This is a genomic window from Neisseria zoodegmatis, from assembly GCF_900187305.1.
GTDB classification, from domain to species: domain Bacteria; phylum Pseudomonadota; class Gammaproteobacteria; order Burkholderiales; family Neisseriaceae; genus Neisseria; species Neisseria zoodegmatis.
In genome coordinates this window covers 1,783,321-1,838,317 of the sequence record NZ_LT906434.1, presented here as the reverse complement: position 1 = coordinate 1,838,317, position 54,997 = coordinate 1,783,321, and the positions used below count along the sequence as shown (strand labels likewise).

The window sequence follows — 54,997 nt, the reverse complement described above, 5'->3', positions numbered from 1 at the left end:
GACGATTTATATCGGCATCAATCCGACCGAAACTTCTACTTTTTCCCGACTGACCAACCTGTTTTTCAGCCAGCTTATACAGGTCAATGTTGCCCAAGGGCTGCCTGAAAACAATATTGACCCGGATACGGGCAAGACCAAACTGCCGTTCCAGTGTCTGCTGCTGATGGACGAATTTCCGGCATTGGGAAACGTACCTGCAATTATGGAAGGGGTTTCCTATGTGGCAGGCTACGGTTTACGGATGATGATTATCGCCCAGTCCCCTGCACAAATTGAAGCCGTGTATGGCCGAGAAAATGCCCGTACTTTCTTTACCAACTTCGCCGCCCGCGCCCTGTTCACACCGCGCGATCAGACGGAAGCGGAAGAGTACAGCAAAATTTTAGGCAACGAAACGGTTAAATCCAAATCGGTTTCACGCAGCCGAGGCAAAGGTACGAGCCGCAGTCAAAGTGTGAGCGATCAAAAACGTGCTTTAATGTACGACAGCGAAATCAAGCAGATGCCGATGGATAAGTGTATTTTGGACATGGCGGCATCACGGCCGATTTATGCTGATAAAATCCGCTATTACGATGACCCTGCACTCAAAGGACGTGCAGGCAGGCCGATACCGCACGTTCCCGAACTGCACTTTGTTTCAGGCGGCCTGAAAAAGCACGATGACACGCCGCAGACCATTCCGCAGGAGCAGGTAGCGGATACCCATCCGTCCGAATACGGAAACAAACAGGAACTGGCACAGGTATTTACCGACCTGATAGCCGACCCCGAAACCGCAGTCATGCTTGGACAGATATTGTATTCCGATTGGAAGCTGGAAATGATGCCGACGGTACGCAATATTTTGGCTGAAGACGTATCAGGCGGAATGCCGTTTGCCGATGAAGCAGATGAAGAGAGCGCCGACAGCGCAGCCGAAAATGGCGGCGGTTTGTTTGACAATATAGACGATTGATACGGCTAAAAGCCTGCCTGAGAATACGGAATGTTTTCAGGCAGGTTTTCTTTTGGAGAAGTGCTATGGCAGCATCAAAACATGATTACCCCGAACCCACCTACGAAGAAGTCCGTGCGGCATTGAGTTATATTGCTACGCCGTCCGGCCATGATGACTGGTATCCGATGGCCTTTGCCATCAAAGACGCATTAGGCGAAAACGGTTTCGAGTTGTGGGACGAATGGTCTCGGCAGGGGGAAGGTTACAACCGCAGTATCGCAAAATCCACTTGGAAGTCCGCCACTCCGAAAGCAGGCGGCATTACTGCCGCTACTCTGTTTAAACTTGCTCGAGATAACGGTTATCGCCCTGACAGGCCGTACATTCCGCCTACGGAAGAACAGCTTGCCGCCCGTGAAGCCGAACAGCACGCCCGTGTACAAGCGGCGGCCGAAGAGCAGGCGGAAAGACACGCACAAGCGGCCAAGCGTGCCTACGGTATTTGGAAAAACGCCGATATGACCGTAGATTTATCACACGGATACTTGCAAAAGAAAGGTATCGCCGACGCGGATTTAGTCCGCAATATCCGACAAAACGAATACCAAGGGCAGAAACAGTTGGTTATTCCGCTTTGGCAGAACGGCAGACTGGTTTCCGTACAGACCATAAATGAAAACGGCGGCAAACACTTTTTGAAAGGCGGTCAGAAAAGTGGAAGTTATGCCGTACTCGGAAACTTGGATAAAGAAGCACACAAAGGCATTGTCGTTGCAGAAGGTTTTGCCACGGCCGCCAGCATCCGCAAAGCAACGGGATTACCTGTGGTTATCGCTTTCGACGGCGGTAATATGGTACGCATCGCCGAAAACATGGCGCAAAGGCTGTCTGAAAACCAAACTGTGATACTGGCGGCCGACAATGACCCGTCGGGCGGCGGTTTGGCTGCTGCTACAAATGCGGCAGTCGTATTGGGCAGCCGCGCCCGTATCGTGATGCCCGAATTCAGCCCTGAGATGGTTCAGCGTTATCAGGCAGAATTCGGCGTATGGAACGACAGTAAAAACCGTGAAAACCTGCCCAGCGATTTCAACGACCTGCACTATTTGGCTGGATTGGAACGTGTCCGTGCTGATTTTGTCCGAACAACGGAGAGACTGCTTGAAAAAGTTCCAACAATCGAACCCTTAGATGCAAGACTTCAGGGAATTGCTGGTAGAAATGAACCGCTTCAACCCCTAGCCGCAGGGCAGCAAACACGCCCCAAAGCCTTAAAACCCGAAATATCCTCAGCCGCCGCTACCGAACAGGAAGCGGCGGTTTCGCATTCACAGGAGCAAAATATGACACAGCAACCGACCGATATATCCTATTCATCCGATAACCCTTATGCCCGTTATGCCGAGCATGATGATGAAGCTCGTCAAAACGCGGACGATTGGGAAGCCCGCGTACCACTGACCGAAGCCAAACTTGCCGAGTTCAATAGCAAAGCCGAACAGCGTGGTTTTGTCAGTTATATTGAAAGTCGTCATGCAAGTTTCGGACGTTTTCAAGCAGAAAAGTCAATAGAAAAAGATGCATATAGGGTAGAAATTGATGGTGCGTTTAAAAACTACGGTGGTGCATCTGTTTACAAAGAAGCTCACGATTTCATGGTTTCGTTTCACGAGTGGGATCAAGTTGTGGATTATGCCTATGGCAATGACTTTGATGCCTTACTGAAACAGGCAGATGAGTGGTTGCAAGTTCGGCAACAGCAAGGACAGATGGTTTTAGAGGGAATATCCAACAAACAGCACGGGATGCCGAAACCTACAACCGACCCGATAGCCGCAGACCAAGAGGCCGTTTTCTTGCCCGAGCAAGAGCATCATATGGAAAACCAAACTGAAACCAAACAGGAAAGCATCATGGAAAATCAGTTATCTAAAACATCATATCCTCCTATTGCAGATGATCGTCGTGTTTTAACGCAAGAGTTAATGACACAATTTGAACAACAAGCAAATGATGCAGGCTTTCATATTACATTTAAGGATGTTGAACGTGGTGAATTTTTCGCATTTAAAAAGGGACAAAAAAAGTTCGCAGACTATTCCGCAGAAATTATTGGGCAATTTAAAAATTTTCCCGATGGTAATACTCAAAAATTGGATTACGACTTTAGCCTTATTCCCAAAGTAGGACAATCCAATCATCCCTATCAACACCTGAATAATTTTGCTGCTGCCTTACAAATGGGTAATAACTTTATTAGCACAGGTCATCATTATGGCGGTATGAACGAAGCCTATCAGCACGATTTACATCAACGCCCAGAACCTGAACGTAATGGATTAATAAATGAAACCAGGCCAGCAGCTACATCGGCAAACGATTTGGCTGTTTCTAATACTATTGAATACAGTCGCCAAATGCAGAATACACCCGAGAGGGAAATCATTACATTTGATGAAGCTCAGGCCAACTTGCAACGCGCACGGGCAGGAGAACAAATACAGCAGGAGAAAACAGCCCAAACCGTAAATACGGAAGTGCAACAAAACGACAGACCGTCTAAAGGCGAAAACCGAACGGTTGACAGTACCATGACCGTCGGACAGGAAACGGAACAGGGGTATGCCTTGTTTTCTAAATCCAAGCCCGTACTTGGTTTGGATTATGCCACCGCCGCAGGATTGTCCGGACGTTATGTCAGGGTACGGGGTAAATATCTCGATATTAACAATGCCGAAACCGTAATATTTGAAGATAAAGGTGCAAAAATTAAAACTGCCAAAAATGACCCGCAAACCATCAGTGATATGCTGGACACCGCACAGGTAAAAAATTGGGACAGTATCAATATTGCAGGTAGCTATGATTTCAGACGCCAAATGTGGCTGGAGGCGGAATTGCGAGGTATTGCAAGTACTGGCTACAAACCGAACTGGGATGATTTGACCTTGCGTGACCAGTTGCGAGAAAGTCGAGAACGCAACAGTATAGAAACCCGAATCCAACCAGAGAAGGATAAAGCAGATGCTCGTACGGAAGTTTCAAATCTGGACGCGGCAAAGCGCGAAATCTCAGCCAAACAACCTGAAACTGCTGCTCTCGCACAATCTCCCGTTTTGTCTGATAAAACGGCACGTTTCCGTTCCAAAGCCGAAACCTTGAAAATGCGGGCTGATACACCTGCGGAAACGGTAGAAGCCAATCAGGCAGAAACCTTTGCCGCACAGACGGCAAACAGGCAGCATGGAATGCCGAAACCCGAAACCGACCCGGCCAAACACAAAACACGGCCTGTGGCGGTCAATCACGAACTGGAAGCGGCAAAAGCGGCTTATCTGTCTAAAGCAGATAAATTGTCCAAAACCGCCAAGAATCGCTTGGCTGACCATGAGCGTGATTTTACGGATGCCATATCGGGAATGCCGCAGAAAAACCGCGACACTGCCATACTTCATTTCTATACATCGATGCAGAAACGAATGAACGGTACCAAGCTGGATATGCCCGCCCCTACGGTTGCAGAACAGCAACGGGACAATACCCGCACTATGACACCAACCCGCAGTAATGATGATATGGATATAGAACGCTGATGCTAAAGGCTGCCTGAAATCTACCAACGGTTTCAGGCAGTCTTATTTTGGGAGAATTTCATGGACAGAAATAATGTACCTATCCGCGTATTCGGTTTGAGCCATGCGGAAACAGCAGCCCTACGCCAACTCGCCCAGCAAAAATACGGCAAAGCCAGTGTTTCCCTGCTGGCTAAAAATACCCTGAAATCCTTGCTTAGCGAAGAGTGGTCATCCGACTTGGATCAGGGCGGTAAGGATATGTCGTCCGAACCATTGCCGCAAGGCAAAATGCGGCTGGAACTGAAACTGCCCCCACCTTTGGCTGCCTATCTGACCACGGCCGCAGAGCAGGGAAAAATGTCGGCCAACCGCCGTGCCTTGTATATTTTGGCCGAATACATGGAAAGCCACCCCATTCTTACCGACAGTGAGATAACCGCCCTTTACCAGTCCAATGTACAACTCGGTGCCATCGGCCGTAATCTCAACCAAATTGCCCGTCATCTGAATGCAGGGGAAGGTGCATCGTTGACTGCCCGATATATCAGTAACTTGGAAGCCGTAATTAACGGCCACATCAAACAGGTTGGTAACATCATCCGCCAACACCGACAACGACAGGAAGATCGATTTATGCCGTAATCACTACAAACAAAAGGCTGCCTGAAACTGAAAAAGTTTCAGGCAGCCTTTTTCTTATCCACAAAGGAAAATCCATGCCGACAAATCACAATTTAGACAAATGGTTTCTGCAATATGATACTCGTGCCGTACAAGGCAGAAAAAATTCCCTGTTCGGCGGTTCAGCCAAAAAACCGCTCAAACAGGGAACTGCACTGGCCAATCTATGTGCGGCCGCCCGCAAACATCCCGAAGTAATGGTTAAAATCCCCAAACGGCACAGCCAAAACTCCAAAGGCATGAAAGGCATACGAAACCATCTCGATTATGTATCGCGTAATGGCAAAGTGAAATTGGAAAACCAAAACGGTGACAAACTAAACGGAAAAAAAGAAGTGAAAAAGCAGCTTGATTTTTGGCGGAACGCATTCGGTATCGATGAAGAAACCAAACATCGCGAAGCCTTAAATATCGTACTGTCCATGCCAGCAGGTACACCACCACAGGCTGTATTGAATGCCGCCCGCGAATTTGCCGCAGAACAGTTCAAGGGACACCAGTATGCGTTCGGTCTGCATCACGAATCAGACAATCCCAACGAACCGCCTCATCCGCACGTCCATTTATGCGTATTGATGCGCGATGATTTGGGACAACGTATCAATCCGCGCAAGAACGATTTGTTTGAATGGCGCGTCAGATTCGCCGAAAAACTGCGCGACGAAGGCATACAATGTGCGGCTACCCGCCGCCAACACAGGGGTAAAACTCCGAAAGCACATAACGGTACCGTATTGGCCATTGACAGACGGCTGAACGAACAACATAAAAAACAGCCTGAACAATACCGTCCGCATTCTCATATTACTGCTGCCAAACTGCACACACTGGGTAATGCTGTCAAAGCCGGACAACGTCCTGTCAATCTCTATAAGGACAAAAGCCAAGTTACCCGTACCGCTCTGCTTAAACGCTATAAAACGCTTGCCCGACAGCTCTATGCAGCAGGAATGAAAACGGAAGCAAAGGACATTTCCAAGCTCGCACAACAGCTTGCCGATGCAGGTTACGATACCCGTATGCAGCAGCAGTACGACAAACTGCATACTATACTGATGCAAAATCAGCATCAACAGCAACAATCGCCCAAAAACCTTTCCATACTACAGCAAAACGATGAAATAGGACGCTGATTACCGACCGTGAAAAGCCTGCGGCCGCATTCCTGAATTGGGATGCGGCCGCAGGCTTTTTTTGTTTTCAGACGGTGTCCGTATTACATACAGCCTTTACGAATAATGGTAGCGGCATTGAGCAATAAACAACATTTCATCGCGTATCTGATAAACCAACCGATGTTCTAGATCAATACGCCGAGACCAAAAACCCTGCCAGTTATGTTTTAACGGCTCAGGATTGCCCACGCCTGTAAACGGATTACGCTGAATATCTTTGATTAACAAATTGATGCGCTTCAAATTCTTTTTATCTACCGCTTGCCAATAGAGATAATCTTCCCAAGCAGTATCTGCCCAAGCCAAGATCATGATTCAATCAATTCATGGCGGATTGCTTGGTTTTGACGGATTTGTTCAACAGCACGGTTTAACCGTTCGGCATTTTTAGGACTTGCTGTCAAATAAGCCGTTTCTTCATACGCATGAAAATCTTCCAAGCTCATGACTACGGCGGGCTTGCCGTTTTGTCGGGTAATCAAAACGGGTTTGTGGTTTTCTACAACCTTGTCTAAGGTTCCCGCAAGCTCGGCACGAAAAGCGGTATAGCTCATTACATCCATGATGAATTCTCCATTTTCAAATTATGTACGGATTATTGTACATAAGTTTAGAAGTTACTGCAAATGGACAGCTTTCTCCCTTTTGAAATTTCCATAATAGCCGCTTGCGGCGTTTCTGCTGACAGGCAGAACACCAAAAAACGGTTTAGGGCGTTTTTTGTCGGCGAAAGCCTATCCTGCGTTCTTAGTTATTATCTCTCCTATGTTTCCAAATCGTAGTTTTCCAAAGAAAGTCCGCATCGTGTGTGGTTTATATCCTGTGGTAGATTATTGTATCGTACTGTATTAAGGTTGTATGATGGCTATTTACTATTGTAAATATATTGTATCTAGTTGTAGATTTGATAGTCAATTGGTTTCAAATGATTGTAAAAGACAGTTTATTTATTAGTTTATAATTATTTATAAACGGTTATAAACGTTTCACAATATTGTTATTTATGGTTGTAACTAGTTTATAATTAGTTGATATGTATTGTATGTTGTTGTATCATGGCGTTAATGGTTGTTACTTGGAACGATAATGAACGATATTGAAATTTTCTTGGCCAAGCATCAGTTGGCAGACAAGCAGAAAAAAACATCTGTGCTAGAGCCGTATCAGGCAGAAATTCTAGAACTGAAAGAGCAAGGTTATTCGGACAAAATCATTGTCCGGTTCTTGGAAGAAATGAAAGGGGTTAAGGTCAGCCAGCAATGGTTAAACCGCTATATTCGTTCATGCAAGAAGCAAGCGGAAAATTCCAAGCCACGGCCGGTTCCTGCTTCTGTTCAACCGCATTCGGCAGATGACGGGCAGGCCGGTATTCCGGTTACTCAAATTAAAATCGATGAACAGGAAGCAGAACGTATTGGGCGGCTGCATAATGTTCGTGTAGGCAAAAGAAAATTTCAACAGCCAGATGATATTGACGTTAAAGATTTGACTTAATCGGCCAATCTCTCCCTTATCCCCTTTTTTTGTGGATAAAGCGGTTGTTTTTCTCCATAAGCGGATATTTTCCTTTTGGAAAACAGTCTGCTTATTTTTTACTCAAGTCAGCCACCGTATTACCTTCGGGAAAAAGAAACGCAGACGGCCAGTCGGGGCTGGATTGCCCCATGAACTGTATGACGTATTCTTTGAAGTATTTTTTGTATAGTGTCTGCCCCTTTTGAGCAAAGAACTTTGCCCGTTTTGTACAGTGTACTTTGTCCGAAATGTACAAAGATATGTTTTTAAAGGATTATTTTTTATGCCTGATAAAGAGCAAAACAACCTGTTTTTCTGAAAATCAACGTTATCGGCGGCGGGGTCGGCTTGAAAAATGCGGCCGATTTCAGATTTACCCTGCGATAATAGCCATTACAAATGGCCTGTCGGTTTTTTAAAGTTTTTTTAAATTTAAAGGCAAAAAAAAAGCACGATGGTCTCTCACATCGTGTCTGTGTCGTGCAATCCGGTTATTTTTGCTTTTTGAGCTGATTTTTCAGTTTGTCCAACATACTTTGGCCATATGCCTTGTCAGGAGGGTCAGTCGAAGAGCGTTTCGCCTCTTCTTCCTGTTCCTTGGCTTTCAGATAGGCTTGAAATTCTTTTCGCGTTTTCTCTGCCTGTTCTTGTTGCGTTTTCTTTGCGTTGATTTCCTGCCAGTGTTCGGTTGGAATGGTAAAGAAGCCTGATTTATTGTTGATAGATGCCTGTATAACGATACTTAAGTCTGCTCCTTTTTTCCGTAAAACTTTCAGTTGCTGAAACAGCTTGGCCTTGTATTTGGCAGATGCGGGTTTGCCTTCTGCTTCTCTCATGATTAAAAACGTATTCCACAAATCCGCCGGAATGTATTCTTCAAGCCACCAGCCGTCTTTATCGCGTTGACGTTGGGGTAGGTTTTGAGGAACAGGTTGTTTTTTGACTTTTTCATAAACCTGTTTCAGTAGCTCAGGCAGTTCTATACGCCAGTGCATTACGCCGTGAACACCACCCCTGCGGTACTGCATAACGCCTAATTCACCTACCAACAGCTTGCGCGCTTTCTCGTAACCGCGTCGTGTTAATCCTAATTCACGCCGTAAATCGGCAGCGGATTTGTAAATCCAACCGCATTTTTCAGGCGTAGATTCGGCCACGCCTGTCCAATATAGCAGTTTGGACAGCAGCGAGGCGGCGGGCAGATTGCCACGACACAATTCCGCAAATTCTTGGTAAACGGCAGCGAATTCACGGTTTAGAGTGGCGGTTAGGGTGTGGACGTGCATTGCTTTTAAGTATACAAGTCAGGACGTAAGTCTTGTCTTCTGATAGCACCATCAGTTAACTTTTCTATTCTGACAGCAACATCTGGAGGTATTTTGTTTCTACCCTTTACCCAACTATTAACTGTTGATCGTTGTACCCCCAACTTTCGCGCTAGCGCAGCTTGGCTACCAATGAAATGTACTGCACATAGAATTGCATTTTGCATTTTAATTCTCTACATTTAAAAGTTATAGTGTATTTTAAATGTACAAATTAGTCAATAAAACAGGTACGACAATGCTAAAACTCATGTATAGAATTGAATAATTTAGGATTTTTCTTCTATGCATTACGATTTGGCTAAATGGACAACAAACGCTAGACGACAAGCAAATCTGACACAGGAAGAGTTGGCCGAAGCAGTTGGTTTTTCAGGTAAGGGAAGTATTTCTGCAATTGAAAAAGGGAGAAATAAACCTACTTTTGACGTTATGCTGAAAATTTCAGAAGTGTGTAATTATCCATTGCCTTATCAAAACCAAATTATAAATAATAACGCAACTCATATACAGGTAGGCGGAAATAACTTTGGGGACGTTTCGCTTAACCATGTTGCTGAGAGTAGCAGACAAGTTATTAACTTAGAGGATGTTTCTCAGAAAAACTTTCTAAAACCATTTTTAGTTCGTGTCTCTAATGATGATTTGCGTGATGAGGGCATATTTAAAAATGACCTACTAACCATTGATCCAAATATCAATGAAAAACATGGATATTTCATTCTTGTACTTTCCGCCGCTGGTCGTGGAGTGGTGGCACGTTTATTTGTTGACCTGAAAAATCAATATTGGCTAAAGTACAATTCCAGCGAACCCGAATCCATGCCCGATGATATGATTATTATTGGTGCAGTAATCCAACTTCAACGTAGCTTTACTTAATATAGTTTAAAATAAGCGGAAAACCTGACAACAGATATATCTGTTGTCAGGTTTTTTGTTGATAATTTCTTTATTATTCAAAGGAGTAAGTTGTTTTGATAGTGTTTTGTAGATTATTTGTAGACATATTTGTGTATTTGAAATATACTACATCTATCAAAGCTCTTTAACAATCCGACCAGCGCAGCAGCCGTCCAAAGCCTTCATCTGTTTTGGCGAAGTCGTATCAATGGTTGCGGGCAGCATTCAACCTGCCAAATTAAAAAATGCCGTGCATACGGGTAGCGCAGTAGCGTCCGTGAACAGGCGGCAGTTGAACGTAATTTCAATCGGGGCGTATCCCCGATGAAGGGGTTAATCTAAGGACAAGCCCCAACGCAGTTTCCCTGCCGCTTTCGGTATAGCCTGCGGATAGATTTAAGGAAGCCTGCACAAGGGCGGGCTTCCAAAATAGTTTCTGTTATAAGCAGTTTACTTGGGTTGAAATAATGACAGCCTAAATACTGTTCATACATTCAAGCCTGTTCGGTTGAGCAGGCTTCTGTGTAGGAGCTTTTTTAAAAGGAGTTGATGATGTGGCAACGGAAATGGGACGAATACAAGTTGTTGCGTGTTCTGTCATACAGGAAATTTGTTTCTGCCAATCGTGAAGACCCGAAAGACCGTCAGAAACGCCGCTGCTTGATAGCAGCAAGTCGTAAAGGGCTGGTGGAACTGGAATTTACGCCGATTGATATTGTGGCTCGACTATCGCCTGCCAAACGATACTTATATCGGAAACGTTCGTTTTAGGAGTAAACATGGAAACCAAGTATTTTGTGTCTTACGACGGGAACCGTTATGGTTTATTCGATACGCTTGAGTTGGCCGAATATTATATTTTAAAAAAAATGGGCTGGACGGATAGCAAAATTGCCGATGATTGGGCTTTTGTCAAAAAAGAAGCGCGAAAATACGGAGGTGATCCGTTTTCTTCTAATGGCCGTCATTCGTTGTGGGTTATTGGTGAATTAAAACTTTCAGACGGCCTGATTTTAGAAGTAGACGGAATGCCGTTTGATGACTTCATCGAATTCATCGGCGAGGAGCGTGGAACGGAAGAGTTTGCGGAAATGAAGCGGCGGATGGTTAGGTATTTTTTGGAAGGGCGAAATGGGCAATAGCTTTTATAATTACGCCTATTATAGTTCATGGTTGGCAGCCGGTATAGGGTTTGCTTGGTTACTTTTCCTTATCCGTTGGAGGCTTTCCGGCGAACAGCATTTGACTGCCTGCGTGCTGTATTGGGCGGTTACTCTTGCTCTGCTCTCTTTTGTGGAGGATTGGAGGGAGCAGAAAGAGTGGGAGAGCTTTGTAACACGGCATCGTTGCAAGATTGTTGAACAATGGGGTGGTACGCCGATTAACGGTGAATATGGGAAAACAGCCTACCATTGCGCAGATAATTTCATTTATTGGCGTGAACTCAAATGACAGTCAAGCCCTCGCTGCCAATAGGTATCACACTGCTTGATTTATACGGGAATAATGCGTTTTTGAAGCACAATCTGAGGCTTCGGCCTTTGTCGTTTTTGGAAACAGTAAACCAGAAACGACATGCTCCTGACCTGTCAGATTCGGGATTTATCCAGTAATTCAATTCCAGCATTCGGCTATGAATCAGGTGTAATGGTATATGTGGTGTATAGTTTCCCTCACCGTAATCATAAATCAGACATGTCTCGGGGCTGATGGTTTCTGCCCTGTAAAAATGATAGCCGTGTTTAAGCCTTTTCAGCTCAATAACAACCGTATCGGCATCATTTCCACTGATTACGGCAATTATTTTAATGCTTGGTTTGACTTGGTGGCGGTAGCCTACATAGGTAAACATCACTGCAAAAATTGACAATATCAGGCTTATCCATTCGGGTTTCATGGGCATTTCCTATTTGTGAAGAGAAAAGATGTGGAAATCAAATCTTAACACGGGCAGTGAAATGTCCGCCTATGGCAAAGGCCGTCTGAAAGTATGTTTCAGACAGCCTTTTTTTCTCTACCGTCATCAGACGGGACAGCAACTCAGCGGCTGAAGTACAAAAGACTGAGCGGTTACGATACCGTAGCGTGTGTGATGTCCTGTACAAGCACTTTGGCCGTGAATCAATTAGCAGTAGCGGCAGCCTTGAACAATCGCGGTTTCGGGTCTTATCAGCCCGTTGTCGTTATTTTCGTGTTGCCCTGATAAGGCTGACTACCGGCAACAGTGTCGGGGAGCAGATGGGAGCTCTGCAACAGAAGCCGTCTGAAAACCTATTCAGACGGCTTTCCCCTATCCAAAACTAAAAGGGACTTTTATGTTGGAAGATTTTGAAAAACGCCTGTTGGCCGATTTTCTCGGCGAGAACTGGCAGATGTTTGTAGATTGGTGTGAGGATAGCGGCCAAGCGGGTTATGCGGAGGCCGTTTTCGACAAATTGGAAAATCCCTCTTGAACGGAAAGGAGACAACCATGTTTTTTTATAAACAGCCTTTACAGCCTGTGTCCCAATCGATTATTGGCACTTATCCGACGGTACAAGCAGCCGAACGGCAGGTTGAATTGTTTTTGCTCAACAGAGATGCCGATATTTGTCTGAATATCGTGCAGTCGGAAAAGGGCTATACGGTTCAGTCGGTAAAGTGGCAGTAGAAAACCGCTTTGTTTCCAAAGCGGTTTTCTAGGGAGAAAATCAAGACGGATAATCTCGCAGGGGTGCTTGGATTATCCGTCTTTTTGCTTTGAAAAGCAATCTTTACCAACCAAATCTGATGATTAGGAGCAATACCATGAAAAGAATACTAACGGCGGTTTTAACTGCAACTGTATTTTTTCCGTTGGCCGCAGTCGCTCAAAACAGTTTGAAAGAAGAGCTGCTGCAAGGCGATGAAAAACTGGCTTGCGAAGCAATTTTATGTTTATCAAGCGGTACACGTCCGAATGAGTGCCATCCTTCGTTACACCGCTATTTTTCTATTCGACATAAAAAAATGCACCGTACTATTGAAGCACGCCGCGATTTTCTGAATATGTGTCCGTCTTCCAGCGAAAAGGATATGTCGGGGCTAACTGATGCCCTAGCTAACGGAGCGGGACGTTGTGATGCTGCGGAGCTTAACCGAGTAATGCGGCGCATTGTAACTGTGCGCGAATGCGGCAATCTGAAAAACAATACTTTCTCAAGCCGCCGAAGCGGAGAATCTTTTTGTCAAAATGTCAAAAAAGCCATAGTGTTGAATGCCAAGCCGGCTTACTGTACGGCTTATCATCAACACGGATGGACGACGGCAGGCGAAAACGTCCGCTATATTGGCGACCCGAAAGACGGCGGGCGTTGGGTAAACCAATAGATAGCCTTTATTTTCTGTTCCCGTGCGGAATTCTCGTACGGTTTGCCGCAGGTGGTCAGGCATACCGCGTGCGGCTTTTTTCAAGTTGTTTGCAACTGAAAAACCGTTTGAGTAAGCGGTTTTTTCTTGTGAATAACCATTTTTCTTGCAAAGAAAGGTTTAAAAATGAAAGAAGTACACCTTGTAATTCAGGCAAAGGGGGGTGTCGGTAAATCGTTTGTGGCAATGCTCTTGGCGCAATACTTGCACGACCGTTCGAAAGATACGGTGCATTGTTTTGATACCGATCCAAACAACCACACGCTGGCCAACTACGCTGCACTCAATGCAAAAATCATTGAGCTTTTGGACGAAACCTCACAAACCATCGATACATCCAATTTTGACGGTTTGATGGACAGCCTGATTGACGGAGGAGGCATCGGTGTTGTGGACAACGGTACGGCAACATTCGGACCGCTCATGTCCTATATTGCCGAAAACGATGTTGGCAGCGAACTGGCTGCCGAAGGTGTACGTTTGGTGCTGCACGTTCCACTCAACGGCGGACAGGCAAGAGATGACTGTCTGAAAGGATTGGTACAGGTGTTGAACGCCGTAGACGGCGAAGCGGTGGTATGGCTGAACGAACACAAAGGCAAGATACACGATAACGGCAAGCCGTTTGATGAGTTCAAAGTGTACGCACAATATAAAAAACGTATCGCAGGCATTATACGAATTCCAACGCTTAATGCCGATACCTACGGCAAAAACATTTCAGACATGACCGAACGCAACCTGACCTTTAACGAAATTACTGTTGCCGAATTCGGTCGCTGGGCGCGTAATCGGATGTTCAAATTACGCGATACCATTTGGGAACAGTTGGATGCCGTACCTTTCTTGGCTACTGCTTCTGTTCCGGAAAAAGCGGAAAAAGCAGACAAGGGCACCAAACATGAAACTGCTTGATGCTGATGAATTGGTAGCACGAGTATTTGCGAAGACGGGGTTGAAAATAGATGCGGACGACCCTGCTATCCACGATATGCTGATACAGCAGGCAGTGATGGCGGCAGTATTGGAAAACTTCCAACAACAGCAAGCGGAGCAAAACCGACAGACAACTGAAAATTTTCAGGTTGCTTTTGCCGAAACCGCTGCCCCTGTGATTGCCGCTACCGAACAGTTGGAACGGCAGAAAAAATATTTGCTGGCGGAAATTATGCAGGCAAATGCGGCCGATTTGAATCAAATTGAAAATAAACTGCTCGGTATAGTCGGCCAAAAGATGCAGAAAAAGGTAGGACAGGAGCAACAGGCATTTTTAGACAGTCTGAAAATGTTGCTGCTTAATTTCGCTGTCGCTTGGCTGATAGTATGGGTGCTTGTCCAAATAGCTTTGGTATGGTGGTTTGGCCATTAAGGGATTTTGACGAAAGGAAACAAATGTTGACCGATCATACTGTTACTGTCCGTACCGTCAAACTGCCTGCCGACATCATGCCTGATTCGGGATGGTATCCGCATTACCGTCTTGTACCTTTGACAGGTACAGATAACCGTTACTGCCTGTTCTTTCATATCAGCACCGAACATTACCTGATATTGGAAGCATCCGCACCACGCCGCCGTATGCAGGAACTCTTAGGCAGAATGCTAGAACATGCTCCCTATGAAATTTTTGAAACGATAGGATAAAGAAATGGCTATTATGTTTAACCGTCAGGAAGCCGCTTTGCTTGCTGATTTTTTGGCGCAGAACCAAGATGTTTTTTATGCCTACAATCAGGAAAACGATGATACGTCCCTACATGCTACTCTTCTGAACAAGTTGGACTGTCTGCGTCAACAGCAATCTGATGCGAAGGAATCCGAAATCCAAGCATCACTGGCTGAAGCGCAAATACTCGGTTTTGTTCACGGTAGAGCAGGACATTCTCTTGCATCTTTGATTAAAGGTATGGGATTGCAAGGTCAGGAATGGGAATGGATAACTTCCCGCTATCCAGTCTTCTGTTATTTAAGCGATGATGATTTGATGGAAATCGAGCAAACCGTAAAGACTGCCTGAAACCGCATCTGCGGCAATTTTCAGACAGTCTTTTTCTTGTAAGGAACAATGATGGATAAACCGACGTTTGATGTACAAGAAGCGGCAGAATTTCTCAAATGTCATCCTGAAACTGTGCGTGAACTGATACGTGCCCGCAAACTGATCGCTGCCAAAGTTGGGCGGCGTTTCGTTATACGTCGCCAAGTGCTTGACGCATATTTGGAAGACAAAGAAAATGATGCCGTGCAGGCATCGGCTCAAAACAGGAGCAGAAAAATATGCCTAAACGACAAAACCGCCCTCAATCGGGCATCTACGAACGCAACGGTACTTGGTATATTGACATCAGGACAGAAAGCGGCGAAAGAATTAGACGCTCTACTGGCACACAAGACCGTCAAAAAGCCCAAGCAGTGTGCGAACAACTAAAACACGAACTTTGGCAGCAGCAAAAGCTCGGTATTCGTCCCAAATACCTTTGGGATGAAGCTGCTGCTAAGTGGATTAGTGAGAAAGGCAATAAAAAAAGTATCAGGGACGATATTAGCCGTTTGCGCCAGCTTACTGCATTGCGTGGCAAAGAATTAGATAGTTTAGACCGCCGCTTTATTATGAAAGCAGTGGAAAAGTTACCGTGCGGCAACAGCACCAAGAACCGTTATATTGCCCTGATACGCGCTATACTGAATAAAGCGGCAAAAGAATGGGACTGGATTGATACCGTTCCCACTCTCATGTCTTATCGTGAGCCGAAAAAACGGGTACGCTGGCTTAAACCAGCAGAAGCGCAACGACTGTTGGATGTACTGTCTGCCTACCCGCTGCTGCATGATTTGGCCGCATTTTCACTGGCAACAGGCCTGCGTCAGCGTAATGTCTTGGACTTGAAATGGGAACAGGTAGATTTGAACCGCCGTACTGCATGGGTTAATGCCGACCAAGCCAAAAGCGGACAAGCTATAACCGTCCCGCTCAATCAAACCGCGTTACAGGTATTGTTTAATCAAACACACCGTTCTGCCTACGTTTTTACCAAGCCGAACGGCCAAAAGTTGAACGGTATCAGCAGCAAGATTTGGAAAAGCTGTTTGAAAACGGCAGGTATCGCAGATTTTCGGTGGCATGACCTGCGCCATACATGGGCAAGCTGGCTGATACAGCGTGGTGTACCTGTTGCCGTTTTAAAGGAAATGGGTGGTTGGGAAAATGCCAAGATGGTTGAACGGTATGCCCATCTGTCGTCTGAACACCTGCTGCACCATGCGGATGTTTTAGACACAATTTGGACACAACCTGAAAATACATCTATAAAAAGAAAAAGCCTAAACAATTGTTTAGGCTTGGGAAATGTGGCTCCCCGACCTGGGCTCGAACCAGGGACCTGCGGATTAACAGTCCGTCGCTCTACCGACTGAGCTATCGGGGAAGAAGTGGGCATTATAGCTTGGATTTTATCGGCGTCAATAATTTTGTTAGATCGATTGCATGGAAAAAGATTAATGGTATGAATTGTAATGGAATTTATTTTAGAGCAGGTTTGAGGCCGTCTGAAAAAAACAAACCCTGCCGGAAAAGCAGGGTTTGTTTTTCAAGGTAAGGTTTAACAGCAGCGCCCGCCGTTGCTTCCGCTGCGGCGTTTGCTGCAGTAATCCTGAAACTGCAATTTCGTCATCACGGGCGCGTTGGGGTTATGTTTGCGTTGGCGGGCAACGTAATTTTCATAATCGGGCATGCCGGCCATCAGGTTGGCGGTTAGGCGTGCGGTTTTCCAAATGCGCTTGATGCGTTGCAGGATGTTATGACTCATTGTGTTGAACCTCGTTGCGGTATACGGCGGGTACTTCTTTGGCTGTCGGCCAAGCTACTTTACGGGCTTTCAGGGCGACGCGCAAGCCGTATACGGCCACAATCACGACTACGGAGAGGAAGATAACCGTTAAGCCCGAATTGACGTAGTCGTTGAAGGCGATGCGGCTCATTTCTTCCATATTTTTGGCCGGGGCTAAAATTTCACCGCGTGCGGCAGCGTCTTTAAATTTGGCTGCATGTGCCAAGAAGCCGATTTTGGCGTCGCTGTGGAACAGTTTTTGCAGGCTGGCATAACAGGTAACGAAAAGCACGCCGAGAGCGGGAACGAGGGGAACCCATACATAGCGTTCTTTTTTCATTTTCACCAAAACGACGCTCACCATAATCAGTGCGACACCGGCAAGCATTTGGTTGCCGATACCGAACAGCGGCCATAAGGAGTTGATGCCGCCCAGCGGGTCGGTTACGCCTGTGTAGAGGAAGTAGCCCCACAGTGCAACGGCCATGAGGGTGGCGGTCAGGTTGGCGGGCAGGGAGTCGGTATTGCCGAAAGGTTTGATGAAGATGCCGCCTAAATCTTGAATCATGAAACGTGCCACACGTGTGCCTGCATCGACGGCGGTCAGGATGAACAGGGCTTCAAACAAGAGGGCGAAGTGGTACCAGAAGGCCATCATGCCGGGACCGGAAATCAGTTGGCTCATGATGTTGGCCATGCCGACTGCCAGAGTAGGCGCACCGCCTGCGCGGGAGAGGATGGTGTGCTCGCCGACGTCTTTGGCCATATTCAGCAGGGTGACTTCTTCAACGGGGAAGCCCAGCTGGTTGGTAATCACTTGGGCTGCGTGGCCTGCGTCGGTGCCGATCAAAGCGGTAGGGCTGTTCATGGCGAAATACACGCCCGGGTCAAGCGAGGCAGCAGCTGCCAAAGCCATGATGGCTACGAAGCTTTCCATCAACATGCCGCCGTAGCCGATCATGCGCACATGGGTTTCGTTTTCCACCATTTTGGGCGTAGTACCTGAAGAAATCAGGGCGTGGAAGCCTGAAACCGCGCCACAAGCGATTGTGATGAACAGGAAGGGGAAGAGGTTGCCTGAGAATACGGGGCCGGTGCCGTCGATGAATTTGGTAACGGCAGGCATTTGCAGGGCAGGGCCTACGATGACGATACCAATGGCCAAGGCAATGATGGTACCGATTTTCAGGAAGGTAGAGAGGTAGTCACGCGGGGTGAGCAGCAGCCAAACGGGCAACACGGCGGCGATAAAGCCGTAAATCATGATGGCCCAAGTCAGCTGAACGCCGTCTAAGTCGAAGAAGTGCGCGAAAGAGCTGTGTGCGACATCTTCGCCGTAAACAATCGCCAACATCAGCAAAATGAAGCCGACAATGGAAATTTCGCCGATTTTGCCGGGGCGGATGTAGCGGGTATAGATGCCCATAAACAGAGCGATCGGAATGGTGGCGGCGATGGTAAACGTACCCCACGGGCTGTGTACCAGTGCTTTCACCACAATCAGCGCCAATACGGCCATGATGATCACCATAATCATCAGAATACCGATAGACGCAATCACGCCGGCGGTGGTGCCAAGCTCTTGTTTGACGATGTCACCCAAGGATTTACCGTCGCGGCGCATGGAGACGAACAGCACCATCATGTCTTGAACGGCACCTGCGAACACCACGCCGAAAATAATCCACAAGGTGCCGGGCAGATAACCCATTTGGGCTGCCAATACGGGGCCGACGAGCGGGCCGGCGCCGGCAATCGCGGCGAAGTGGTGGCCGAACAATACGCCTTTGTGGGTCGGCACATAGTCCAAGCCGTCGTTATGGCGCTCGGCCGGCGTTAACCGGTTGGGGTCGAGTTCCATCACGTTTTTGGCGATGTATAGGCTGTAAAAACGGTAGGCGATGCAGTAAACGGACACGGCGGCGGTAACCATCCATACCGCGCTTACCTGCTCGCCTCTGTGGATGGCAAGCGTGGTGAAGGAGGCCAGGCCGACCAAAACCACGATGCCCCAGATCAGAAACGTTTTGAGATGTTTCATAAAGACCTCGCAAGTTTGTTGAGATAAAAACAATTGTCAGGTTACGTTTATATGGGCAACAGTTGAGCGAGTAAGGCCAAGACAGCGTGCTTGTAAAGCCGGTGAGAGAGAAGGCGTGAAGTAGCACGGTTCATTTCCAATCAAGCGTGAAAATGAATGGCAGTCTTGTGTAAATTATAGTTGTGCAACGTGAACAATCGTTGCAAGGGTAGCACAGTTCCTGCCATCAGCATACGGTCAGGCTGCGGAATGCCGATATGCATTGAGCAAAATCAAACTGAAGGGGCGAAAAAGAAGGGTGTTGCAGCAGTTTCGCGGCAACACCCTTTCATTATTAGACAATCGTTTCTTTCAGACGGCCTATAAGGCCATTATGTTGCGGTGTTCATTAAGCGCAAAGCTTTCAGACGGCCTGCATGGGGCAGATAATCGGCCAGCCCTACAAAGCTGCCGTCTTCTGCATAAATCCGCAAAGGCGTGTCAGCGGGCAGATTTGCGTCGCGGTATTCAGGTTGGCGGCCGAACTTGAGCATTTGCACCGCGGCATCGGGCAAGGTCAGGCCGGGCAGATGCCGCACCAATACGTCGCAGGGCAGCAGCAGGGCGTCGCGCCCGCTTTCGTCTAAGGCTTCCAGCGCTGCCAAGGTATGCGCTTCCCGGATGGAAAATCCGGCGGTTTCGGTGCGGCGCAGCGCGGTCAGGTGGGCGAAGGTGTGGATGTGTTTGGCGATGTCTTCGCTTAATGTGCGGATGTAAGTGCCTTTGCTGCAACGCACATCGATCACGGCTTCGGGTGCGTGGAACGAAGTAACATCAATGGCGTAAATCACGATATCGCGCGGTTTGCGTTCGATCACGATGCCTTTGTGCGCATATTCGTAAAGCGGCTTGCCTTCGTGCTTCAACGCGGAAAACATCGGCGGCACTTGGCGGATAGGGCCGGTCAGCGCTTGGCAGGCCGTCTGAAAATCTTCGGCTGAAATGTCGGCGCGGCCTGTGGCGACGACTTCACCTTCGGCATCTCCGGTTGAAGTCGCTTCGCCGAGTTTGAGCGTGGCCGTGTAGGCTTTGTCGGCATCCAATAGATATTGCGCGAACTTGGTCGCTTCGCCGAAACACACAGGCAAGAGACCGGTGGCGAGCGGGTCGAGCACGCCGGTGTGGCCGGCTTTCTCGGCGCGGTACAGGCGGCGGGCTTTTTGCAGGGCAGTGTTGCTGGATAAGCCTTGCGGTTTGTCGAGCAGCAGCACGCCGTTGACGGGGCGTTTTTGCGGTTTGGAAGGCGGGTTCATAGAGGCCGGTACGAGTTTTGAGGCCGTCTGAACGGATATTTCAGACGGCCTTGAGTGTTAATCTTCAACGGGCTTTTCTGCCGCGACTTTGTCGATAAGGTGGGAAATGCTCATGCCGCGTTCGAGCGATTCGTCGTATTTGAAATGCAGCTCGGGCGTTTTGAAAAGCTTGATGCGTTTCGACAATTCGGTGCGCAGATAGCCTTTGGCATGTTCGAGCGCGTCTTCAGTGATTTCGCGGGTGCTGTCGTCGAGCACGGTGTAGTAAACGGTGGCATGGCTGTAATCGCGGGTTACATCCACCTCGTTGATGGTGATAAAGCCCGCGCGCGGGTCTTTCAGGCCGGTGCGCACAAGCTCGGCCAGCTCGCGCATGATCTGCTCTTTAACACGGTCTTGGCGGGCATAGCCGCGTTGTGGTTTTCTCATGGTCTTCCTTGATAAGCAATGATGCCGTCTGAAAACGTTTCAGACGGCCTGAGATACGTTGAGGTGTGATTATACTGGTTTTGTGCCGCGCGGTCAGGAAGAGTGTTGTGCGAGAGTGTGTAAAAAGCATTGCCTGCCGTTTTTATATAACCAATCTTTCTTACATTAAAACCAAGCATTCTTTCCTTTTTTCAGACGGCCTCGATACAGTATCGGCATCACAACAATAAAGCCGAGGAACATTCATGACTGCCGCCGACCCCAGAGCCAAACTCCCCGACGCGCCGCTTGCCGACAACGAACGCCTCAAAGACCAAAGCCGCTATCTCGAAGGCACGATTAAAAACGACCTTTCAGACGACCTCACCGGAGGCTTCAATGGTGACAATTTCCAGCTGATCCGCTTTCACGGCATGTATGAGCAGGACGACCGCGACATCCGTGCCGAACGTGTCGAGCAGAAACTGGAGCCGCTGAAAAACGTGATGCTGCGCTGCCGTTTGCCCGGCGGCATCATCCAGCCCGCGCAATGGCTGGGCATTGACGAATTTGCCACCGAACATACCTTATACGGCTCCATCCGCCTTACCAACCGCCAAACTTTCCAATTCCACGGCGTGCTCAAAGAAAACATTAAACCCATGCACCAATGGCTGCACAAGCTCGGTTTGGATTCGATTGCCACCGCCGGCGACGTGAACCGCAATGTGTTGTGCACCAGCAATCCCGTTGAAAGCGGGCTGCACAAAGAAGCCTACGAATGGGCGAAAAAAATCAGCGAGCATTTGCTGCCGAAAACCCGCGCCTATGCCGAAATCTGGCTGGACGGCGAAAAAGTCGAATCCACCGAAACCACCGCGCCCGCACCGCTGCCCGAAAGTGTGAAAAGCGGCGATGCCACCGAACCCGTGCTCGGCAAAAACTACCTGCCGCGCAAGTTCAAGACCACAGTCGTGATTCCGCCGCACAACGATGTCGATTTACATGCCAATGATTTGAACTTCGTGGCCATCGGCGAAAACGGCAAACTCGTCGGTTTCAACGTATTGGTGGGCGGCGGCCTGTCGATGGAGCACGGCAACACCAAAACCTATCCCAACACCGCCAAAGAATTCGGCTTCGTGCCGCTGGAAAAAACGCTAGATGCCGCCGCCGCCGTGGTTTCCGTGCAGCGCGACTGGGGCAACCGCAGCGACCGCAAAAACGCCAAAACCCGCTACACGCTCGAGCGCGTGGGCGTGGATGTGTTTATCGAAGAAGTAGAAAACCGTATGGGTGCGAAGTTTGAACCCGTGCGCCCGTATCAATTTACCTCGCGCGGCGACCGCATCGGCTGGGTGCAGGGCGAAGACAAAAACTGGCACCTTACCCTGTTTATCGAAAACGGCCGTCTGCTCGATTACCCCGGCAGGCCGCTGAAAACCGGTATGCGCGAAATCGCCAAAGTCCACAAAGGCGATTTCCGCCTTACCGCCAACCAAAACCTGATCGTGGCCAATATCGCGCCGCGCGATAAAGCCAAAATCGAAACCATCGCCCGCGAACACGGCTTGATCAGCGATGCCGTTACCCCGCAGCGCGAACACAGCATGGCGTGCGTGTCGCTGCCGACCTGCCCGCTGGCGATGGCCGAAGCCGAACGCTTTCTGCCGCAATTCACTGACAAGCTGGATGCGCTGTTTGCCAAACACAGCTTGCAGCAAGAGCATATCGTGCTGCGCATTACGGGCTGCCCCAACGGTTGCGGCCGCGCCATGATTGCCGAAATCGGCTTGGTCGGCAAAGCGGTAGGCCGCTACAACCTCTACACCGGCGGCAACCGCGAAGGCACACGCATTCCGCGCCTGTTTAAAGAAAACATCACCGAAGCGGAGATTTTGGACATCATCGACGGTTGGCTGGGCGAATGGGTGAAAGGCCGTCTGAAAAACGAAGGCTTCGGCGACTTTGCCATACGCACCGGCATCGTGAAACCCGTGCTGGATGCGCCGCGCGATTTTTGGGCGGCGTGATTCGAGGGAGTTTGGCTGTACGTTTGAGGCCGTCTGAAAAGGTTTGCTTTCAGACGGCCTCAAACTTTTTAAGCCCGGCTTTGACTTTTCAGTATGAGCAAAAGTATCGCTTTTTTATCCCCACCCAACCATATAACCAAACACCATAAGCAAAGCAAAAACCGTTCCTTTGGTTGCGGCATAAACCGTTTTAATATTTTCGACAACCAAAGCGGCAGCCAGACCGCCGACCACATTCACAAGGAACCGCTATGAGCCATTATCCGATTTTTGCCGATTTAAACCGCCGCCCCGTTTTGCTGGTGGGCGCAGGGCACGTTGCCGAACGCAAGGCCGAGAGTTTGATACAGGCCGGTGCGCAGGTGCGCGTGGCCGCCGCCGCACTCAGCCCGCGTTTTGAAACATGGCGGCAGCAAAACCGCATCGAATGGCTGGGCATATCTTTTCAGACGGCCTTTCTCGACGGCGTATTCCTTGTGATTGCCGCAACCGACGATGCCGCGCTCAACCGCAGCGTGTTTGAAGCGGCCGAGGCGCGCGGCATATTTTGCAACACGGTGGATACGCTGGATTTGTGTTCGTTTATCGTGCCTGCCGTGATTGACCGCAGCCCGATCAAAATCGCCGTGTCCAGCGGCGGCACTGCGCCTGTGTTGGCGCGCTACTGGCGGCAGGCGATTGAAACGCTGGTGCCGCTGCACACCGGCACAATGGCCGAGATTGCGGGCGAATGGCGGAGCAGGGTGAAAAAAGCGGTTCGCACGATGCCCGAGAGGCGGCGTTTTTGGGAAAACCTGTTCGCAAGCCGTTTCAGCACGTTTGTGGCGCAGGGCAACCGTGCCGCGGCAGAAGCCGAATTGTCGGCACGGCTCGCCAATTTAGACACGCCGCGCGGAGAAGTGGTGTTGGTCGGTGCAGGTCCGGGCGATGCGGGTTTGCTGACGATACACGCGCTGCAGGCGATTCAGGCTGCCGATGTGGTGTTGTACGACGCGCTGGTGTCGGACGAAATTTTGGCGATGGTGCGCAAAGATGCCGATAAAATCAGCGTCGGCAAACGTGCGGGCGCGCATCATGTGCAGCAGGAAGCCACCAACCGCCTGCTGGTTCAATACGCTCAGGAAGGCAAGCGCGTGGTGCGGCTGAAAGGCGGCGATCCTTTTGTGTTCGGGCGCGGCGGCGAAGAAGCGCAAGTGCTGGCCGAAGCGGGTATTCCTTACCGTATCGTGCCGGGCATTACCGCCGCACTCGGCGCCACAGCCTATGCGGGCATTCCGCTGACCCACCGCGATTGCGCCCAAAGTGCGTTGTTCATCACCGGCCACAGCCGCCACGACGGCAGCGAACCCGACTGGCGCACGCTGGCCTTGAGCCATCAAACGCTTGTGGTTTATATGGGCACGCTCAAGGCTGCCGATATTGCCGCCAAGCTGATTGAATACGGCCGCAGCGCCGATACGCCCGTGGCGGTGGTGTCCAACGGCACGCTGGCACACCAAAGCGTGCAGACAGGCCGTCTGAAAGACTTGCCGCACATGGCCGCGCACGCCCCGCGCCCGGCTTTGATGGTTATCGGCGAAGTGGTGGCGTTGCGCGAGGAATTGCGCTGGTTTGCCGACAGCGAGCCTGCTTTGGAAATGGCGCAGATTCACGCGGCGTGATGATGTTGGATGCTGCGGATAGGCAGTTTAAACAGAGATGAAAAAACGCTGAAATCCCCCGATGGCTGGGATTTCAGCGTTTTGATTTTGCTATTGAAGCTTTGCGGTTGTTGATACAGGCAGTTAAGCGCGTGTTTAACGCTGTGCCAAAGTATCAACCCGTTTTCCGGCTTGTCGGTAGCTGTTTTGCAGGCGCAGGGTTTCGAGATGGCTTTTGACTTCGGCAACATTGGTTTCGGTAAACAGCTTGCCGATGTTTTTCCAAATGCTGTGGAAACCGTAAGGGCCGTTTTGCATTTCGGCTTTGGCTTCTTCAATCGTCCAGCCTTGATACACAATCCGATACATGGCCGAAATCAGGCCGGTGCGGTCGGCGCCGTGGTAGCAGTGTATCAATACCGGGCCGTTTTTCTGATTTTCTTCAATCATATAAAGCGTATCGGCAATATCTTTCGGCTTGATGCGCCAAGTGAGCAGCGGGCGGTTGAGCAGGTTGAAATTGCGGCCGGCTAAAGTGGTTTCGTTGTCGTTGCGGTCGAAAAAGCGCAGGTTGATCACGCTTTTAACGCCGATTCTTTCAAGGTCGTCGGCATCGGCGGCGGTAAGCTGTTCGCTGCGGTAGAGTTTGTGGTCGATGCGGTAAAGATTCGCTTCTTGTTTGATGGGTTGCGCCCATTCTTTAACCGGTTCGGCAGCAGTTTCGACTTGTGAAGCAAACAACGGTGATGAAAATGCTGCTAAAAGCACTAAAGCGCTGAGTTTGGTGTGCATGAGGTGTCCTTATTGGTTTTGTGCTTGGGATGTTTCTTTAGGCGGTAAGACAAGTTTTTTAGGCCGTCTGAAAACATTCCGTGCAGACTGTTTTATGGTTGTTGAGCCAGCAAGGCCGCCAGTCTGGCCGTGATGGCTGCGGCGGCTTGCTGTTTGTCGGTTTCGGGAAATTCGGTTTCGCCTTGTTCGTCGATAATCGTGATGCGGTTGACGGTTTTGCCCATCGCCACGGCCACATCGTTTGCGACCAGCATGGGAATGCCTTTTTTCAGCCGCTTGGCGCGTGCGTATTCGAGCACGTTTTGGCTCTCGGCAGCAAAGCCGACGCAGAAAGGTGCATTGGGCAGGGCGGCGACGGAGGCGAGGATGTCGGGGTTTTCTTCCAGCTCAATCACGGGTGGAGTGCCGGTGCTGTCTTTTTTCAGTTTCTGCGCGCTGCTGTTTTTGACTTTGTAGTCGGCCACGGCGGCCACGGAAATAAATACGTCTTGCCGGTCGATGTGTTTTATCACGGCGCGGTACATGGCTTCGGCGCTGACGGCTTGTTCGACATGGGCCAAACCTGCGGGTAAGGCCGTCTGAATTTGGCCGTAAATCAGGGTGACTTCGGCACCGGCGGCACGGCAGGCGCGGGCGAGTGCCATGCCCATTTGGCCGCTGGAGATGTTGGTAATGCCGCGCACGGGGTCGATGGCTTCAAACGTTGCGCCCGCCGTGAGCAGTATTTTTTTGCCTTGTAGCGATTTTGCCATCCACACATCGGGCAGCAGGTCGGCCAATTCTACGGCTTCGGGCATACGGCCTACGCCGGTTTCGCCGCACGCCTGTTCGCCCGATGCCGGCGGGAATACGGTGATGCCGTCTGAAATCAGTTGGGCGATGTTACGCTGATTGGCGGGGTTGAACCACATTTCTACATTCATGGCGGGCGCAACGGCCAGCGGGCATTTGCGCGCGGCGGCGAGGTTGGTGAGCAGGTTGTCGGCAATGCCGTGGGCGATTTTGGCGATGGTGTTGGCGCTGGCGGGAGCGATCAGAAACACATCGGCTTCGCGCGTGAGATTGATGTGCGCCATGCCGTTGCCGCTGCCGCCGGCGTGGGTTTCCGCCAAAACGGGGTGGTCGCTCAAGGCTTGGAAGGTCAGCGGCTGCACGAATTCGGTGGCGGCGCGGCTCATGGCAACGGTTACGCTGTGGCCTTGCTTTTTCAACAGGCGCACGAGTTCGCAGGATTTATAAGCGGCAATGCCGCCGCTGATGCCGAGTAGGATATGTTTGCTCATAAAGGGTAAAACGGAATGTGTCAGGCCGTCTGAAAAAAAAGAATATTTCAGACGGCCTCGTGTGTTTAGGGGCAGCCTTCCGCAGGCACGGCTTTGTGAATTTCGATAACGGAATCGTATTCGGCGGCAAATCCTTCAGAAGTTTTGCCTTGATCGGTGTACTCGGCCGTAATGTAAACGGGCTGATAGGGATTGCCGGTTTGTTGCGCTTTTTGCAGGGAAGCATTTTGCAGGGGCTGCAATACGCTGCTGCTGCCGGTAGCCCAGTATGCAGATTCGGAGCCGCAGGGGATAAAACTTTCTACTTCATGGCCGTAAACGTATGAACCTGTGGCGGTTTGTACAGTGGGTTGGCTGCAAGCGGAGGCTAATAAAGCCAAAGGTATCAACATTTTGTTTTTCATAAAATGACTTCCGAATGAAAGCGGGAGAGCGTATGCCGCTGGGTGTAGGCCGTCTGAAAAGCCGTTCAGACGGCCTGTAAAGCTATCAGGCCGTCTGAACGCCGTTTGCCACTTTTTCCAAGGCTTGCTGTTGGTGGTCGAACAATTCTTCAATGCCTTTTTTGCCCAAGCTGATCAATTGGTTGAGTTCTTCGAGGCTGAACGGCGCACCTTCGGCGGTGCCCTGTATTTCAATGATTTTGCCCGAAGCCGTCATCACCAGATTAACGTCGCTGTCGCAGCCGGAATCTTCGGGGTAATCTAAATCCAGAAGCGGTACGCCGCCGACCACGCCCACCGACACGGCGGCTACGGCCTCGCGGATTGGGTTTTGAATCAACATGCCGGATTCAACCAATTTGTTTACCGCCATCTGCAAAGCGACAAACGCACCCGTAATCGACGCCGTGCGCGTGCCGCCGTCGGCCTGAATCACGTCGCAGTCAATCAGAATCTGACGCTCGCCCAGTTTGTCCAATTCAACCACCGCCCGCAGCGAACGGCCGATTAAGCGCTGGATTTCCTGCGTGCGCCCGCTTTGTTTGCCCGCAGCGGCTTCGCGGCGCATGCGTGAAGCGGTGGACGCGGGCAGCATGCCGTATTCCGCCGTTACCCAGCCCTGATCTTTGCCGCGCAGAAAGGGCGGCAGGTTTTCGTCGATTGAAGCGGTGCAAATCACTTTGGTGTTGCCGAACTCAATCAAGCACGAGCCGTCGGCATGAGGCAGAAAACCGGGGGTGATGGTGATATTGCGCAGCGAATCGGCAGGGCGGGAAGTACGGGTGTAGGCAGTCATAAACATTCCTTTAATCTCAAGTGGAGCGGATTATAACATGCCGGATTGTGGTATATTTTCTAAGATTTCACTCGATATTTTTGAAACGGAGTAAAACACCATGACCATCCACAGTATGACCGGCTTTGCCAATGCGGCAGGCGAATGCGGCGGCAAACGTATCAATCTCGAAATCCGCGCGGTGAACCACCGCTATTTGGACGTGCAGTTCCGCATGCCCGACAACCTGCGCCATCTGGAAAACACCTTGCGCGAGAGCATCGCAGCCAGCGCCGCACGGGGCAAACTCGAGTGCCGCATTCAGATTCAAGACATCGCCCAAAGCGGGCAGGGATTGGCCGTGAACGAAGAGTTGGTTGCCCAATTGGCGGAGTTAAACAAAAAATGGCGCAAAGCCCACGATGATTTGGGCAAGCTGACGGTGGCCGATATTCTAAAATTCCCCGGCGTGCTGGCCAGCCAAAACGAAGACGAAGAAACGTTTACCGAAACGCTGAAAAACCTGCTGACCCAAGCACTGGCTGACTTTACCGCCGCCCGTGCGCGCGAAGGCGAAAAATTGGCGCAGCATTTGCTGATGCGTTTGTACGAAATGGAAAAAATCATCAACGGCTTGAGCAGCGTGTTTCCCCAACTGCTTGAAGCGCATATGGAAAAAGTACGCACCCGCTTGCAGGAAGCAGTAGAAAACATCGACAACGACCGCCTTCAGCAGGAATTTGCGCTGTTTATCCAAAAATCGGATGTTGACGAAGAATTCAGCCGCCTGCGCACCCACATCGAAGAAGTGCGCCGCATCGTAACCAGCTCGCAAGGCAGCGTCGGCAAGCGTTTGGACTTTTTGATGCAGGAGCTCAACCGCGAAGCCAACACCCTCGGCAGCAAAGCGATTGCCGCCGAATGCACGCAGGCTTCGGTGGAATTGAAAGTATTGATCGAGCAGATGCGCGAACAGGTTCAGAATATCGAATGATTTTTTCAGACGGCCTTCTTAATGTTGCGGCAGGCTGATATTGAATATTGGTAATTAAAAACGGCGTTTCCACAGGCAGGGTAAAACTTGTCGGGAAACGCCGTTTTCTTATGGATGAATGGCGGGAAGAGGGGGTTTGAAAAGATTTTGGATAAGCAGTTCAAACATTTTCTTTGCAAAGCGGTTTTGAAACATTTAGGCCGTCTGAAAAAAGTTTCAAAGCGCAATCGATGATTTAAATTATGTTAAAAAAAGATTATATTTGTTTCAAATAAACGTTGGAATATAAAAAAACCGTTAATTTCAACGTGTTTCGATTGCAGTGCCTCCTGCCTTATGGCAATTTCAACACATCAATGCCGTTCATAAAAAATCATGGCATTGATGGATTTCTTTCAAATAACGAACACAACTACTAAGGAGCACAATCATGGCAACACAATTCTTTATGCCCGTTCAAAACATCTTGGGCGAAAACGCCTTGGCCGAAGCGATGGATGTGATTAGCGCTTTGGGCTTGAAAAAAGCATTGATCGTTACCGACGGCGGTTTGAGCAAAATGGGCGTTGCCGACAAAATCGGCGGTTTGTTGAAAGAAAAAAACATTGATTATGCAGTATTCGACAAAGCACAGCCCAACCCGACCGTAACCAACGTAAATGACGGTTTGGCAGCCTTGAAAGAAGCCGGTGCGGATTTCATCGTTTCTTTGGGCGGCGGATCTTCACACGACTGCGCCAAAGCAGTAGCGATTGTGACCACCAACGGCGGCAAAATCGAAGACTACGAAGGTTTGGATAAATCGAAAAAACCGCAACTGCCTTTGATTGCCATCAATACCACTGCCGGTACGGCTTCTGAAATGACCCGCTTTGCCGTGATTACCGACGAAGCCCGTCATGTGAAAATGGCGATTGTCGATAAAAACGTAACGCCGCTGCTGTCGGTAAACGATCCTTCTTTGATGGAAGGTATGCCCGCTCCGCTGACGGCAGCTACCGGTATGGACGCCTTGACCCACGCAGTGGAAGCTTATGTTTCTACTATTGCTTCACCGATTACCGACGCTTGCGCGCTGAAAGCCATCGAACTGATTGCAGGCTATCTGCCCACTGCCGTTCACGAACCGAAAAACAAAGAAGCCCGCGAAAAAATGGCTTACGCCCAATTCTTGGCAGGTATGGCGTTCAACAACGCTTCTTTGGGCTATGTTCACGCGATGGCACACCAATTGGGCGGTTTCTACGACCTGCCACACGGTGTGTGTAACGCACTGCTGCTGCCTCACGTTGAGCGCTTCAACCAACAGGCTGCTAAAGAGCGTTTGGACGAAATCGGCGCCATTTTAGGTAAATACAACAGCGATTTGAAAGGCTTGAACGTGATCGACGCGATTACCAAACTGGCCCGTATCGTCGGCATCCCCAAATCTTTGAAAGAGCTGGGCGTGAAACAGGAAGACTTCGGCGTGTTGGCCGACAACGCTTTGAAAGACGTTTGCGGCTTTACCAACCCGATTCAAGCCAACAAAGAGCAGATTATCGGCATCTACGAAGCAGCGTTTGATCCTGCTTAATAGTTCAATGCTGATTTGATTTGAATCTAAAGGCCGTCTGAAAATTTCAGACGGCCTTTTTATTGCTCTATGCGTTTCGACATTCCGATTAAAAATAGTGAAAGAAACAGCACACCAAAAGCCAAGCCAAAGAAGCGGATAGAAACGGATTAGATATCCGCCTAATATTGGGAAATGTTCAGACGGCCTCAAGCTGTTGAAGTCCTGCTTTGGTCTTTGCAGTCAAGCCGCCGTTGCGTCATGCTCGGGTTTGAACCGGACATTTTTTAGGGAAGGGCACAAAATACTCGGGTCAAGCCCGAGTATGACGGGCGTGCTGTCTCTTTAACATTACCCACCATATCCGGGTATCGCCGAGAACTTTGCTCAATGATTTTCAAACAAAAAAAACATTCCCGCCGAAGCGGGAATGCAGATGCGTGACGAGCTTACAAAGCCGTAGCCCAGTGCAGCTTGCTTTGCGAAGCGACTTGGGTTACTTCGTTGGTGTCCAGATTGATGGCGGTAAGCTGCCCGCCCCACAGTGCGCCGGTGTCGAGCGAGATGACGCGGTAGTTGTTGAGATAGCCCAGTGCCGACCAATGGCCGAATACGATGGTATGGCTCAAGTGTTGGCGTTCGGGGGCTTCAAACCACGGGCGCAGGTCGTCGGGCATGTCTTTAAGCCCGCCTTTGAAATCATAGTCGAGCTTGTTTTTGAAGGTGAGCGCACGCATACGGGTAAAGACGTTGGTGATCATGCGCAGGCGGTCGTAGCCGGTGAGGCTGTTTTTCCATTTTTTGGGTTTGTCGCCGTACATATTGAGGAAATAGTCTTTGGCGCGGTCGCTTTTTAATTCGGTTTCGACTTCGAGCGCGAGGCTTTCGGCTTTGTCGATGTCCCATTTCGGCAGCAGCCCGGCGTGAACCAAAACGTGTTTTTCGCCGCGCACGAGCAGGGGTTGGGCGCGCATCCAGTCGAGCATTTTGCGGCTTTCGGGGTGTTCGATAATCGGCGCGATGGTGTCGCCGCGTCTGATTTTGCCCAAGCCGTAGGACACGGCGAGCATGTGCAGGTCGTGGTTGCCGAGCACGGTGCGGATGCTGCTTTCGTGCTTCATCACAAATTGCAGGGCTTCGAGCGACTGCGGGCCGCGGTTGACGATGTCGCCCGTGAGCCACAGAGTGTCGGTGCCGTGGTTAAAGCCTATTTTGGCGAGCAGGGCGTTGAGTTCGGCAAAGCAGCCTTGAATATCGCCGATTGCATAATGTGCCATGTATGTGAATCCGTGTGGTTGGATGAGGTGTGTGAGGCCGTCTGAAAATGTGTTCAGACGGCATTATCATTATATTTTAAATCAGCTGTTCAGCACCAATACGGCTTCCGCTTCCACTTGCACGCCTTTGGGCAGGCTGGCTACACCGACGGCGGCGCGGGCGGGGAAGGGTTGGCTGAAGTATTCGGCCATCACTTCGTTGAATACGGCGAAGTTGCCCAAATCGGTGAGGTAGGCGTTGACTTTAACGATGTCGTCTAAAGAACCGCCCGCCGCTTGCGCCACGGCTTGCAGGTTTTTAAACACTTGGTGCGCTTCGGCACGGAAATCGCCGTTGCCGACCACGGTCATGGTGGCAGGGTCGAGCGGGATTTGGCCGCTCATGTAAACGGTATTGCCCGCGCGCACGGCTTGGCTGTATGCGCCGATGGCGGCGGGGGCGTTGTCGGTGTGGATGATGGTTTTAGCCATGATTTTATCTCCTTGAGAATAAAAGTTAATTATCTGATAAATAACAGGGGTTTGTCAGCGAAAAATTTTTCAGATGGCTTGTTGGGAAGCACGTTCAGGCTTCCAGCCAATTTCTCGCCGCATCCATATCCGCCCAAATCTGTTTTTTCAAATCGTCGATGTTGTCGAACTTGGCTTCGTCGCGCAGTTTGTGCAGAAAGCGCACGCGGATGCGTTGGCCGTATAAATCGCCGTTGAAGTCGAACAAATGCACTTCGAGCTTTTGGCGACGGGTTGCGGATACGGTGGGGTTGAAGCCGAAGCTGGCTACGCCGCGGCGGATGCCGAAGCTGCCTTCCGCTTCAACTACAAACACGCCGCTGAGGGCGTAGTGGTGTTGGGGAAGCTGCACGTTGGCGGTGGGGCAGCCGATGGTGCGGCCAAGCTTGGCACCGTGTTTGACTTTGCCGCTGAGGGTGTAGGGGTGGCCGAGCAGTTTGCGGGCGTATTCCAAGAGGCCGTCTGAAAGGGCTTTGCGGATGGCGGTGCTGCTGGCGCGGATGTTTTCCACCAGCACGGAAGGGGTGCGCTCGGTAACCATGTCGGGCTGGCTTTGCAGCAGGGCGAAATCGCCTTCGCGCCCTGCGCCGAAGCGGAAATCGTCACCGATGAGCAGGTATTTGGTGTTGAGGGTTTCGCGCAGCAGGCGGCTGATGAAGGTTTGGGCGTTGATGTCGGCGAAGGCTTGGTTGAAACGCAGCACCCACACGGCATCGACGCAGCCGGTTTCGCGCAACAGGTGCAGTTTGTTGCGCAGCGGGCTGAGGCGGTAGGGTAGTTCGCGGCCTTGTTTGCGGGCGAAAAATTCTTGCGGCTGCGGCTCGAAAATCACGGCAACCACGGGCAGGCCGCGGCTTTGTGCTTCTTGTTTGAGCCGTTGCAGGATGTGGCGGTGGCCGAGATGCACGCCGTCGAAATTGCCGATGGTAACGGCGGAGCCTTGCGGAAAGTCGGGGCGGCTGCCCAAACCGAACCAGATTTTCATGGGTAATGTCTGTGTGTGTGAAAAAACGGAGTATTGTAAGCCGAATCGGCGGCGGGGGGAATGCCGTGATGCCGTCTGAAAAAAGCTCAATGCAGGTTTTGGCAAAGCTCACAAAGTTCGTTTTCAGACGGCCTTGAATAGATTAGCCGTCGCGGCGTTCGAGCAGCATCAGCAGCATGGCGGCGTTCAGCATCAACACATCGTCTTCCGCCGGAGCTTGGGCGGTTTTTTCCAAGCTGAATTTGCGTTCGAGAAACGAGGCGTTTTTCTTGAGAAGGTAGGTTTCGCGTCCGTCGGGCGTGGCAATGGTGTAGGTCGGGTTCAGGAAATAGCCGGTAAGCATGCCGATAAAGGGGATTTCGCCGACGATGCCGTCTACCACTGCTATCCACGGGTTGGCTTCGTGCAGGGTGTAGCGCTGATTGCCCGCTGCATCGCTGAGAGTATAGCTGGTTTTCCACAATGATTTCATGCCGCTGCGCTTGATGCTGCCGATGGTTCGGCCCGCTGCGTCGCGCACGGTGTAGTTGGCGTTGAAGTCGATAATACGGTCGGCATCGATGGTATAGAGTCTTTCGTTGCGGCTGCCGTCGCGGAAAATTTCGATGGATTCTTTAATCTTAAAAATCTTCTGGCGCGTGTAGGCTACTTCTCTACCTTGTGCATCGAACACGGTAAAGTCGTTGGACGGGGTAAAGATTTTGAAGGTGAAGTTGAGGGGAAATTGAAGGTTTTGCATGTGTTGTTTCGAGAAATCAAGATGTTGCCGATTATAGCAAATTTTGATTCATCATGACGGAGTTGTTTTTGGTGAGGCCGTCTGAAAACCAGCTTTGCGGGTTTCAGACGGCCTGATTAAGTTAAGCAAACAGCCCGCCGGATGTGCGGGCTGCGGGGAAAGCTGTATGTTTTCAGACGGCCTGATCAGCCTTTTTTAAGATGGAGGACAAAGGCTACTACGGCGGCCACGGCAAAGAAATAGCCTAAGTAAGGCGTGCTGTTCGGCTTATGGACAACCACAAAATTGATAATTGAAACTATCACAAAGAAAATGGAAAGTTTTAAATAGTATCCTTTTTTCATTTTAAGCCTTTCTTTTATTGGATGAAAAACATTTCAATATAGAATGCCGCAGCAGCGTTGTTATCCTGCGCTTCACGGCGAGCCTGCATGTGAAGACAGCTTTTGCCGATAAAGGTTCTTATGCTGTTGATATTTTTATAGGCTTTTCAGAAAAAAAAGGCCGTCTGAAAATCGGTTTCAGACGGCCTTTCATCATGGATTTAAAGGTATTGGATGTTTGCAATCGCGGTTGCTTTAAACCATTGCAAATCAGGCCAAATGCTGGCCTTGCGGCAATTTGGGTTGTTGTTTTGCTTTCTCTTCCGCAGCATCAGCCGCATCGTAGGCTTCGACGATTTTCTGCACCAAAGGATGGCGCACCACGTCTTCGCTGGTGAAGGTGTGGAAATACAAGCCTTCGATGCCGTTGAGTTTTTCTTTAGCATCTTTCAAGCCTGATTTGATGTTGCGCGGCAGGTCGATCTGGCTCAAGTCGCCGGTAATCACGGCTTTGGCACCGAAACCGATGCGGGTGAGAAACATCTTCATCTGCTCGGGCGTGGTGTTTTGCGCTTCGTCGAGAATCACATACGCGCCGTTGAGCGTACGGCCGCGCATGTAGGCCAGCGGCGCGATTTCGATTAAGCCTTTTTCCAAGAGCTTGGTTACGCGGTCGAAGCCCATCAAGTCGTATAAAGCGTCGTAAAGCGGGCGCAGGTAGGGATCGACTTTTTGGGCGAGGTCGCCGGGCAGGAAGCCGAGTTTTTCGCCGGCTTCAACGGCAGGGCGCACCAAAACGATGCGTTCGATTTGGTGTTTTTCCATCGCGTCAACGGCGGCGGCCACGGCCAGATAGGTTTTACCCGTACCGGCAGGCCCCAGTCCGAACACGACATCATGGTTGAGCAGCGCGCGGATATAGCCGTTTTGGCGCGGTGTACGCCCGCCGATGCTGCCGCGTTTGGTACGCAGATAGTATTGCTGGTCGTGGTGTTTTTCTTCGTGTTGCGCGTCGGCGGTTTTGGCTTCGACGGCGGCAAGCTGGATATCGCTGTCTTCCAAGTCGCGGCTTTCGGCTATATCGGCCAAAGCAAGCAGAGCGCGGCGGCCTGCGTGGGCGAGTTCGCCTAAAAAGGTAAAGCCGGAAAAACGGCGGCTGATTTGGATGTCGAGGGCTTTGCCTAAGGTGTCGAGATGGCTGTCGAGCGCGCCGCACAGGCGTTGCAGCACGGTGTTGTCGATGTCATCGAACTGTAAATGCACGGTATGGGTCATCTGTTTTGTATTCTTCCTGAATAAAATGAATCGGATAGTGGGTTTATAAGGTTTTAAGTGCTGAAAATCAAGGCCGCCTGCACAAGATTTTCCGTTTTTTCAGACGGCATTTTTACCGATATGGCGGTTTCCTATTTTCTCAAAACTATTTATACTAATCTAAATCATTCTCAAATATATTTTTATTTTATTGAATTATTCGCATTGTTAAATAGTCACAGCATGATGCGTGCCGGAACCGACCTGTGTGTCGGCCTCGTTTGATTCGGATAAACGGGGCGATTTTGGTGCGTTTTGATGCTTTGCAAACCCATTTAATCAGGAAAAGAGATGAAACTGAACCCTACCGTGTATGCCGTTGCTTTGGCTTTTGCCGCGCCGGCCGCTTATGCCGATGCGCCGTATGTTCATAAGGCAAAACTGGAAACCGTTACCATAACTGCCGACCGCCACGCGCAGGCTTTGGATAAGGCTGCGCCGAATGTGGCGGTGGTGTCGCGCAAAGAGCTGGATCAGGCGGCGGCCAATTTGGATGATGTGGTGCTGTACGAGCCGGGCGTGGACGTGCCCACCGACAACAACCGCCGCGGTAATGCGGGGGTAAGTATCCGCGGTATCGGCGGCAACCGCATTCTGATGATGGTAGACGGCATCCGCATTCCCGAAGCGTATGCGGGCGGGGGGACTAATGCGGCGGTTTCCGGCCGCGATTTGGTGGAAGCCGACACATTAAAGCAGGTGGATATCGTGAAAGGCCCTTATTCCGCGCTGTACGGCAGCGATGCTTTGGGCGGCGTGGTCAATTTTTCCACTTATTCGCCATCTGATTTTGTCGATGCCGAAAAACCGTTCCATTTCGGCCTGAAACACGGCTACCGCAGCCGCGACCGCAGCCACGGCGTAACGGCAACGGCGGCGGGCTACACGGAAAATGCACAAGGTTTGCTGATGCTCACGCACCGCCAAGGCCATGAAAGCAAAAACCGCGGCAGCGTGGATACGCGCAACGGTCGCCGCACCAAGCCGAACCCGCAAGATTTCCGCAGCTACAATATTTTGGCCAAAGGTGATGCGGGCAATGAGAACCACCGCGTAGAAGCCTTGTTCGAGCATTTTTACCGCAAAAAAGAGACTGATTTGCTCAATACTTTGGGAGCCGGTGCGCCGCGCGGCCCAATCATAACCACAACGCATTCCAATATTTCAAACGACCGCGCCCGCCGCCAGCGTATCGAGCTGGGCTACCGCTACCGCGGCGATTCGGCCTTGAAAGAAGCCAATATCCTCGTTTATCGGCAGAAGCTGAAATCGGAAGACGATGCCGTTACCGATGAAAGCACGAGCATCGGCGGGCGCGTGGTGGGCAGCGGTATCCGCCATTCTGATTACGGTTTCAACCAAAACACCCAAGGCATCAATACCCGCGGCGTGTTTGAAGCCGACACAGGCCGTCTGAAACACACTATTGTGGCGGGTGCGGAATTCAAGCAAACCGACACCGAACGCCCGCGCGAAAGCACCACGGTGGGGCGCGACGGCAGCATCAGCCATATGTATGCCGGTGCGCTGTATCCCAATAAAACCTTCCCCGATTCGCGCCGCCGCACACTCAGCGTTTATGCGCAAGACAGCTTGGCGCTTCCCAACGGCATCGTGCTTACTCCGGCTTTGCGTTTCGAGCATGAAAAGCTCAAACCGCAAATCGACCAAGCCTATCTCAACAGCAAGCCCGACAGCCTGCCGAAAGACTTCAGCGACAGCTCGTTCACGCCCAGCCTGCGTTTGAGCGTGCCGTTCGGCGAGGCGTTTACCGGCTTCGCCACTTATTCGCGCGGCTTCCGCACGCCGCCGTTCGATACCGCCACGATGTCGTTCAACAACAGCCAGCACGGCTATAAAGTGATTCCGAACAACAACTTGAAATCGGAACATTCCGACAGCTTCGAGCTGGGTTTGAAATATAAAGACGAACGCACCAAAGCGCAGGTTACCACCTTCTACAACCGTTACCGCGATTTCATCAACCGCACGCAGATCGGGGTTGAGCCGGGCGCAGGCGGCCGCCCGATTCAGGTACACAGATACGACAATCTGGACAAAGTGAAAACCTACGGCATCGAAGCCGCCGCTTCCGTGAAACTTAACGACAACTGGCAGGTCGGCACCAGCATCGCTTGGATGCGCGGCAAAGACGGCGAAGGCAAACCGCTGGACACCGCCTACCCGCTCAACGGCGTGCTGGGGGTGGACTACGCGCAAGAAAAATGGGGCGCAGGCACCAAATTGCGCTGGGCAACGGCGCAGAAACGCACCAGCAACCCCGCCTTTTTCAAAGCACCCGGCTACGGCGTGTGGGATGCGGGCGTTTGGTACAAACCGCTTAAAAATCTGGAGCTTGGCCTGAATGTGTACAACATCGCCAACAAGAAATACTGGCAGCACGCCGACGTAGCGGGCGTGGAAGACCTCGGCACGATAGATACCTACACCCAGCCCGGCCGCAATGTCGCCGCTTCGTTGCAGTTGAAGTTTTAAGCGCAATTTCAGACGGCCTCGATAGGGGTTTCGGAAAGGCCGTCTGAAAAATACGGCCGTTCTGTTTTCAGACGGCCTTGAGTTTAAGGAATAACATGCAACCCACTCTCGAACAAACCGCCGCCCAACTCCGTTGTCCGCATGGCGAGATGGGGAGGGTGTTCGGCCAAGTGATGAATTTGCGCAATCTGCCGCTGATTGTGAACGCATTTTCCGCCTTGGGCTTGAACGACGGCGACCGTGTGCTTGAATTGGGTTATGGCAACGGTGGTTTGCTCGGTTATGTGTTGTCGCTGGCGGCGCGGCTGCACTATACGGGTGTGGAAACTTCGGCTTTAATGCACGAAGAAGCGTTGGCATTCAACCAAGCCTTTATCAATGCGGGGCTTGCCGATTACCATCTGTATAATGGCGCGGAGTTGCCATTTGCCGACCGTGCGTTCGATAAAATCATCAGCATCAATACGCTTTATTTTTGGGAACGTCCGGCCGAATTGATGCGGGAAATCTGCCGCGTACTCAAAACCGGCGGGCGTTTGTGCCTGAGTTTTTGTGAGAAAAACTTTATGCAGACGCTGCCGTTTTGCGCTTACGGGTTCACGCTGTACGAACCGGATGATGTAATGGCGTTGACCCGCGGCCTGCCTTTGCGCCTGTGCTTTCAGACGGCCAGACAAGATAAGGCGGTGGATAAAAGCGGCAATCTGACCGAGCGCATTTATATCGAAATGCTGTTTGAAAAAACGGCATAATGTCATCTTTTTCAGGCAGGCGTTTTTGACGTGCGAGAGGCCGTCTGAAAAGCAGAAAGTCATAAAAGGAGCAGAATCGAATGAATCTTTGGGAGCAATACCAAGCCAACAAAGCCCAAAAACAGGGCATGTATTTCCCGCGCGAAGCCGCCGCCGATTTGGGCGTGAGCGAAGGCGCGCTGATGGCCGACGCGCCGGAAACGGTTTACCTCGGCGGCAAAAACCATGTGCGCGGTATCGTGTTGAAACTACACACGCTGGGTTTGGTGCAGTGCATCGTGCGCAACAGCGTGTGCGTACACGAAAAGCAGGGCATTTATGAAAACGTGAGCATGTCGGAAACATCAGGCATCGCCGTGAATGTAGGCGGCATCGACCTGCGGATTTTTCCGGCGCGCTGGCATCATGTGCTGGCCGTTACCAACCGCGACGGCGAAAAAGTGTCCCGTTCGGTTCAGTTTTACGACGAATTCGGCGTATCCGTGCAGAAAGTGTTTATGCGCGAAGAAGGCAAAGAAGCCGAGTGGCAGGCATTGCTTGATGCCTTCCGTACCGAAGGCAAACCCGCATTCCAAACCGGCGAACTGCCGCCCGCAACCGCCACGCCCGCGCTGCTGTCTGAAAAAGAAGCCGCATTTCAAGAGCGTTGGAACGAGTTGAAAGACGTGCATCACTTCGGCGGCCTGTTGGAAACATTTGAAGTCGACCGCCAAACCGCCTACCGCCACGCCCCCGAAGGCTCAACCAAACTGCTGAACCACAGCGCATGGCAGCAAGTGCTCGAAGCCGCCCGCGACCGCGGCATCAACATCATGATTTTCGCCGGCAACCGCGGCCTCGTGCAGATTCAAACAGGCAAAGTACACAACGTCGTGCGCGCCCGCGGTTACCTTAACGTGCTCGACGGCAAAGAAGAAGGCTTCAGCATGCACTTGAAAGACGACGAAATCGTAGAAACTTGGGTGGTGCGCCGCCCGATACGCGACGGCTTCGTTACCTGCGTGGAAGGTTTCGACAGCCGCCGCAAAACCGTGCTTCAGATTTTCGGCAAGCGTAAAGAAGGCGAACCCGAACTCGAAGCGTGGCGCGAAATTACCGATAAGCTGCTGGCAAGTTGATGCTCGGTAAAGTGTTCAGACAGGTATCGAGGCCGTCTGAACGAAAGTAGGACGGGCATTTTTGCCCGCCGTCGCAAACCGTCGATAGAGAAAGCTATTGAAGCCGTTAAAAAAGAAAGCATGAAATCGTAACCAAATATTTCAGACGGCCTCTTTCAATACAGTCCGAGGCCGTCTGAAAAGTTTGATATTCCAAAAGGAAAAACACATGAAAAAAACCATCTTCGCCGCCGCCGTATTGTGCGCCGCCCTGCAAACCGCTTACGCCCAACGCATCGTCGTGATGTCGCCCGACGTGGCCGATATCGTGGTGGCATTGGGTGCAACCAACGAAATCGTCGGCCGCGACCAAACCGTTCAAAACCCCGCATTGAAAAGCAAGCCCAGCATCGGCATCCACCGTCAATTAACCGTCGAGCCGATTATCGCCGCTAAACCCGACGTGGCCATCGGTTCGTGGATGGTGCAGCCGGCCACCATTTTCGCCAACCTGAAAAAAGCCGGTGTCAATGCCGTGAACGTCGCCCCCGACGACAGCATCGCCGCTTATCCGCAAAGCATTCGCGCCGTGGGCAAACTGATTAACAAAACCGCCCAAGCCGACGCATTGGCAGGCAAATGGCAGGCCGACATGAAACAGCAGCCGCAAAACGGCAAACGCTACCTGTTCAGTTACGACGGCCGCATCGTTGCCGGTAAAAACACCGCCGCCGACGAAATCATCAAACGCGCAGGCGGCATCAACGCGGCAGCCAACCTCGACGGCATGAAACCGCTCAACCGCGAAGCATGGATCGCCGCCAAGCCCGACGTGATCATCATCGCCGACCATCATGAAAAACTGATCGGCGGAGTCAAACAATTCGCCGCCCGCCCTGAAGTCGCCGGCAGCAACGCCGCCAAAAACGGCAAGATTTATTTGTGGCAGGCCAACGATATGTTCCGCTACGGCTTGGATACGCCGCAGGTGGTGAAGAAGTTGAACGGATTGGCGAAATAAGGCGGCCGGTTTTCAGACGGCCTTGATTAACCTTAGAGAAGAGGCCGTCTGAAAAGACGGGTTGAAAATTTGAATGGTGCTACACTAAGTAGGGCGGGCATCCCTGCCCGCCGCGATTTGATTTTTTGTATATAAAAACCGTATTTTGATTGTGACGGCGTAGGGCGGGCAGAGATGCCCGCCCTACGGTTTGGTTTCGGGTGGAAAGATTGCAGGAATATTGTTGTATCAAGCCGATTTGCGTTGCGAAGATTTAAGTCCGTCGGAACCTTCGTTAAAAGCATCTGCCGATTAGTATTTGGCGTTAACCAGTCTGCCGTTTTGATAAACTTTTTGCTGCATCAGATTGCCGTTGTAGGCATAAGTGGTCAGCGTGCCGTTTTCAGGATGGGCGTGGAAATCAAGCAGGCGGTTGCGCGGCAATGTGTAAGGGTCGGTGCGTTTTCTGCTGTTGTCGTAATAAAAATCCTGCACGATATATTCGTTGCTGCGTTTGCTGATCAGCTGTCGGTAAAAACCGCCTTGAACCGGCTGGTTGCCGGCATTGCCGCGGCTGTCGAAATAAGTGACGATTTGCTCTTCAACCACATTCACGCCGGATGGGTTGCGGTTGCGGTCGATGCCCACGGGAATATTGATGGACGTGCCTAAGCCGACGTGGCGGCCGATATTGGTGCCGACGCCCAAGCCGACCGACATTCCGGGCGTGCCCACCGTACAGGCGGACAGGGCAGACACAAGCACTCCGGCAAGTAAAATGTTTTTCATGATTCGTCCTTAAATAAAGCGCTAAAACAAACAGATATTATCAGTATATCGGTATTTGCACTTGCATATTGTTAGAGATGGTAAAGAAAGAGGCCGTCTGAAAAGGCTTGCGCCGGTATTTCAGACGGCCTCAAACCAAACCCGCAGCCGATATGAAACCGCGATAAATATTGTCGCGAAAAGGCTTCATATCAAATGCACCATGCGTGCGAAAACAGCGCGAAACCGGCTTTTCCATTTGATTTCAACATTTTTATAAAATGCCGTCTGTTTGTTGCAATTGCCTGTCTTTACACAATAAAACCTTTACTATATATTGCCCATTGAACCGGTGCGCCATACTGCATGGCGGCCGTTTGTCCGAATATCAAACCGACGGAAGCCTGCGCACCAATCTGCGGCTTCCCGTATTCCAAGAGGAGATACACAATGAGTACCAATCCCGCAGAACGCGTACAGCACGAAGGCCTGCGCGCCAAGATTATGTCGGCTGACCAAGCGGCCGAGTTTGTTCAAAACGGCATGACCGTAGGCATCAGCGGCTTTACCGGTGCCGGTTATCCCAAAGCCCTGCCCACCGCCATTGCCGAGCGCGCCAAAGCCGCCCATGCGCGTGGCGAGGAATTTGCCATCGGTATGATTACCGGTGCTTCCACCGCGCCGGAGTGCGACGGCGTATTAGCTGCCGCAAACTGCGTCAGCTTCCGCAACCCGTTCCAATCCGACCCCGGCATCCGCAACAGCATCAACGCAGGCAATATCTTCTATCAAGATATGCACCTTTCCCACGTCGAGCAGCAAATCCGCAACGGCTTCTACGGCGAAATGCAGCTGGCCATCATTGAAGCCACCGGCATTACCGCCGACGGCAAAATCATTCCGGCTATGGGTATCGGCCACTGTAACGAAGTGTTGAAAGCGGCCAAACACGTTATCATCGAAGTGAACGCCAAACAAAACCCCTTGCTCGAAACCATGCACGACGTGTATTTCGACGTAGGCACACCGCCCAACCGCCAACCGATTCCGCTGGTAAAACCCGACGACCGCATCGGCACGCATTATCTGGAATGCGATCTGGACAAAATCGTTGCCATCGTGCTGACCGACGCGTTCGACCGCAACAGCAAGTTTGCCGACCCCGATGAAAACTCCAAACGCATCGCCGCGCAAATCATCGACTTCTTCTCGCACGAAGTAAAAGCAGGCCGCCTGCCTGCCAACCTGCTGCCGCTGCAATCCGGCGTGGGTAACGTAGCCAACGCGGTATTGGCCGGTTTGATGGATGCGCCGTTTGACAACCTGACCGGCTACACCGAAGTGTTGCAAGACGGTATGTTGGACTTGATCATCGCCGGCAAAATGAAATCTGCGTCTGCAACCGCGCTGTCGTTCAGCCCCGATGCCCTGCAACGCTTTAACGACAATATCGAGTTCCTGCGCGACAAAATCGTATTGCGCCCGATGGAAATCACCAACAACCCCGAGTTGATCCGCCGTTTGGGCGTAATCGGCATGAACGCCATGATCGAAGCCGATATTTACGGTAACGTAAATTCCACTCATGTGATGGGTACGAAAATGATGAACGGTATCGGCGGTTCGGGCGACTTTACCCGCAATGCCTTCTTCTCGTTCTTCGTCAGCCCGTCGGTAGCCAAAGACGGCGCCATTTCCTGCATCGTGCCGATGGTTTCCCACCACGACCACACCGAACACGACGTGATGTTTATCGTGACCGAGCAGGGTATGGCCGACTTGCGCGGCAAAGCACCCCGCCAACGCGCCAAGTTGATTATCGAGAACTGTGCGCATCCTGATTACCGCGACATGCTGCGCGACTACTTCGACCGCGCCGAAAAAGCAGGCGGTCTGCACACGCCGCACATGCTGAGCGAAGCCTTGTCTTGGCATCAACGTTTTGTTGAAACCGGCGACATGCGCGTCAAATAATACCGATTCGGTAAGAAGCCTTTTTGCACCAAGCTGCAAAAAGGCTTTTGACTTTTTAGTTGACTGGAGATTGATGTTTGGCATATGGTTTTAGCGAGATTCGCATAGCTCGTTTTAGCGAAGCTCACATAGTTCGCTTTCAGACGGCCTCTCGGTGAAAGCGGCGTAAAATCCATAGTCACTTAAATAAAATTAACGGTGTCTGACTGTTTTTATTCAATCGCTAACTTAAACCTGTATTGAATAATTGGATTTCAATGCCATATCCAAACAGGCAGTAAGAAAATTTTTTAACCATTATCAGGAGGCAGTAAACCATGAAACAAGATTTCGAACAGCAAAAAGACGAATTGATGAAAGAAATCCGTTCCGTATTGAGCGATGTTGAAGAGTTGTACAACACCGGTGTTGAAGCCGGCACCGAAGAAGCCAAAGCTTTGAAAGTGAAATTGCAAGACAAATTGAGCGCTGCTAAGGCTAAATTCTATGATTTCGAAGATCAGGCTGCGAGAAAAGTGAAAAACACTGCCAAGCAAGCTGACGAGCTGATTCAAGACAAACCTTACTACGCTATGGGTTTTGCGGCATTGGCCGGTTTGGTGGTAGGCGTTTTGTTAAACCGCCGTTAATCTACCGGTTAGAGGCCGTCTGAAAAATTCAGACGGCCTTTCATTGCCCCGCTGTATTGACGGATGCAATGAAACAAAACAAATAAAATATGACACACCATATCATTCACACAACGACACCTGTATTTGGTTTATGTGTGGTTCAGACGGCCTTTAAAAGGACATCAGTATGAATATAAAAAGAAATTTCAACCATTTCCAAATATTATTGAACCAAGGCGTTGATTTGCTGCTGCTGCGTTTGCGTATGCTGCATTTGGATTTGAGCGATCAAGCCGGTTGTGTGATGAGAATTTTTGCCGTTATCGTGCTGATTGGTGCTTTGTTTGCCTTAAGCATCGTCAGCTTGCTGCTGGGCCTGAACCATGTGTTGAGCGATGAAGCGAAGATTTGGGTGTTTTTCGGTATTTCCGGCGTGTGCCTGTTGAGCATAGTTATCATGGCGGCGTGGGCGGTATCGTCTTGGAAGCACAAAAACTCACAGATAGCCGCCACCTTGCGCGACATGCAGGAAGACATCGCTTATTTGAGCGGCGCCGTAAAACAAACCGCACACACAGCAGGAGAAAAAGATGCCAACACGATCTGAACAACGCAAACTTTTACAAATGCAGGCGGAGCTGGCCCGTTTGAAAATCACAGCCGAGCATTTGAAAACCCGCAAAGCCAAAGAGCAGGACAATTTTTTTGAAAACAGCTTGAGCACCGTCGTTAGCTTGGCGGATGCCGTTCCTTCCGGCAATATGCTGTTCAAAACCTTCTTTTTGCCCTTGAGCTGGAAATACCGCATCATCACCGGCATGGCATTGGCCGCATGGAAATTTTCGCGTTTGACTTCTAAAAAACGCTGATACACTGAAGCCGGATAAATAAGAGGCCGTCTGAAATTTTCAGACGGCCTCTTATCTTGATGGGTGCAGCTTTATTTTAATACTTCCGCAAAAGCATCGGCCACATAATCAATATTAGACTCGTTCAACCCCGCCACACACATACGGCCGGAGCTGACGAGGTAAACGGCAAACTCGTCTTGCAGGCGCTGCACTTGTTCGGGTGTTAAACCGGTGTAGCTGAACATGCCCCGCTGGGTGATGAAATAATCGAAGTTTTTACCCGGCACTTTGCGCGTCAGCACATCGTACAGCTTTTGGCGCATGGCGCGGATGCGGTCGCGCATGGCATACACTTCGCTTTGCCATTGTGCCGACAGCTCCGGCGTGTTCATCACGTCGGCAGCCACATAGCCGCCGTGCGCGGGCGGGCTGGAATAAATGCGGCGCACGGTAAATTTCAGTTGGCCGAACACCAACGCGGCTTCTTCCTCATTCGGGCACACCACCGACAAACCGCCTACGCGTTCGCCGTAGAGCGACATATTTTTTGAAAACGAATTGCTTACAAACAGCGGCAAGCCCATCTGTACGGCTTTGCGGATGGCGTAGGCATCACTGTCCAAATCATCGCCGAAGCCCTGATAAGCAATATCCATAAACGGAATCAGCTTGCGCGTTTGCACGATTTCCAGCACCGCATCCCATTGCGCGGCGGTCAAATCCACGCCGGTGGGGTTGTGGCAGCACGGGTGCAGAATCAAAATGCTGTGTTCGGGCAGGTGCAGTAGAAATGCCAACATTTCCTCAAATTGCACACCGCCGGTAGCCGGGTCGTAATACGGATAAGTGCCGACTTCAAAGCCCGCACCTTCAAAAATGCTCTTGTGGTTATCCCAAGTCGGGTTGCTCACATACACTTTGGCGTTTGGAAACCAGCGGTGCAGAAAATCCGCGCCTACTTTCAACGCGCCCGAACCGCCGAGTGTTTGGATGGTGGCGATACGGTTTTCCTGCAAAGCGGGGTTGGTCGCGCCGAAGAGCAGGTTTTGCACGCCGCGGCGGAATGTATCCAAACCTTCCATCGGCAGATAGGGGCGCGGCAGGGCAGTGGCGGCGCGTTTTACTTCGGCTTGGCGCACGGAATCAAGCACGGGCAGTTTGCCGTTTTCGTCGAAATAGATGCCGATACTGAGGTTGACCTTATGGGCGCGCGGGTCGTTGTTGAAGGTTTCGACCAAACTGAGAATCGGGTCGCCGGGGTAGAATGCAACGTGCTGAAACATTTCGGGATTTCCTATGTAGAGAAAACGGATTGGCCTGCTGCGGGCAAAACGCTGAGGCGTGTGTTTTTGCTCTGCAAGCTGTTGTTCAATCGGATTTTGGCACAAAGGCGCATCGCTTACAATTGAGGCCGTCTGAAAAGCCGAAGCGTTTTCAGACGGCCTCAATATGATAAGATGCTCGCATCTTTCGATTTCGGATGATCACTCTATGTGGCGGTATATTTTTCAGCGTCTGCTTTTGCTGGTGCCTACGCTGTTGGGCATCTTGGCGGTAACGTTTGCCGTGATCCAGTTTGTGCCCGGCGGGCCGGTGGAGCAGATGGTGCAGCAGCTCACGCAAAGCGGAGTAGGCGGCGAAACGGCGGCTCAGGCCGGAGGTGCATTGAAGCGCGGCGGCGGTTTGAGTGCCGACGATATGGCTGCGCTGAATGCTTTATACGGTTTCGACAAGCCGCCGCTTACGCGCTTTTTAGACATGGTATCGCGGTTCGCCCGTTTTGACTTGGGCGAGAGTTTTTTCCATCATCAAACGGTGCTGGAATTGGTGAAAGAAAAAATGCCGGTGTCGATGAGCTTGGGCTTGTGGACGTTTTTTCTGACTTATCTGATTTGTATCCCGCTGGGCATTGCCAAAGCAGTGCGAGACGGTTCGCGGTTTGATGCGGTATCGGGCATCGTGATTTTGGTCGGTTACACCATTCCGCCGTTTGTGTTGGGTTTGGTATTGCTGGTGTTGTTCGGCGGCGGCAGCTTTTTCGCATGGTTTCCGCAGGGCGGTTTGGTGAGCGATGATTGGGAAACACTCGGTTGGGGCGCGAAAATAACCGATTATCTGTGGCACATGGCTTTGCCGATTACCGCTTCGGTGGCGGGCAATCTGGCAGTGATGACGGTGCTGACCAAAAATGTGTTTCTCGAAGAAATCCGCCGCCAGTATGTGTACACCGCCCGAGCCAAAGGCTTGCCGGAAAGGCAGATTTTAATGAAACATGTGTTCCGCAACGCTATGATTCCGCTGATTACCGGCTTTCCCGCCGCCTTTATCGGCGCATTTTTTACCGGCAGCCTGTTGATTGAAACGCTGTTTTCGCTCGACGGCTTGGGTTTGCTCTCTTATGAATCGGTAATTAAACGCGATTATCCGGTGGTAATGGGCACGCTGTATGTGTTTACGCTGATGGGATTGCTTGCCAAGTTGCTGTCGGATATTTCTTATTCGTGGGTAGATCCGCGCATTCACTTCGGCAGGCAGAAATAACCAAAGGCCGTCTGAAATTCTCAGACGGCCTTTAATACATTGAATAAATAGAGAAAACGATTAATCCACTTTGCCACGGTTAATCAGCGTGAGCGGTTCGTTAATATCAAAGATTTTATAGATTATTTCGTTGATGCCGAATGTTTTTAGGCGGGCTGAATGCTTTTCCACATAAGCCAGAGCGGTTTCTTCGTTTTCAAAAAGATAAATTCCGCCGGCCTCTTGGTTTTTCTCGCTTTCCGTCCATACTTTCCAAATAAAGCCCGGCTCCTGATTAATCGATTCCGCAAGTTCGCGCAGTTGGTCGGCCATTTCCGAACCGAACGGCCCGTGGAAGCTAAAATGCATTTGCAGTAATTTTTTCATTTCTATTCCTTATCGACAATAGGCGGAAATTCCATATTCCTCCCACATTTAACAGTATAAACACAAATTGCTGTGGCAGGGCCGTCTGAAAACCGTTATCCTTTTCCACGGTTTTTATTACGGTTAATGATATGCGACTTGATTCCTTACGAACCACATGGCAGGCATTCAAACAACACAAACGCGGCTGGCTGGCCTTGAGGCTGCTGGCCGTGTTGTTTGTGATTGCTTTGGCCGCGCCGCTTTGGAGCAACGATAAACCGTTATGGATACACTACAACGGCCAATATTACTTCCCGCTCGTCAACACCTATCATGAAACCGAGTTCGGCGGCGATTTCGACACCCCCGCCGATTACCTCGACCCTTTGGTGCGGCAAAATATCACTTCCAACGGCAATTATGCCGTGTATTTGCCCAACCCTTATGATGCCGACACCCTCAACGATTTCGATACACAGCCCGACCCCGCAAGGCCGTCTGAAACGCATTGGCTCGGCACCGACGACCGCGGGCGCGACGTGTTGGCACGGTTGGTGTACGGCTTTCGCGATTCGCTGCTGTTTGCGCTGGCCTTAACTGCCGTAACCACCTTTATCGGCGTGTTGGCGGGCGCGGTACAAGGCTATTTCGGCGGCAAGGTCGATTTGGTGATGCAGCGGTTTCTCGAAATCTGGGGCGGGCTGCCCGAACTTTACCTGCTGATTATCTTGTCGTCGTTTTTCAATCCCGGCCTGCTGGTATTGTTGGTGATTTTGTCGCTGTTCGGCTGGATGGGCTTGTCGGACTATGTGCGCGCCGAGTTTCTCAAAAACCGTCAGGCCGATTATGTGCTGGCGGCGAAAAGCATGGGCGTGGGCAACCGCACGATTATGTGGCGGCACATTCTGCCCAACAGCTTAACGCCGGTGCTGGCGTTTCTGCCGTTCCGCATTTCCGGCGCGGTGCTGGCCTTAACCAGCCTCGACTTCCTCGGCTTGGGCGTACCCGCTTCGCAAGCCAGCTTGGGCGAATTGCTGGCGCAAGGCAAAGACAATCTCGACGCATGGTGGATAGGCTTATCGGCCGTAGGCGCACTGACGGTGATGCTGTTGCTGCTGGTGATGATTGGTGAAGGGCTGCGGTATGCGTTTGATGTGAGGGCGCGGAGTTAAGCGAGGCCGTCTGAAAACAGCATTGAAGATACATGAAAAAATAAATGAACATTCTCGAAATCCAAAACCTAAACGCCTCTTTCCCCGGCAAACAGGTGCTGCACGACATCAATCTCAACGTCAAACAAGGCCGAAAGCTGGCGATTGTGGGCGAGAGCGGCAGTGGTAAAACCGTATTGGCGCAAGGCATGATGCAGTTGAATCCGGCGGTGTCGTTTGCAGGCAGTCTGAAATTCAACGGCGAAAACCTGCTCGATAAACCGCCGCGTGAATTGCAAAAATGGCGCGGCAGGGAAATCGGCATGGTGTTTCAAGAACCGATGACGGCGTTGAACCCTGTGATGCGCGTGGGCAAACAGATTGCCGAAGTCTTGACGCTGCATCTGGGCCTGCCGCCCAAGCAGGCATGGGCGCGGGCGGTGGAATTGCTGGCGGAAACGGGTATTCGGAATCCCGAAGAGAAAGTGTCTGCCTTTCCGTTTCAGCTTTCGGGCGGTCAGCGGCAACGGGCGATGATTGCGATGGCTGTGGCGGCGGAACCTAAATTGCTGATCGCCGACGAGCCGACTACCGCGTTGGATGTGGCCGTGCAGACGCAGATTCTCGATTTGCTTTCGCGCTTGCAGGCCGGCCACAACATGACTTTGGTGTATATCAGCCACGATTTGAACTTGGTGCGCCGTTTCGCCGACGATATCGCCGTGATGCGGCACGGGCGGATTGTCGAACAGGGTGATGCGGCGCAGGTGTTTGCCCGTCCGCAGCACGAATACACCAAAATGCTGCTGAACGCCGGAGCAGTACGACAGGTGCAGCCTGTGGCCGAAGGTGCCGAAACCGTGCTCGAGGCGGAACGTATCAGCGTGGCCGTGAGCGAGCAGGCGGGTTGGTTTAAAAAACGGCGCAAAACGCTGCTCGAACCGGTGTCGTTCGATTTGAAAGCGGGCGAAACGTTGGGCATTATCGGCGAAAGCGGCAGCGGCAAAACCACGCTGGCCAAAGCGGTGATGCGTTTGATGGAATCGGAAGGCCGTCTGAAAATCAACGGGCAGGCTTGGCAGCCGTTGCTGCGTAAAGAAGTGCAGATGGTGTTTCAAGACCCGTTCGGCGCGTTCAACCCGCGTATGAATGTGTTTGAGATCGTTTCCGAAGCCCTGCGCGTGCACGAGCCGAAAATGAGCCGCGAAACCATGCGCTCCCGTGTGGTGGAAGTGCTGCAACAAGTCGGCCTGCCCGAAGATATTCTCGACCGCTATCCGCATGCTTTTTCAGGCGGCCAAAGGCAGCGGCTGGCGATTGCCCGTGCCATTATCGTGCACCCGAAGGTGCTGGTGCTCGACGAACCCACCAGCGCGCTCGATGTGCAGTGGCAGCAGCAGATTTTGGCATTACTGGCTGATTTGCAAAGCAAACACGGTTTGAGCTTAATCATCATCAGCCACGATTTGGCCGTGATCCGCGCCTTGTCACACCGCGTGATGGTGCTGAAAGACGGCAAAGTGGTCGAGCAGGGCGAGTTGGAAGCGGTGTTTGCCAAACCTGATGCCGACTATACTCAAAAACTATTGGCACACGGCAGCCCTTGAAATTTTGTCTGCCAGCCCCTATGCTAACAGCCATGAGCTAATGAATGGCTTTCATTCACCACCATTTAAAGGAAATAACATGAGCAGCAACTTAATCGTACACGCTACCGATGCTACTTTCGAGCAAGACGTTTTGAAATCAGACGTACCCGTATTATTGGACTTTTGGGCTCCGTGGTGCGGCCCTTGTAAAATGATCGCCCCGATTTTGGACGAAGTGGCCACCGAATTTGAAGGCCGTCTGAAAGTGGTTAAAGTAAACATCGACGAAAACGAGCAAACCCCGAGCCAATTCGGTGTGCGCGGTATTCCTACGTTGATGGTGTTCAAAGACGGTCAAAACGTTGCCACTAAAGTGGGCGCATTGGCCAAAGGTCAGTTGGTTGCGTTTGTAAACGCTTCAATCTAATCGGACTTTTCAATAGTTTGCTTTATATGGATTTAAAGGCCGTCTGAAATTTCAGACGGCCTTTTGTTGATGTGCTTTAGCAAGCGAGTAGGGTTACCACCAAGAAAAGCCGTTTTGCTGTTCGCGTTGTGCTTGACGGAATGCCCACGGCGCTTGGGCTGAGCGGTTTTGCCACAAACCCAGCTTGCCGTTGCGGGCGTAGGCTTCGGCGTAGGCATAGGCGGCATAATCGGTTTTGTTTTGCTTACGTTTGGCAATCGACACATAATGCCATGCGTGGCCGTGGAGGATTTGCAGGAGGTTGATATCGTGTTGATTCGACCAGACTTGCGCAACTTCGCGATGATAGCGGTCGGTATCGAAAACGCGCACTTCGACCGTTTGCCCCAAAACGGCGGCCTCCAGTGCTTTGCGGGCGGCATGGCCGTGTGCTTGCTGCAATTCAGGGGCGTCGATATAGGCTAGGCGGATTTTGTGTTTGTGCCCGTGTGAGTCGGTGAGCCGCAGCGTGTCGCCGTCTGAAACCGCTGTTACTTGCCCAGAATAGTGTTGGCCGGCCTGCACTTTAGGCCGGCTTTTTTCGGCTTTAGCGGTGGGATTGCGATGGGATTGAAGCCATGAAAACAAGTCGTCGGCGTAGCTATTACCGGCGAAAACAAGGCATAGTGCAAAGAGTGCGGCTTGAGGTGTTTTCATAAAAAACCGATTGGGTTAAAGCAGGAAGGCTGCAAGCATAGCGTTTGAAGCGGCAAGCTGGCAACTGCGAAAATGTTTGAACTTGTGTTGAATGATGAATCGTATTGAAGGCTGATAAAAGCGGAAGGCCGTCTGAAAAATATCTTCAGACGGCCTCATGCTATTTCAGGCGGTTATGCCGAAAAACCTGCCAAGCGGCCGGTATCCATAGCGATCATGCGCTCTTCGTTGGTCGGTACCACCAAAACGGCAGGGCTGTGGCCGGGTTGGCTGATGATGCCGGATGCGCCGAAGCGGATGGCGTCGTTGGCTTTTTCATCAATGGTCAAGCCCATGAAGCGCAGATAGCCCACAGTTTTGCTGCGGACAACATTGGAGTTTTCGCCGATACCGCCGGTGAACACCAAGGCGTCTATGCCGTCGGTTGCAACGGCCATGGCGGCGATGTATTTGGCTAAGCGGTAAGTCATCACTTCCAAAGCGAGCTTGGCGCCTTCGTGGCCTTCTTCTGCCGCTTCTTGAATGGTGCGGCAGTCGTTGGAGAGTTCGGAAATACCGAGCAGGCCGGATTTTTTATTCAGCAGGTCGGTAACGGCTTTAACGTCCATGCCGGCGTTTTCGGCCAAGAATGAATAGGTGCTGGGGTCGATGTCGCCGCTGCGCGTACCCATAACCAAACCTTCGAGCGGGGTCACGCCCATGCTGGTATCTCTGGATTCGCCGTTTTTAACCGCGCACACGGAAGCGCCGTTGCCCAAGTGGGCGATGACCAACGAGCAGTCGGAAACGTCTTTGCCGAGGATTTTGGCGGCGGTAGGCGCTACATAACGGAAGCTCGTGCCGTGGAAACCGTAGCGGCGGAAACCATATTTACGGTAGAGTTCTTGCGGCACGGCGTAGGTGTAGGCGTGCTGCGGCATGGTTTGGTGGAAAGCGGTGTCGAACACGCCGACGTTGGTTAAGCCGGGGAAAATGCTTTGTGCGGCGCGGATGCCGGTGAGATTGGCGGGGTTGTGCAGGGGCGCCAGCGGGATACATTCTTCGAGCGTGGCGATGACGTCGTCGTCAATCACCACGGAGCCGCTGTATTTTTCGCCGCCGTGTACAACGCGGTGGCCGATGGCTCTCACCAGATTTTGCAGGTCGTGCGCTTTTAATTCTTCCAACAGGGCTTGAACTGCGCCGGTGTGGTCGTATCGGTCGGACAGGCTGACTTCGTGTTTTTCGCCGTCGTTTTTATTCACAAACCACGATCTGCGGTCGGCAGGCTGCACATGAGGATGCTCGAAATATTTGAAGGTAATGTAGGCGTCGGGCGTGGTCAGTTTTTCGGCAAGGCAGCTTAAGATCACTTCGCCGCTTTGGTTGTCGATTAACGCGCCTTTGAGCGATGAACTGCCGCAGTTTAATACTAAAATCAGCTTGTCGGACATGGTTTCTCCTTGTTGGTCTATTTCTTCTGGTGGGCCGTTGCAGAGCCGCTCGGCAGGCCGGAAGCCTGATTTGCGCCGTATGCTGTGCAACACCCGCCGAATGTAGTTTAAGAAGCCTTTGTATGTAAAATGCTTTCTTTAAATGGATACCATCAAAAAAAATGATGGCTGAAATAATAGCGGATATTTCCAATGAGCAATAGACGGTTTTCGGCGCGTATGGTTCGGCCGTCTGAAAAAATGCGGTGGGATTTGTTTTCAGACGGCCATGACTTTATACTCTGACACTTTGATATTTCAGCGCCTGCCGTTCAGACGGCCTCAATTCATGCCTACTTTTAGAGTTTGGCTGTTTGCTGCAAAGCTCTGACTTGCAGTAAACGGTAAACGGTTGTCAGAAAGCTTCGAGGCCGTCTGAAAGCGAACTTTAGCGAGTTTCGCTAACACACATTTTATGAAAGCCAGTTATGTCCGACATTTTGAATAAAATTTTGGCTACGAAAGCCGAAGAAGTTGCCGCCGCCAAAGCCGCCGTGCCGTTTGAGCTGATTCGAGAACAGGCCGCCGCCGCTGCACCTGCGCGGGGTTTTGCCGACGCGATTCACGCCAAACACCAAGCAGGGCTGCCGGCGGTGATTGCCGAAGTGAAAAAAGCCAGCCCTTCCAAAGGCTTGATTCGTGCCGACTTTAATCCGGTGGAAATCGCGCAAGCTTACGAACGTGCCGGCGCGGCGTGTTTGTCGGTATTGACCGACGAGCAGTATTTTCAAGGTTCGCCCGAATATCTCAAGCAAGTTAAGGCCGCAGTATCGCTGCCCGTGCTGCGTAAAGATTTTATTATTGACGACTATCAAATTTATCAAGCCCGCGCTTGGGGTGCGGATGCGGTGTTGCTGATTGCCGCCGCTTTGGAGGCAGAAGAATTGGCGAAGTTCGAGCGCTCCGCCCATTCGCTCGGGATGTCGGTATTGCTGGAGCTGCACGATCCGTCCGAGTTGGAAAAATGCCGCAATCTCACCACGCCGCTGTGGGGTGTCAACAACCGCAACTTACGCACGTTTGAGGTTTCTTTGCAGCAAACATTGAATCTGCTGCCCGCCTTAAGCGGAAAAACCGTGGTAACCGAGAGCGGCATCCGCAACAAAGAAGACGTCGATTTTATGCAAAGCCACGGCGTGCGTACCTTTTTGATCGGCGAAACGTTTATGCGTGCCGATGATATTGAGGCTGCGGTTAAGGCGCTGTTTTAAATTCGTTCGGTTTAGCCCGTGTTGTGAAAGTTGAATGTAAGAGGCCGTCTGAAAAATAAGTTCAGACGGCCTCTTATCATGCGGCTAGATTGCTTAACCGTTCAATACGTTTTCCTGCAAAGCTTGTGAAGCCTGTTCGTCGGCATGGTAGCTTGAGCGCACCATAGCGCCGATGGCGGCGTTGGTAAAGCCCATTTCGTAGGCTTCTTTTTCAAACTCTTTGAATTGCGCGGGCGTTACATAGCGCAAAACGGGGAGGTGGCCGTCTGAAGGTTGCA

58 protein-coding genes, 1 tRNA gene and 1 pseudogene (2 of these 60 running past the window's edge) are annotated in these 54,997 nt (G+C 51.1%); 34 read left to right on the top strand and 26 right to left on the bottom strand.

All coding sequences use genetic code 11. The annotated features are described in order from the left end of the window. The 4 genes from CKV66_RS08665 to CKV66_RS08650 form a co-directional block, all read left to right on the top strand. On the top strand, positions 1-961 hold the end of the coding sequence (locus CKV66_RS08665) for a type IV secretory system conjugative DNA transfer family protein (protein WP_085363035.1). It extends 1,220 nt beyond the left edge of the window; only the last 961 of its 2,181 coding nucleotides appear in the window; the start codon falls outside the window, past its left edge; the stop codon is at positions 959-961. 65 nt (positions 962-1,026) lie between these two features. After that, positions 1,027-4,536: an LPD7 domain-containing protein gene (locus tag CKV66_RS08660; protein ID WP_085363034.1), complete on the top strand. Its 3,510-nt coding sequence runs from the start codon at positions 1,027-1,029 to the stop codon at positions 4,534-4,536. Between the two features lie 60 nt (positions 4,537-4,596). Next, complete coding sequence (locus CKV66_RS08655) at positions 4,597-5,160, top strand: plasmid mobilization relaxosome protein MobC (RefSeq protein ID WP_085363033.1); 564 nt, start codon at positions 4,597-4,599, stop codon at positions 5,158-5,160. A 74-nt stretch (positions 5,161-5,234) separates the two neighbouring features. After that, complete coding sequence (locus CKV66_RS08650) at positions 5,235-6,332, top strand: relaxase/mobilization nuclease domain-containing protein (protein WP_085363032.1); 1,098 nt, start codon at positions 5,235-5,237, stop codon at positions 6,330-6,332. Positions 6,333-6,428: 96 nt separating this feature from the next. Here the strand turns inward: CKV66_RS08650 and CKV66_RS08645 are convergent, their stop codons facing one another. Together CKV66_RS08645 and CKV66_RS08640 are read right to left on the bottom strand one after the other, a co-directional pair. Continuing rightward, on the bottom strand, positions 6,429-6,686 hold the full coding sequence (locus tag CKV66_RS08645; RefSeq protein ID WP_085363031.1) for a Txe/YoeB family addiction module toxin: 258 nt from the start codon (positions 6,684-6,686) through the stop codon (positions 6,429-6,431). Next, positions 6,683-6,937 (bottom strand): type II toxin-antitoxin system Phd/YefM family antitoxin, encoded by a 255-nt coding sequence (locus tag CKV66_RS08640; RefSeq protein ID WP_085363030.1) that lies wholly within the window; start codon positions 6,935-6,937, stop codon positions 6,683-6,685. The genes CKV66_RS08645 and CKV66_RS08640 overlap by 4 nt, the downstream gene beginning before the upstream one ends. A 523-nt stretch (positions 6,938-7,460) precedes the next feature. Here CKV66_RS08640 and CKV66_RS08635 point away from each other — a divergent pair. Beyond that, positions 7,461-7,868, top strand: coding sequence for a hypothetical protein (locus CKV66_RS08635; RefSeq protein WP_085363029.1), 408 nt, complete (start codon positions 7,461-7,463; stop codon positions 7,866-7,868). Positions 7,869-8,380: 512 nt separating this feature from the next. Here CKV66_RS08635 and CKV66_RS08625 read toward each other — a convergent pair. Next, positions 8,381-9,175, bottom strand: coding sequence for a hypothetical protein (locus CKV66_RS08625; RefSeq protein WP_085363027.1), 795 nt, complete (start codon positions 9,173-9,175; stop codon positions 8,381-8,383). Positions 9,176-9,180: 5 nt separating this feature from the next. Beyond that, entirely contained in the window at positions 9,181-9,381 is a 201-nt protein-coding gene (locus CKV66_RS08620) for a transcriptional regulator (RefSeq protein ID WP_085363026.1), read from the bottom strand. 118 nt (positions 9,382-9,499) lie between these two features. On the opposite strand from CKV66_RS08620, the gene CKV66_RS08615 reads away from it, so the two are divergent. The 3 genes from CKV66_RS08615 (at position 9,500) to CKV66_RS08600 (ending at position 11,569) form a co-directional block, all read left to right on the top strand. Then, positions 9,500-10,096 (top strand): helix-turn-helix domain-containing protein, encoded by a 597-nt coding sequence (locus tag CKV66_RS08615; protein WP_085363025.1) that lies wholly within the window; start codon positions 9,500-9,502, stop codon positions 10,094-10,096. An 800-nt stretch (positions 10,097-10,896) separates the two neighbouring features. Further along, the gene (locus CKV66_RS08605; protein ID WP_085363023.1) at positions 10,897-11,259 is read left to right on the top strand and encodes a hypothetical protein; all 363 of its coding nucleotides are present in this window, start codon (positions 10,897-10,899) and stop codon (positions 11,257-11,259) included. Further along, entirely contained in the window at positions 11,249-11,569 is a 321-nt protein-coding gene (locus tag CKV66_RS08600; RefSeq protein WP_085363022.1) for a hypothetical protein, read from the top strand. Before CKV66_RS08605 ends, CKV66_RS08600 begins: the two co-directional genes overlap by 11 nt. On the opposite strand, the gene CKV66_RS08595 is transcribed toward CKV66_RS08600, so the two are convergent. Then, positions 11,562-12,014, bottom strand: a complete 453-nt coding sequence (locus CKV66_RS08595) for a hypothetical protein (RefSeq protein WP_085363021.1) — start codon at positions 12,012-12,014, stop codon at positions 11,562-11,564. The genes CKV66_RS08600 and CKV66_RS08595 overlap by 8 nt on opposite strands. A gap of 418 nt (positions 12,015-12,432) precedes the next feature. Here CKV66_RS08595 and CKV66_RS12225 point away from each other — a divergent pair, with 418 nt between their 5' ends. The 9 genes and pseudogenes from CKV66_RS12225 to CKV66_RS12885 all read left to right on the top strand — a co-directional run. Continuing rightward, a complete protein-coding gene (locus CKV66_RS12225) occupies positions 12,433-12,570 on the top strand; it encodes a hypothetical protein (protein ID WP_157739160.1) in 138 nt (45 codons plus the stop codon). Between the two features lie 17 nt (positions 12,571-12,587). Beyond that, a complete protein-coding gene (locus CKV66_RS08590; protein ID WP_085363020.1) occupies positions 12,588-12,767 on the top strand; it encodes a hypothetical protein in 180 nt (59 codons plus the stop codon). Between the two features lie 137 nt (positions 12,768-12,904). After that, a complete protein-coding gene (locus tag CKV66_RS08585) occupies positions 12,905-13,465 on the top strand; it encodes a TrbM/KikA/MpfK family conjugal transfer protein (protein ID WP_085363019.1) in 561 nt (186 codons plus the stop codon). 165 nt (positions 13,466-13,630) lie between these two features. After that, a complete protein-coding gene (locus CKV66_RS08580; RefSeq protein ID WP_085363018.1) occupies positions 13,631-14,419 on the top strand; it encodes a nucleotide-binding protein in 789 nt (262 codons plus the stop codon). Beyond that, a complete protein-coding gene (locus CKV66_RS08575) occupies positions 14,406-14,873 on the top strand; it encodes a hypothetical protein (RefSeq protein ID WP_085363017.1) in 468 nt (155 codons plus the stop codon). The genes CKV66_RS08580 and CKV66_RS08575 overlap by 14 nt, the downstream gene beginning before the upstream one ends. Positions 14,874-14,896: 23 nt before the next feature. Beyond that, positions 14,897-15,148: a hypothetical protein gene (locus CKV66_RS08570; protein WP_085363016.1), complete on the top strand. Its 252-nt coding sequence runs from the start codon at positions 14,897-14,899 to the stop codon at positions 15,146-15,148. A 4-nt stretch (positions 15,149-15,152) separates the two neighbouring features. Continuing rightward, positions 15,153-15,521, top strand: coding sequence for a hypothetical protein (locus CKV66_RS08565; protein WP_085363015.1), 369 nt, complete (start codon positions 15,153-15,155; stop codon positions 15,519-15,521). 48 nt (positions 15,522-15,569) lie between these two features. Further along, a complete protein-coding gene (locus CKV66_RS08560; protein ID WP_231990472.1) occupies positions 15,570-15,932 on the top strand; it encodes a helix-turn-helix domain-containing protein in 363 nt (120 codons plus the stop codon). Beyond that, positions 15,815-16,825, top strand: a pseudogene (locus CKV66_RS12885) (tyrosine-type recombinase/integrase); the annotation flags it as partial. The gene CKV66_RS08560 and the pseudogene CKV66_RS12885, both read left to right, overlap by 118 nt. A gap of 28 nt (positions 16,826-16,853) precedes the next feature. Here the strand turns inward: CKV66_RS12885 and CKV66_RS08550 are convergent. The 5 genes from CKV66_RS08550 to rbfA all read right to left on the bottom strand — a co-directional run bounded on the left by CKV66_RS08550 (position 16,854) and on the right by rbfA (position 21,093). Further along, positions 16,854-16,929 (bottom strand) — tRNA-Asn (locus CKV66_RS08550). Between the two features lie 174 nt (positions 16,930-17,103). Further along, on the bottom strand, positions 17,104-17,310 hold the full coding sequence (locus tag CKV66_RS08545; RefSeq protein WP_085363013.1) for a YbdD/YjiX family protein: 207 nt from the start codon (positions 17,308-17,310) through the stop codon (positions 17,104-17,106). Then, entirely contained in the window at positions 17,300-19,372 is a 2,073-nt protein-coding gene (locus CKV66_RS08540) for a carbon starvation CstA family protein (RefSeq protein WP_085363012.1), read from the bottom strand. The genes CKV66_RS08545 and CKV66_RS08540 overlap by 11 nt, the downstream gene beginning before the upstream one ends. A gap of 371 nt (positions 19,373-19,743) precedes the next feature. Further along, complete coding sequence (gene truB / locus CKV66_RS08535) at positions 19,744-20,664, bottom strand: tRNA pseudouridine(55) synthase TruB (protein ID WP_085363011.1); 921 nt, start codon at positions 20,662-20,664, stop codon at positions 19,744-19,746. A gap of 57 nt (positions 20,665-20,721) precedes the next feature. Continuing rightward, entirely contained in the window at positions 20,722-21,093 is a 372-nt protein-coding gene (rbfA, locus tag CKV66_RS08530) for a 30S ribosome-binding factor RbfA (protein WP_085363010.1), read from the bottom strand. A gap of 245 nt (positions 21,094-21,338) precedes the next feature. On the opposite strand from rbfA, the gene cysI reads away from it, so the two are divergent. Continuing rightward, a complete protein-coding gene (gene cysI / locus CKV66_RS08520; protein WP_085363009.1) occupies positions 21,339-23,105 on the top strand; it encodes an assimilatory sulfite reductase (NADPH) hemoprotein subunit in 1,767 nt (588 codons plus the stop codon). A gap of 251 nt (positions 23,106-23,356) precedes the next feature. Beyond that, on the top strand, positions 23,357-24,766 hold the full coding sequence (gene cysG, locus CKV66_RS08515; RefSeq protein ID WP_085363008.1) for a siroheme synthase CysG: 1,410 nt from the start codon (positions 23,357-23,359) through the stop codon (positions 24,764-24,766). A 135-nt stretch (positions 24,767-24,901) separates the two neighbouring features. Here the strand turns inward: cysG and CKV66_RS08510 are convergent, their stop codons facing one another. From CKV66_RS08510 to rph, 4 genes are all read right to left on the bottom strand, one after another. Then, the gene (locus tag CKV66_RS08510; RefSeq protein ID WP_085363007.1) at positions 24,902-25,537 is read right to left on the bottom strand and encodes a tyrosine-protein phosphatase; all 636 of its coding nucleotides are present in this window, start codon (positions 25,535-25,537) and stop codon (positions 24,902-24,904) included. A gap of 92 nt (positions 25,538-25,629) precedes the next feature. Continuing rightward, the gene (gene coaBC, locus CKV66_RS08505; protein ID WP_085363006.1) at positions 25,630-26,820 is read right to left on the bottom strand and encodes a bifunctional phosphopantothenoylcysteine decarboxylase/phosphopantothenate--cysteine ligase CoaBC; all 1,191 of its coding nucleotides are present in this window, start codon (positions 26,818-26,820) and stop codon (positions 25,630-25,632) included. Positions 26,821-26,885: 65 nt separating this feature from the next. After that, complete coding sequence (locus CKV66_RS08500; protein ID WP_085363005.1) at positions 26,886-27,224, bottom strand: hypothetical protein; 339 nt, start codon at positions 27,222-27,224, stop codon at positions 26,886-26,888. Between the two features lie 85 nt (positions 27,225-27,309). Then, on the bottom strand, positions 27,310-28,059 hold the full coding sequence (gene rph / locus CKV66_RS08495) for a ribonuclease PH (protein ID WP_085363004.1): 750 nt from the start codon (positions 28,057-28,059) through the stop codon (positions 27,310-27,312). A 100-nt stretch (positions 28,060-28,159) separates the two neighbouring features. On the opposite strand from rph, the gene CKV66_RS08490 reads away from it, so the two are divergent. Both CKV66_RS08490 and CKV66_RS08485 read left to right on the top strand, forming a co-directional pair. Next, positions 28,160-29,032, top strand: a complete 873-nt coding sequence (locus CKV66_RS08490; RefSeq protein WP_085363003.1) for a YicC/YloC family endoribonuclease — start codon at positions 28,160-28,162, stop codon at positions 29,030-29,032. 430 nt (positions 29,033-29,462) lie between these two features. Next, entirely contained in the window at positions 29,463-30,608 is a 1,146-nt protein-coding gene (locus tag CKV66_RS08485) for an iron-containing alcohol dehydrogenase (RefSeq protein ID WP_085363002.1), read from the top strand. Positions 30,609-31,036: 428 nt separating this feature from the next. Here the strand turns inward: CKV66_RS08485 and CKV66_RS08480 are convergent, their stop codons facing one another. From CKV66_RS08480 to CKV66_RS08460, 6 genes are all read right to left on the bottom strand, one after another. Then, positions 31,037-31,864 carry a symmetrical bis(5'-nucleosyl)-tetraphosphatase gene (locus tag CKV66_RS08480; protein ID WP_085363001.1) on the bottom strand — a complete coding sequence of 276 codons (828 nt, stop codon included), beginning with the start codon at positions 31,862-31,864 and terminating at the stop codon, positions 31,037-31,039. Between the two features lie 81 nt (positions 31,865-31,945). After that, positions 31,946-32,335, bottom strand: a complete 390-nt coding sequence (locus CKV66_RS08475; protein ID WP_085363000.1) for a RidA family protein — start codon at positions 32,333-32,335, stop codon at positions 31,946-31,948. Positions 32,336-32,429: 94 nt separating this feature from the next. Continuing rightward, positions 32,430-33,359, bottom strand: coding sequence for a bifunctional riboflavin kinase/FAD synthetase (gene ribF, locus CKV66_RS08470; RefSeq protein ID WP_085362999.1), 930 nt, complete (start codon positions 33,357-33,359; stop codon positions 32,430-32,432). Between the two features lie 142 nt (positions 33,360-33,501). Further along, the gene (locus tag CKV66_RS08465; protein WP_085362998.1) at positions 33,502-34,098 is read right to left on the bottom strand and encodes an LURP-one-related/scramblase family protein; all 597 of its coding nucleotides are present in this window, start codon (positions 34,096-34,098) and stop codon (positions 33,502-33,504) included. A gap of 185 nt (positions 34,099-34,283) precedes the next feature. After that, positions 34,284-34,442 (bottom strand): hypothetical protein, encoded by a 159-nt coding sequence (locus tag CKV66_RS12215; protein WP_157739159.1) that lies wholly within the window; start codon positions 34,440-34,442, stop codon positions 34,284-34,286. A gap of 249 nt (positions 34,443-34,691) precedes the next feature. Then, positions 34,692-35,696 carry a PhoH family protein gene (locus CKV66_RS08460; protein ID WP_085362997.1) on the bottom strand — a complete coding sequence of 335 codons (1,005 nt, stop codon included), beginning with the start codon at positions 35,694-35,696 and terminating at the stop codon, positions 34,692-34,694. A 330-nt stretch (positions 35,697-36,026) separates the two neighbouring features. On the opposite strand from CKV66_RS08460, the gene CKV66_RS08455 reads away from it, so the two are divergent. From CKV66_RS08455 to CKV66_RS08440, 4 genes are all read left to right on the top strand, one after another. After that, entirely contained in the window at positions 36,027-38,231 is a 2,205-nt protein-coding gene (locus CKV66_RS08455) for a TonB-dependent hemoglobin/transferrin/lactoferrin family receptor (protein ID WP_085362996.1), read from the top strand. 95 nt (positions 38,232-38,326) lie between these two features. Then, complete coding sequence (locus CKV66_RS08450) at positions 38,327-38,983, top strand: class I SAM-dependent methyltransferase (protein WP_085362995.1); 657 nt, start codon at positions 38,327-38,329, stop codon at positions 38,981-38,983. Between the two features lie 80 nt (positions 38,984-39,063). Continuing rightward, the gene (locus tag CKV66_RS08445) at positions 39,064-40,101 is read left to right on the top strand and encodes a ChuX/HutX family heme-like substrate-binding protein (protein ID WP_085362994.1); all 1,038 of its coding nucleotides are present in this window, start codon (positions 39,064-39,066) and stop codon (positions 40,099-40,101) included. A gap of 208 nt (positions 40,102-40,309) precedes the next feature. Continuing rightward, a complete protein-coding gene (locus CKV66_RS08440) occupies positions 40,310-41,101 on the top strand; it encodes a heme/hemin ABC transporter substrate-binding protein (protein WP_085362993.1) in 792 nt (263 codons plus the stop codon). Between the two features lie 291 nt (positions 41,102-41,392). Here the strand turns inward: CKV66_RS08440 and CKV66_RS08435 are convergent, their stop codons facing one another. Beyond that, positions 41,393-41,869 (bottom strand): NemA protein, encoded by a 477-nt coding sequence (locus CKV66_RS08435; RefSeq protein WP_085362992.1) that lies wholly within the window; start codon positions 41,867-41,869, stop codon positions 41,393-41,395. Positions 41,870-42,298: 429 nt separating this feature from the next. Here CKV66_RS08435 and CKV66_RS08430 point away from each other — a divergent pair, with 429 nt between their 5' ends. The 4 genes from CKV66_RS08430 to CKV66_RS08415 all read left to right on the top strand — a co-directional run bounded on the left by CKV66_RS08430 (position 42,299) and on the right by CKV66_RS08415 (position 45,302). Beyond that, complete coding sequence (locus tag CKV66_RS08430; RefSeq protein WP_085362991.1) at positions 42,299-43,822, top strand: acetyl-CoA hydrolase/transferase family protein; 1,524 nt, start codon at positions 42,299-42,301, stop codon at positions 43,820-43,822. Between the two features lie 317 nt (positions 43,823-44,139). After that, on the top strand, positions 44,140-44,451 hold the full coding sequence (locus CKV66_RS08425) for a DUF883 family protein (RefSeq protein ID WP_085362990.1): 312 nt from the start codon (positions 44,140-44,142) through the stop codon (positions 44,449-44,451). A gap of 169 nt (positions 44,452-44,620) precedes the next feature. Continuing rightward, complete coding sequence (locus tag CKV66_RS08420) at positions 44,621-45,040, top strand: phage holin family protein (RefSeq protein WP_085362989.1); 420 nt, start codon at positions 44,621-44,623, stop codon at positions 45,038-45,040. After that, a complete protein-coding gene (locus CKV66_RS08415; RefSeq protein ID WP_143773790.1) occupies positions 45,024-45,302 on the top strand; it encodes a hypothetical protein in 279 nt (92 codons plus the stop codon). The genes CKV66_RS08420 and CKV66_RS08415 overlap by 17 nt, the downstream gene beginning before the upstream one ends. A gap of 71 nt (positions 45,303-45,373) precedes the next feature. Here the strand turns inward: CKV66_RS08415 and CKV66_RS08410 are convergent, their stop codons facing one another. Then, on the bottom strand, positions 45,374-46,567 hold the full coding sequence (locus CKV66_RS08410) for an amino acid aminotransferase (protein ID WP_085363103.1): 1,194 nt from the start codon (positions 46,565-46,567) through the stop codon (positions 45,374-45,376). Between the two features lie 208 nt (positions 46,568-46,775). Here CKV66_RS08410 and CKV66_RS08405 point away from each other — a divergent pair, with 208 nt between their 5' ends. Beyond that, positions 46,776-47,825 carry an ABC transporter permease subunit gene (locus CKV66_RS08405; RefSeq protein ID WP_085362987.1) on the top strand — a complete coding sequence of 350 codons (1,050 nt, stop codon included), beginning with the start codon at positions 46,776-46,778 and terminating at the stop codon, positions 47,823-47,825. A 60-nt stretch (positions 47,826-47,885) separates the two neighbouring features. On the opposite strand, the gene CKV66_RS08400 is transcribed toward CKV66_RS08405, so the two are convergent. Further along, positions 47,886-48,191: a monooxygenase gene (locus CKV66_RS08400; protein WP_085362986.1), complete on the bottom strand. Its 306-nt coding sequence runs from the start codon at positions 48,189-48,191 to the stop codon at positions 47,886-47,888. Between the two features lie 131 nt (positions 48,192-48,322). Here CKV66_RS08400 and CKV66_RS08395 point away from each other — a divergent pair, with 131 nt between their 5' ends. The 3 genes from CKV66_RS08395 to trxA all read left to right on the top strand — a co-directional run bounded on the left by CKV66_RS08395 (position 48,323) and on the right by trxA (position 51,340). Then, the gene (locus CKV66_RS08395; RefSeq protein WP_085362985.1) at positions 48,323-49,345 is read left to right on the top strand and encodes an ABC transporter permease; all 1,023 of its coding nucleotides are present in this window, start codon (positions 48,323-48,325) and stop codon (positions 49,343-49,345) included. A gap of 44 nt (positions 49,346-49,389) precedes the next feature. Beyond that, positions 49,390-50,931 carry an ABC transporter ATP-binding protein gene (locus tag CKV66_RS08390; RefSeq protein ID WP_085362984.1) on the top strand — a complete coding sequence of 514 codons (1,542 nt, stop codon included), beginning with the start codon at positions 49,390-49,392 and terminating at the stop codon, positions 50,929-50,931. 79 nt (positions 50,932-51,010) lie between these two features. Beyond that, entirely contained in the window at positions 51,011-51,340 is a 330-nt protein-coding gene (gene trxA, locus CKV66_RS08385) for a thioredoxin TrxA (protein WP_085362983.1), read from the top strand. A gap of 93 nt (positions 51,341-51,433) precedes the next feature. On the opposite strand, the gene CKV66_RS08380 is transcribed toward trxA, so the two are convergent. Beyond that, on the bottom strand, positions 51,434-52,036 hold the full coding sequence (locus tag CKV66_RS08380; protein ID WP_085362982.1) for a thermonuclease family protein: 603 nt from the start codon (positions 52,034-52,036) through the stop codon (positions 51,434-51,436). Positions 52,037-52,209: 173 nt separating this feature from the next. After that, on the bottom strand, positions 52,210-53,469 hold the full coding sequence (locus tag CKV66_RS08375; protein WP_085362981.1) for an acetate kinase: 1,260 nt from the start codon (positions 53,467-53,469) through the stop codon (positions 52,210-52,212). Positions 53,470-53,936: 467 nt separating this feature from the next. Between CKV66_RS08375 and trpC the strand changes: the two genes are divergently transcribed. Further along, positions 53,937-54,719 (top strand): indole-3-glycerol phosphate synthase TrpC, encoded by a 783-nt coding sequence (trpC, locus tag CKV66_RS08370; RefSeq protein WP_085362980.1) that lies wholly within the window; start codon positions 53,937-53,939, stop codon positions 54,717-54,719. A 93-nt stretch (positions 54,720-54,812) separates the two neighbouring features. Here trpC and lipA read toward each other — a convergent pair whose 3' ends face one another. Beyond that, positions 54,813-54,997, bottom strand: partial view of a lipoyl synthase gene (gene lipA / locus CKV66_RS08365; protein WP_085362979.1) — the end only. It continues 790 nt past the right edge of the window; only the last 185 of its 975 coding nucleotides appear in the window; its start codon lies beyond the right edge, outside the window; its stop codon occupies positions 54,813-54,815.

What these genes read in the sequence shown, in the direction of transcription:
- CKV66_RS08400 (WP_085362986.1), bottom strand. Translation starts at nt 48,191, where the DNA reads ATGAAAAAATTACTGCAAATGCATTTTAGCTTCCACGGGCCGTTCGGT.
- CKV66_RS08600 (WP_085363022.1), top strand. Translation starts at nt 11,249, where the DNA reads ATGGGCAATAGCTTTTATAATTACGCCTATTATAGTTCATGGTTGGCA.
- CKV66_RS08645 (WP_085363031.1), bottom strand. Translation starts at nt 6,686, where the DNA reads ATGATCTTGGCTTGGGCAGATACTGCTTGGGAAGATTATCTCTATTGG.
- CKV66_RS08540 (WP_085363012.1), bottom strand. Translation starts at nt 19,372, where the DNA reads ATGAAACATCTCAAAACGTTTCTGATCTGGGGCATCGTGGTTTTGGTC.
- rbfA (WP_085363010.1), bottom strand. Translation starts at nt 21,093, where the DNA reads ATGAGAAAACCACAACGCGGCTATGCCCGCCAAGACCGTGTTAAAGAG.
- cysI (WP_085363009.1), top strand. Translation starts at nt 21,339, where the DNA reads ATGACTGCCGCCGACCCCAGAGCCAAACTCCCCGACGCGCCGCTTGCC.
- CKV66_RS08640 (WP_085363030.1), bottom strand. Translation starts at nt 6,937, where the DNA reads ATGGATGTAATGAGCTATACCGCTTTTCGTGCCGAGCTTGCGGGAACC.
- CKV66_RS08565 (WP_085363015.1), top strand. Translation starts at nt 15,153, where the DNA reads ATGGCTATTATGTTTAACCGTCAGGAAGCCGCTTTGCTTGCTGATTTT.
- CKV66_RS08450 (WP_085362995.1), top strand. Translation starts at nt 38,327, where the DNA reads ATGCAACCCACTCTCGAACAAACCGCCGCCCAACTCCGTTGTCCGCAT.
- CKV66_RS08395 (WP_085362985.1), top strand. Translation starts at nt 48,323, where the DNA reads ATGCGACTTGATTCCTTACGAACCACATGGCAGGCATTCAAACAACAC.
- CKV66_RS08660 (WP_085363034.1), top strand. Translation starts at nt 1,027, where the DNA reads ATGGCAGCATCAAAACATGATTACCCCGAACCCACCTACGAAGAAGTC.
- cysG (WP_085363008.1), top strand. Translation starts at nt 23,357, where the DNA reads ATGAGCCATTATCCGATTTTTGCCGATTTAAACCGCCGCCCCGTTTTG.
- CKV66_RS08405 (WP_085362987.1), top strand. Translation starts at nt 46,776, where the DNA reads ATGTGGCGGTATATTTTTCAGCGTCTGCTTTTGCTGGTGCCTACGCTG.
- CKV66_RS08425 (WP_085362990.1), top strand. Translation starts at nt 44,140, where the DNA reads ATGAAACAAGATTTCGAACAGCAAAAAGACGAATTGATGAAAGAAATC.
- CKV66_RS08570 (WP_085363016.1), top strand. Translation starts at nt 14,897, where the DNA reads ATGTTGACCGATCATACTGTTACTGTCCGTACCGTCAAACTGCCTGCC.
- CKV66_RS12225 (WP_157739160.1), top strand. Translation starts at nt 12,433, where the DNA reads ATGTTGGAAGATTTTGAAAAACGCCTGTTGGCCGATTTTCTCGGCGAG.
- CKV66_RS08620 (WP_085363026.1), bottom strand. Translation starts at nt 9,381, where the DNA reads ATGCAAAATGCAATTCTATGTGCAGTACATTTCATTGGTAGCCAAGCT.
- CKV66_RS08445 (WP_085362994.1), top strand. Translation starts at nt 39,064, where the DNA reads ATGAATCTTTGGGAGCAATACCAAGCCAACAAAGCCCAAAAACAGGGC.
- CKV66_RS08590 (WP_085363020.1), top strand. Translation starts at nt 12,588, where the DNA reads ATGTTTTTTTATAAACAGCCTTTACAGCCTGTGTCCCAATCGATTATT.
- CKV66_RS08440 (WP_085362993.1), top strand. Translation starts at nt 40,310, where the DNA reads ATGAAAAAAACCATCTTCGCCGCCGCCGTATTGTGCGCCGCCCTGCAA.
- CKV66_RS08560 (WP_231990472.1), top strand. Translation starts at nt 15,570, where the DNA reads ATGATGGATAAACCGACGTTTGATGTACAAGAAGCGGCAGAATTTCTC.
- CKV66_RS08475 (WP_085363000.1), bottom strand. Translation starts at nt 32,335, where the DNA reads ATGGCTAAAACCATCATCCACACCGACAACGCCCCCGCCGCCATCGGC.
- CKV66_RS08375 (WP_085362981.1), bottom strand. Translation starts at nt 53,469, where the DNA reads ATGTCCGACAAGCTGATTTTAGTATTAAACTGCGGCAGTTCATCGCTC.
- CKV66_RS08575 (WP_085363017.1), top strand. Translation starts at nt 14,406, where the DNA reads ATGAAACTGCTTGATGCTGATGAATTGGTAGCACGAGTATTTGCGAAG.
- CKV66_RS08420 (WP_085362989.1), top strand. Translation starts at nt 44,621, where the DNA reads ATGAATATAAAAAGAAATTTCAACCATTTCCAAATATTATTGAACCAA.
- CKV66_RS08435 (WP_085362992.1), bottom strand. Translation starts at nt 41,869, where the DNA reads ATGAAAAACATTTTACTTGCCGGAGTGCTTGTGTCTGCCCTGTCCGCC.
- CKV66_RS08390 (WP_085362984.1), top strand. Translation starts at nt 49,390, where the DNA reads ATGAACATTCTCGAAATCCAAAACCTAAACGCCTCTTTCCCCGGCAAA.
- CKV66_RS08380 (WP_085362982.1), bottom strand. Translation starts at nt 52,036, where the DNA reads ATGAAAACACCTCAAGCCGCACTCTTTGCACTATGCCTTGTTTTCGCC.
- CKV66_RS08480 (WP_085363001.1), bottom strand. Translation starts at nt 31,864, where the DNA reads ATGGCACATTATGCAATCGGCGATATTCAAGGCTGCTTTGCCGAACTC.
- CKV66_RS08545 (WP_085363013.1), bottom strand. Translation starts at nt 17,310, where the DNA reads ATGAGTCATAACATCCTGCAACGCATCAAGCGCATTTGGAAAACCGCA.
- CKV66_RS08465 (WP_085362998.1), bottom strand. Translation starts at nt 34,098, where the DNA reads ATGCAAAACCTTCAATTTCCCCTCAACTTCACCTTCAAAATCTTTACC.
- CKV66_RS08455 (WP_085362996.1), top strand. Translation starts at nt 36,027, where the DNA reads ATGAAACTGAACCCTACCGTGTATGCCGTTGCTTTGGCTTTTGCCGCG.
- truB (WP_085363011.1), bottom strand. Translation starts at nt 20,664, where the DNA reads ATGAACCCGCCTTCCAAACCGCAAAAACGCCCCGTCAACGGCGTGCTG.
- CKV66_RS08490 (WP_085363003.1), top strand. Translation starts at nt 28,160, where the DNA reads ATGACCATCCACAGTATGACCGGCTTTGCCAATGCGGCAGGCGAATGC.
- CKV66_RS08655 (WP_085363033.1), top strand. Translation starts at nt 4,597, where the DNA reads ATGGACAGAAATAATGTACCTATCCGCGTATTCGGTTTGAGCCATGCG.
- rph (WP_085363004.1), bottom strand. Translation starts at nt 28,059, where the DNA reads ATGACTGCCTACACCCGTACTTCCCGCCCTGCCGATTCGCTGCGCAAT.
- CKV66_RS08430 (WP_085362991.1), top strand. Translation starts at nt 42,299, where the DNA reads ATGAGTACCAATCCCGCAGAACGCGTACAGCACGAAGGCCTGCGCGCC.
- CKV66_RS08625 (WP_085363027.1), bottom strand. Translation starts at nt 9,175, where the DNA reads ATGCACGTCCACACCCTAACCGCCACTCTAAACCGTGAATTCGCTGCC.
- CKV66_RS08580 (WP_085363018.1), top strand. Translation starts at nt 13,631, where the DNA reads ATGAAAGAAGTACACCTTGTAATTCAGGCAAAGGGGGGTGTCGGTAAA.
- CKV66_RS08605 (WP_085363023.1), top strand. Translation starts at nt 10,897, where the DNA reads ATGGAAACCAAGTATTTTGTGTCTTACGACGGGAACCGTTATGGTTTA.
- CKV66_RS08500 (WP_085363005.1), bottom strand. Translation starts at nt 27,224, where the DNA reads ATGAAAAACAAAATGTTGATACCTTTGGCTTTATTAGCCTCCGCTTGC.
- coaBC (WP_085363006.1), bottom strand. Translation starts at nt 26,820, where the DNA reads ATGAGCAAACATATCCTACTCGGCATCAGCGGCGGCATTGCCGCTTAT.
- CKV66_RS08650 (WP_085363032.1), top strand. Translation starts at nt 5,235, where the DNA reads ATGCCGACAAATCACAATTTAGACAAATGGTTTCTGCAATATGATACT.
- trxA (WP_085362983.1), top strand. Translation starts at nt 51,011, where the DNA reads ATGAGCAGCAACTTAATCGTACACGCTACCGATGCTACTTTCGAGCAA.
- ribF (WP_085362999.1), bottom strand. Translation starts at nt 33,359, where the DNA reads ATGAAAATCTGGTTCGGTTTGGGCAGCCGCCCCGACTTTCCGCAAGGC.
- CKV66_RS08635 (WP_085363029.1), top strand. Translation starts at nt 7,461, where the DNA reads ATGAACGATATTGAAATTTTCTTGGCCAAGCATCAGTTGGCAGACAAG.
- CKV66_RS08410 (WP_085363103.1), bottom strand. Translation starts at nt 46,567, where the DNA reads ATGTTTCAGCACGTTGCATTCTACCCCGGCGACCCGATTCTCAGTTTG.
- CKV66_RS08415 (WP_143773790.1), top strand. Translation starts at nt 45,024, where the DNA reads ATGCCAACACGATCTGAACAACGCAAACTTTTACAAATGCAGGCGGAG.
- CKV66_RS08460 (WP_085362997.1), bottom strand. Translation starts at nt 35,696, where the DNA reads ATGACCCATACCGTGCATTTACAGTTCGATGACATCGACAACACCGTG.
- CKV66_RS08585 (WP_085363019.1), top strand. Translation starts at nt 12,905, where the DNA reads ATGAAAAGAATACTAACGGCGGTTTTAACTGCAACTGTATTTTTTCCG.
- trpC (WP_085362980.1), top strand. Translation starts at nt 53,937, where the DNA reads ATGTCCGACATTTTGAATAAAATTTTGGCTACGAAAGCCGAAGAAGTT.
- CKV66_RS12215 (WP_157739159.1), bottom strand. Translation starts at nt 34,442, where the DNA reads ATGAAAAAAGGATACTATTTAAAACTTTCCATTTTCTTTGTGATAGTT.
- CKV66_RS08510 (WP_085363007.1), bottom strand. Translation starts at nt 25,537, where the DNA reads ATGCACACCAAACTCAGCGCTTTAGTGCTTTTAGCAGCATTTTCATCA.
- CKV66_RS08485 (WP_085363002.1), top strand. Translation starts at nt 29,463, where the DNA reads ATGGCAACACAATTCTTTATGCCCGTTCAAAACATCTTGGGCGAAAAC.
- CKV66_RS08595 (WP_085363021.1), bottom strand. Translation starts at nt 12,014, where the DNA reads ATGAAACCCGAATGGATAAGCCTGATATTGTCAATTTTTGCAGTGATG.
- CKV66_RS08615 (WP_085363025.1), top strand. Translation starts at nt 9,500, where the DNA reads ATGCATTACGATTTGGCTAAATGGACAACAAACGCTAGACGACAAGCA.